We start from the raw sequence: 57,671 nt of genomic DNA on the forward strand, positions 1-57,671 counted from the left end.
GGTATTTCTTTTTTATGGTTGTTACTTGCTTATGGTGTTGCAACATTAATAGTTTTTATACATATGCTAATCTCTAATAAATATTTTGGTGTGCAAAACGCGAAACAGGCAGGAACAACTTTTTTGAAATCACCAGTTTATGTTAAATCTAGACCCTATCAGGTTCTTTACAACGTTGCGATTTTTCCCGTTTTTCTATGGCTATATAGCAAAGGGATAGATACAGATAATGTAAAAGAATTTATGCTTAATACCGTTATTCAATGGACAGCATTGTCGATAATTATCGACTATCTTAGTTGGGTTTTAATTCCTCATAAATTTAGGTTAACACATAAAGAATTTTACATTGATTATCAACCATATATTACTTTGATTTATGTAGCAATTTTTATTAGTCATTATATAGTTGGTTTTTTTATCATTTAACCGAGAAGACCCCCTCCTCTAAACGGAGTGAAGATGGGGGATGAATCGGTTTTTTCTTTTTTGTGGGCACTTCAAAATGTTAGCTTGATGGGGATGGGGTATCACCACATCGCTATCACGCTAAGGTTTTAAAGTAACTCCTAAATGAAATTTTATCTTGCTAAGATATTTTTGCAAATCTTTTTATACCACGTTAAGGGACTATTTACCCTCTATTTATGATATTAAAGTTTAATTGAGATATATGTGAAAATAACTCAAATATTTAAGGATTGTATTTTATATAGTTATTATTTAAAAATAACTTTGACATATAATTCACTTTATTTTATAGTAAGTACTACACTAACTACTAAAGGAGTTATTATGGACGAACTTTATAAAGAACTTCAGAAATGGGGCTTTTCACAATATGAATGTAAAGCGTATATAGGTCTTTTAAAAAATTACCCCATAACAGGATATGAAATAAGTAAAAGGTCAGGTGTACCTCGTTCAACGATTTACGAAGTGGTGGCAAAATTAATAGATAAAGGTGCGGTTTATACAGTTCCTTCTGATCCTGTAACCTACGCTCCCTTGCCAGCTAAAGAGTTAATTCGTCGATTACGTAACAACTTCGAAAACTCTATGGATTATCTTGAAAAGAATTTATCTGCTTTAGAAAGTGAACAAGAAGTAGATGTTATTCATCGTATCAGCAGTGATGAGCATGTTGTTGCTGAAATGATTGATATCATAGATAAAGCAGAAGAAGAAATATGGTTGTCGATTTGGGAACCACAAGCCTCGTCTATAAAAAGTGCTATAGATAGACGTATTAATGAAAAAATCGATGTTTTTTCTATTCTTTTTGGAGCACCTGATATGCAACTTGGTATAACTACTCATCATAATTACATGGCTCCCGAAGTAGCTGAGGAACGTATGAATGGTCGATTAACGATTGTCGCACGGGACAATGAAGAAGTATTAATTGCAAATTTTTCTCCAAATACACCTGCATGGGCAATAAAAACAGAGGATCCAGCCTTGGTATTAATTGCAATGGAGTACATCAGACATGACATTATGTTCTCAGAATTAGTTAAAGAAGTTGGTCCAGAGAAAACGGAAGCTCTTTGGAAAAACGATTCTAATCTATTTCATGTTGTCACTGGAAAACGGTTCAAATAAATTGAACCGTATTTTCTTTCATTTTTTTAATAGTAGTTAGTGTGTTAGCGTCTAGTTATTCGAAAATAAGGAGGGAATGAAATGAGTCTGTCGAGCGCCCAAGTGAATTCATCTCAGAGAGATGAAGATAGTTTTATCAAAGGAGTAAAAGATTGTATCCCTACATTACTGGGTTATTTAAGTATCGGAATAGCGGCAGGTGTTATTCAAAAAACTGCGGGACTTAGCATAGCTGAGATAACTCTCATGTCTTTAATCCTCTATGCTGGATCTGGTCAGTTTATTGCTGCAGGAATGATAGCAACAAGCAGTTCTCTTACTGCTATTATTATTACGATTTTCTTTGTTAATCTTCGTCATATTTTACTTAGTGCAGCACTAGCACCTTATTTTCGGCATCTTTCTCCATTTAGGAACATGTTAGTAGGTTCTCTACTTACCGATGAGACATTTGGTGTTGCTATTAGCGAAGCTGCAAAGAAAAAACAAATCAGTGAAAGATGGATGCATGGCCTTAACATAGCAGCTTATATAAACTGGCTTGTAGCAAATTTAGCAGGAGCATTTTTGGCACAGTGGATTTCCAATCCTGAAGAATTCGGTCTAGGATTTGCCTTGCCAGCGATGTTTATAGGGATTCTTATACTAACAATGTTAGGAAGAAGTACAATCAAACTAGATATCATTGTCGCAATTATAGCAGTTGTTATTGCTGTGGGAAGTTCTTTCGTATTATCCAATAGTATGGGTGTTATAGTTGCTACAATTATTGCTTCAACAATAGGAATGGTGGTGGAAAAATGGAAGTAAGATGGGGCGTTTTTGTAATTATTCTAGGGTCAGCTATTGTAACGTTTATTCCAAGGGTTGTTCCTCTTATGGTGTTAAGTCGTTTCGAATTGCCGGAATGGTTAATGAGATGGTTGAATTATGTCCCTATTTCTGTTATAGCTGCTTTGATTGGTCAAGAGATATTTATACATGATGGAAAGATTGCATCACTTACAAGTAACATTGAATTTTTTGCAGCCATACCAACTTTCTTTATTGCTATAAAAACACGTAGTTTATTGGGAACCGTACTGGGAGGTATTGTTTCCATTATAGTTTTGCACTTTTTGTTTTAATACTAAGTACTGTATTCAATCAATTGTCATGTTTAAATGCCAAGTCATAGCACGAAAGATAACCATAGAACCACAGGATAGAAGGTAAGGATTGAAATATATGTTGAATTGATATCGTAGCATACTTGAATTGAACTGTTATTTCGCGTCTTAAGAATCTTGTATAGCCCAAAATAAAAAATATGCATTTTGACTTGGGAAAGCAAATTTTTTCATTTTGGGGTATTTATTTTTTAAACTTGAGGAACATGAAATTTTATCACTCATGATTCTATAGTATTTTCAGATAAACTAGAGAAAATAGATGAAGAAATAAAAAGTACAAGGGATAAAAGCTCAATTTTAATATTCCCAGAAGAAGATTCAAAACAGAAGTAGAAGATATATCAATTGTTTTTACAAAGCAGTATTGAAATATCCTCTCCAAATAGACGGACGGATAAAATAATAAATTTAGATACCGATATGGAGTAGTGTTTATGGAATCGATTCCTATAATTTTTATGGAAAAATATCTTTGATTTTTTTTGCATAATTCAACAATATGTATTGTAAATTTAATAATTTTGAATTAGCCAATATTTATATACATGTATGCATGTTATAAGTATTAGAAGAACACACCTTATTTTTCAAAGGGGATACAGAAGATATGAGTAAGTTATTTAAAAAGAAATCTGTTACACAATTATTAGAGCCTAGTAAGAGTAAAACCTTAATGAAAACATTGGGTTCATTTGATTTAGTTATGTTAGGATTGGGTTCAATAATTGGAACGGGAGTTCTTGTGTTAGCAGGATTAGTAGCAGCAAGAGACGCTGGACCAGCAGTTGTTTTTTCATTTGTATTGGCGGCAATTGTATGTGGATTTATAGCTTTATGTTACGCAGAGATTGCTTCAATACTTCCGGTTTCAGGAAGTGTATATACGTATGCCTATGCAACAATTGGTGAATTAGTTGCACATTTAGTAGGTTGGATGCTACTTTCAATATATATTTTAGCAACAGCAGCGGTTGCTAGTGGGTGGACAGGTTATTTTCACAATTTAATAACTGGATTAGGCTTAGATATGCCAAAATCACTGTTAATGATTCCATCTCAAGGTGGTATGATGAATCTACCAGCGATGGTCATTACATTGATAATTACATGGATGTTATCGCGTGGTACAAAGGAAAGTAAACGTATCAATAATATAATGGTGTTAATTAAAATTGGAATGGTTATATTATTTATTGTAGTGGGTGTATTCTATGTAAAGCCAGAAAACTGGGTACCGTTTACACCATATGGTTTAAGTGGCGTTTTAGCTGGCGGGGCAGCAGCATTTTTTACTTTTATGGGATTTGATATATTAGCAACTTCGGCAGAAGAAGTAAAAAATCCACAACGCAATCTTCCCATTGGTATTATTGTATCGTTAATTATATGTACAATTATCTATGTTATAGTATGTCTTGTGATGACAGGGATGGTTTCCTATAAAGAATTAAATGTACCTGAAGCAATGGCTTATGTAATGGAAGTAGTAGGACAAGGTAAAGTCGCTGGTGTAATTGCTGTAGGAGCAGTCATTGGTCTTATGGCTGTTATTTTCTCTTCTATGTATGCAGCAACACGAGTATTCTTTGCAATGAGTCGTGATGGACTGTTACCAAAATCACTTGCGAAAATTAATAAGAAGACTGGGGCACCAACTTTCACAATACGGTTGATAGGAATAGGAAGTTCTTTTATAGCTGGTTTTATTGATTTGAAAGAATTAGCGAATTTAGTTAATATTAGTGGCTTGGTGACTTATTCAATGGTGGGTTTATCAGTTATTATCCTTCGTAAAACTCATCCGAATTTAAAACGCGGTTTTATGGTACCATTTGTACCTATATTACCAATCATTTCAATTGTAAGTTGTATGTTTTTGATGCTAAATTTACCATTAAGAACATGGCTATACTTCTGCATTTGGATAACTATCGGATTAGCAATATATTTTGTTTATTCAATAAAACATAGTAATTTAAATGAGAAACCAAATTCAAACGAAATTAAATAACTGTAGTCCTTTTGAATTTAGAGCCAAGGTTGTTTAAGGAAAAGATACCTAAGATACTTGCAAATATGAATGCAAATATTATACAAGCTGTAGTAATTGAAGCTGAGCATATGTGTATGACAATGAGAGGTGTGAAAAAACTTGGTTCAATGACTATAACTTCGTCCTATAAAGGAATATTTAAAGATAATAGTACACTTTGAAGTGAAACTTTAAATATGATAGAGAGATAGAATTATATCATTATTATGCTAAAAAAGAACATACAGAACCTATGTTAAATAATAATTTGTATTCTATTTATGAGCAAACGTATAGAAGAAAGTAGACGTTCATTATCGTAGTACGTCTAATCAAAAGGCAGTGCTGAAGACTTTGGCAGTGCTTTTTCTAAATTAACTTTTTGATATTTTTTATTCTGTTCACAATATCACTTTATATTTTTTGAATATATATCCTAAACATAATTGATATATGAAAGGGTGAGAGTATGATTTCATCATATTCAGTAAAGCCCCTTGAGAAGGATATTAAAGATGTAATTGAAGCGCTAGCTAGAAAACAAATAAGGGCGAATCAACAACAGGAAGATGGTAGTAAAGCTACTATTTTTCTAATAGCTATAAGTTCGCACGAAATACCGTTTTTACGAACAATAAGATGTATAAATAAAAATCTAATACAGTATTTAGGGATTTCGAGCTCATTAGCATGAATCTCCGTATATTGGTATGTGTCTATATAATTTATGTTTTATATGGAAATCAGTACATACTGAACTATTCGTTAAAAATTTTTATAGTAAATTATCTTTTAATATATAGGATTTTTTCTTATATTGATCTAATTAACCCCTCATAATCATGATTAAATTAGCCAATTCATGTTAGATAACGAATTTTAAGCTGTTTTCATTTATTGATTTTTTGTATGAATTTATATATATAAATTTTTTTATTTTACATACATTTATATGTAGTTTTTACACTAATTTTTATGGTCTTATACAAATTTATCACTTAGTTATCTATAATTTTTATTTGACTAACTACACTATACCATTCAATTTTGAATATATTTTAGTATTTCATAATTTAATTATGTAGATAAGTTTGTGTAAAAATTGAATTTTACGCGAACTTGTGTTCGTATCCTTTTTCTGTTATAGTATATATGAGGTGATTTTTATGGATTACAGCAAGCAACGTCAAAAATCCGTACATCGTAAAAAATTATACGAAAATCTAAATGAAATGCCTTTTTACATAGAAGAATTTGTGGAGTACAAAGAATTGCATGATGCCTCTCCCTCCACCCTACTGAATTATGTATATGATTTTAGAGTCTTCTTTAATTGGCTATTATCCGAACAAATTATTGAATTTAAGCCCATTAAAGACATATCCTTCTCTGATTTGGAGAATTTAAAGAAAAAAGATGTTGAGAACTTTATAAGGTTTCTAAAACTACAACAAAACATGCAGAATTCCTCTGTTAACAGAAAAATTTCAGCCCTAAAATCTTTATTTAAGTATCTTACCTCCCTATCAGAAAATGAAGATGGAGAATGTTATTTTTATAGAAATGTAATGGCTAAAATTGAAATACATAAAGATAAAGAAACATTAAATGCCCGTGCAAAACGTATGAGATCTAAAATATTTCATAATGATGATGATCAAGAGTTTTTAAATTATGTTAAGTATGAACATGAAAAATCTTTAACAAAACATCAGTTGTTCTATTTTCTAAGAGATAAAGATCGTGATGTAGCTATCCTTTCCCTTTTTCTTGGTAGTGGTATTCGTGTAAGTGAATTGGCCGATCTTCGTATGGAAGATATAAACTTAAAAGAAAGATTAATTGATGTAATCCGAAAAGGAAACAAAGATGATTCTGTATGGATTACACCAATTGCACTGAACGACCTTGAAAAGTATATGGAAATTAGAGATAATAAATACGCTCCAGGAAAAGAATTGAAAAATGTTTTTTTATCGAAGTATAAACATACTGCACAGCCTCTTTCAGTTAGGGCTATCCAAGATATAGTAGAAAAATATACTAAGGCATATGGAAAAAGAATGTCTCCTCATAAATTAAGACATACATTAGCAAATAAATTATATATGGAAGAAAAAGACTCGTTACAAGTGATGCAACAACTTGGGCATACCAGTCAAGATACAGCTTTGTTATACACTCAACTAGGAGAAACAACTATTAAAGATAGTTTAGGAAGAATTGGAAATAGTAAAGGGTAGATTCTTGTTTAGTATTTACTTTGTATTTTTTATACAAAAAATACAAAGTTTAAATTTAAGGAACAGTTTGATGAAGAAGGTTATTATATTCTTCTTCTTTCTTTTTACAACGACATGAAAATCTAAACTTCTTAAACAAAAAACTATAAATAATTACAAATTCTATTAAAGTCATTTTAAAAACGGATTCTCAGAATACGTTATATGGAGGTTTTTTTCATTAGGACAATACATTCCGCACCTAAATGTCATTTAACCTCAATATTGAGTTAATAACCCTGTTAATAAGAAATTCATTAAAAATCACTTTTACAATTTTTTTAAATAACAGATTCTTCGTAGTCTCTGATTAACCTTGAGCGATATAGACAAAATCACATAGACCATTTTTGATACATTTTGTGTAGTTTGTAATTGTAACATTACTGATGCTCAAATAGCTTAATTAAAAAATAATTTATTAGGATGTATTTCATATGTTAAATTTCGATTAATTCACTCTTTTATTCCGTGAAAAAGCGAAAAAATACCTCTTAAACTTTTCTAACAAAACCTTAGCTAGATAGGCAGCGAAAGCACCCACAAAATTCAATTTGTGGGTGCTTTCCTAGCTATAATTATATATAATTAATTTCTTAGTACCCTATAAATTTAAGCAAATAAATCAATAACCTCGATAAGAGTATTATTTTTTTCATAAATTAGCTTTTCTATTTCTTCATTTGGATGAACTAAATCTGGAATCATAACTGGAATCATCTTGGCATTTACAGCAGCATTTATTCCATTTAGAGAATCCTCTAAAACAATACAATTTTCTGGTTCATAATTAAACAATTTGCTCGCATGAATAAATATATCTGGATTAGGCTTTCCTTTTGAAACCATATCACCTGTAATAATTGCATCAAATCTATGTTGAATTTTCGCTTCACTCAAGTAAAATCCTGCCATTTTTTCACTTCTAGAAGTCGCAACTACTTTTTTTATATTATTTTCATCAAGAAAATCTAATAATTCTAACAGTCCTTTTTTTATTGGTGTCCCATGCTCTCTAATATAGTTAATTACATACTCTCTCTTTACTTCCTTCACAGATTTATAATCAAATTCATATTTAATTTCTTCATCGAATAGTTTTCTTGAATCAACTGAATTTAGACCAATTTTCTTAATTAATATACTCATTGGAATTGGTAATCCAAAATGTTCAAATGCATATTTCCACCCTTCTATCCCTAATCTTTCTGTATCAAACATTAGTCCATCCATATCAAAAATAACTAATTTTATCTGATCTATACTCAACTTATTATTATTCATAAGTACCTCCCAATATATATTAATTTATCAGCTGTAGAATCTGTTAGTTCTATCTAAATTGTAATATTACTACCAATCTTCTATTTTAAGCTCTTTTTACCATATAATATAAAATTACTAGTGCTGTGAAATAATATTCTGAATTTCTAACAAATCACCTACAACGTATTCAGCATCAATATTTTCTTCTTCGTCAGTACTTATCAAAACTGACTTTACTCCAGCATTTTTTGCACACTCTATATCTATACTTCTATCACCAATATAATAGGTGGATTCTTTTTTTAATGAATATTTATCAATTAAATACCTAAGTGCTTCAGGACTCGGTTTTCTCTTAAAACCGTTATCACTGGTAATTATTTCATCAAAATAGTCAATCAATCCATTATTTTTTAGCACTTCTAAAGTAGTGATTCCCTTGTGAGTATATATAAAATTCATCATATCTTTTTCTAATACTACTTTAAGTATTTTTTCTGCGTTCAACAAAGGTTTTAATTCATACGTTCTCATATTACTTAGATTTGAATATTCTTTTTTAATTTTTTTATAATCAATATTATTTTGCATTGAAATCATTATAAGAAATTCCTGAACTGATTTATTCTTAATATAATTCAAAATTGTAATTTTATCATACGGTATTTTATATTTACTAGTTACCTCGTAAATACTACAAACAATAACCTCATATGAATCAATTAATGTTCCATCTAAATCCCAAATTACAGCAGCCTTATTCATTTGATATCTCCATTTCTTTAGTTACTGCAGTAGTGATTCAACTTACTAATTATATTCTGTAGATCATCTTGACAATTTTTAAATTTATTTATTTTGTTTATTCTTAATTTCGCTCTGTTAGCAAATTTAACATCTTTTGTGCAAATAAATTTTTCATAAACCGATACAGCTTGACACATATATAAATAATTTAACTTATACATCATAAGCAAATCATATTTTGATAAAGAACATACATTCATATAGTTTTCCAAGAACCAACTTAACTCATTAACACAAATCCTGCCGTCATTACGTTCTTTTATAGAATTTAAGTAAAATCGCATTAATTCCCATATTGCGGGTATTTTAGAAACTTCCGTCATATCAATGATTCCGATTATATTATTATTAGAAGTTATAATTTGTGTTACCGAATAATCTGAATGCCCATTAACGAATGTAAGTTTTGACATATCAATAATCTCACTGTTACTTATGACATCACGTCTGTTTTCCAAATCTTCTATAAAGAGCTTAGTATCCTCCGATACTTGCATTTTTTTTATTTGATTTATTATTCCCTCAATACGTTTAATATGATAGTTTTTATCATTTAATAGTTTTATAGATGGTCGAAGATTTAAATCAAACTGTTTTAATTCATTATGAATTCTCCCAATATAATTACATCCTTGTTCTAACAACCAATTGGGAGCAGTGTTTTTTTTCCAAATATCACCTTCAATAAATTCTTGAACATGAAATGATTTTTTTAAATCTAATTTACTTATATATTCACCCTTTCTATTTTTAACAAATTTTGAAACTGGATATCCCTTTTCCCTTAAGTAATTACAAATTAATATTTCATGTAAGCTATTATTATTCGATTTGTTTAATTCAAAAATTTTCACAAAAAACTTACCTAATTTTGTCTTAAATATATAGTTAGTACCCCAACCTACTTTATTAATTTCCGTCTCAATAATATCTCCCAAATCATAGTTACTAATAAATTTTCTCTCTATATTTTTCAGTATATTCACCTCCAACAATCTTTCCCTATATATTAATTTGATGCAACCATGTAGCTTTCTGATTTAATACTATTATAGTTTGAGAATTGAGACGTTAAATAATTCATAATATATATTGAAGCAGTAAATTCAGATGTTCTATCAAGAGCAAGTGTTAAATTCGAAGCACTGTCCTCCCAAAAACCGAATTCTTTCTGTGTTTGAGCTAAGTATTCGTTTACTCGTTTATAATAATCTCCATATAACTCATCTTTTGTATTGATATACAATAAGACACTAGCAATACCAAATTTCCCTATATAATTATTGAATATTGCCTCTTTGCCGCTTTTAATTAAAATATCATAATATTCCTTTGCACATTCTATGTATATTTCATCTCCTGACGCCATGTAAGCCAAACACAAATTCACAATTGCTAAAGACACTGAATAGTATAAAGGTTTACTATTCTTTACATAATAATTATAAAATCGTTGATTCTCTTCTGAGTAATTAGTAATTAATTCATTATTTTCATCTTGAATTAAATAAAAATGATCTCCTATAAACTCATTCTTTTTAAATAAGTTTACTATAAAATCTGCTGTGCTCTTTCCTACCTGATAATCTTTCATTAAGAAAGCACATATTCCTCCAAAGGCTGTAGCTCTTAACTCGTAAACTTCTGCATTTTTTATCGATGTAAAGCCGCCAGTTTTTTCTGAATAACTTTCCTTAATTATTTCATATATCTCCTTTTTATTAGGGTCTTTCGCAAAATATTGGTATAAAAATAACCAGTAGTTATAATAATTATCACATTTTCTTCCAACAGTATGTTTATCAGAATAATGATAAAGATCCACATTATTCTTCATTTTTGATAAAATTCTTTGAGCATCTATACTTTCTCCACCCAAGTATAAAGCTATAGGTGCCTTATAATATGCTTCAATCGGTAAATCAATAAACTCCTGATTATTGATATGATTTTTAATCCACTTTAAAGATTTTTCTGTTAATTTCATCATTTTCGCCTACCCATTCCAATTATTTTATATAAACTAATTTAATTACCTGGCATGATTTAATCCTTATTTCCATTTATAATAATAAATAGATTTCTTAGACTTCAAGATCATGCCAAGGTAATTAAATATACTTATTTAGTTAGTTATTTACTTACTTTAATAACATTTGAACTTCTTTAATTTTCTGTAATTTATTTAAATCGTAATTTTTAGGTAACCTACAAATAAAACACATTTTGTTTTTGTACGAAAACGCAGTGATAAAATACCTTTTATGTTTTTTAAACTTTGAAGAAATTATGGCGCGGATATTATCATATTCGCTTTCAGAATATTCTCCCGTATAATTAAAGCCAAAATCCAAACTATCATATACCTTTTTAATATCCCTTCCAAGTTCCTTGTCTTCATATTCACCATACGCAATATTGTCAATAAAGACTTTATCTTCAATGTAGTTTTTCTTGTAACTATTTTCGACTTTGTTATAGCTTGTATTAATATCTTGATCATCTGCATCTACTTTTACTGGGATACTAATATGGAAATCCCCAATTACATCACCGAAATCTTTTCCGCCAATATTTCTAGCATTTCTAGTCATTCTTAAAACAAATTGATTACGGTCAAATATTATTTTGCACATTTGTAATGCAATCCAAAACGATAAACATTCCATTTTTTCTGATACTATAATTCCATAATCATGATTGTCTTGTATACTATATTCAAAGAAATAATCAACCAGGTATTCTGAGTTATCATTTATATCTATTTTTCTCTTCAGGATAAAGTCACATATTTCTTTAAATTCCAATCCCTCTTTATATTGAATAATCTTTTCCTTATTTGTATTTTTCATTTGTTCATCTACATATTCTAAATAATCTATCGGTTTCACGTTGGAATTCTTTGTTTTGTTATTGAATAAATATGAATTTAAATGTGAATATATCTGCCGTTTTAAAATAAACATACTTGCACCATCAAAAATCATGTGATTAAACATCATTAATAATTCATATTTTTTTTCACTCACTTTGATTAATATAAAACTATATAAGACCTTATCAATTATATCTGTGCCAAAATTCATACTTTCCATATTTCTTTGTATATATTTTTTTACTAGATTAATTGATGCATCGTCATAACGACTCAAATCCATAACATTTATTTCCAAATCGTGAATTCTATCACTTTCAAAATTATAATATCGCCCCTCAGCATAACCTATCTTGCTACGTAACATAGAATTTTGGTTTATCGTATTTATTAAGGCATATTCTATAGCTGATGAACTTATGATTTTATCAAAAGGGATAGTACATACAATATTTGAAAATCTTTTTTTCATTAAAAATTTATTCTGGGAACTACTACATGGAAACTGATTTATTACCTTATTAAGTGCTATTTTCTTATTAATTTCTCTATACTGTTCTCTTAAAACATCATTAATTTTATCCTCTATCTCACTATTCATAGAAATAGAATCAAATATATCTAAAATTCCTCGTTCATTATAATTTTTAAAATCATTTAATGGTACTATATAATCTGGTATGAGAGCTTCTGAGTAATTGTCTAAAATAATCTTCTTGATTTCATCATGATTACTATTTGTAAATAAAACAATCACACTTCTAAAGTTGTAATCATGTATTCGCAACTTGACATTTATTTTAAGTTTTTCTTGAAGCGATTCTTCAATTTCCTTTAACAAATCTTCTTTATCTTTCTCTGCTGCTATCAAAGTAGCTAAATATGATATGGTTGGATTCCTTAAAAAGTCATCTAAGAATATTTCTTTACCAAATTCTCTATTGAGTAAATGTAGCATGATTACTATTGATAAAGAATCACCCCCCAAATCAAAAAAGTTTTCCGAAACTCCTATTTTCTCAATTTCTAATGCCTTACCCCAAATTTCTGCTATTGTTTTCTCTATTTCATTTCTAGGTGCTTGATAATTAGCATTCAAATTATTTGTGTCAGGTTCTGGAAGTAATCTGTTATTAATTTTTCCGTTCGGAGTTAAAGGCATACTCTTAAGTAACACAAAATGTGCTGGAATCATATACTCTGGTAACTTTTTTTTCAAATATTCTTTAATGTCCAGCTCTTCTACAGTTTTATCACTTACAATATATGCACATAAATACTTTCTTTTATTTTCTTTTACTAAAACCACAGCTTCTTTTATGTTATTGTTTTCTAATAACTTATTTTCTATTTCACCAAGTTCAATGCGGTAACCTCTTATTTTTACTTGATTATCTTTTCTTCCCAAGTACTCAATATTACCATCGGGTAACCATCTTGCTAAGTCACCTGTTTTATACATCTTTGTTCCAGCCTCAAATGGATTGTCAATAAACTTTTGGCATGTCAATTCATTTTTATTAAGATATCCCCTGGCTAAACCATCTCCACTTATACATAATTCACCCGCTATACCAATCGGTAATATATTATTCAACTTATCTAAGATATATATTTTATTATTATCTACCGCTTTTCCTATTGGAACGCTCTTGTTTATGGTTCCTTCATACTTCCACATGGTAGTACAGATGCTATTCTCCGTTGGCCCATATGCATTTACATAATTGAGTTTTTTTCCAACTCTGCTAGCCAAAGATTTATTAGACTCACTACCTCCAGTTATAATTAGTTCTAGCTCTGTATCTTCAATTTCTATTTCGTTAGCAACAAATGGCGGTAATAAAGTTATGTTGATTTCGTTTCGTTTTATATAAGTGTTTAGTTTACAAATATCCATTGCAAGATTCTTGGATATGACATGCACTTCAGCCCCAAGTAAAATACCCATGTATATTTCCCAAGCCGATGCATCAAATGCAATGCTAGCAAATTGTAATATTTTTTTATTACTATTTAAATTGAATTTTTTCTTTGATGAATTAATTAAGTTTATAACGCCTTTGTGTTCAACCATAACCCCTTTTGGTTCTCCAGTTGTACCAGATGTATAAATTACATAGGCCAAATTTCTTGAGGTGTGTAATTTATCTAAATCTTCTGTTTCTCGTCCGTATAATTCTTCATCCAATAAGTCAATAATCTTGTATTTAAAATCAATCTTATTATTTAACTTAATGTTTGTTAGTAATACTTCACTTCGACTATCTTTAAGAATATATTCTATTCTATCTTTCGGATAACTAGGGTCTATAGGTAAATATGCACCCCCAGCTTTTAACACGCCTAAGATCCCTACTACCATCTCTATAGACTTCTCTACTAATAAACTAACAATAGACTCAGGTCTAACTCCTTGTTCTCTTAAATTCCTTGCCAAACTGTTAGCCTTCTTATTTAATTCCATATACGTCAAAGTGTTATCCTCAAATACAACTGCTATTTTAGTTGGATTTTTTTTAACCTGTGCTTCAAATAATTCACAAATTGTGTTGATTTTCGGATATGTATAGTCTGTTTTATTAAAATCAAATAATATTTGATTTATTTCTTCTTCTGTCATTACGTTTATATCAGATATATAATTTTTTTTGTTTTTAGTTATACTTTTTAAAATTTGAACCAAGTGACAACTAAAACGTTCAATTGTTTGATGAGTAAATAAGTTTGAATTATAATTAATAACAATGCTTAAACCGTTATTATTGTTACTAACAGCATTAAATATTAAATCACACTTTGGGATGTTATCTTTACAAACAACCTTTTCTAATGCCAAATCATCTACATTGATATTTTCTTCATTAGATCTATCAATACTGTTAAATGCTACATCAAATAACGGATGTCTGCTCATATCTCGTTTCATTTTTAGCTTGTCTATTAACTGCTCAAACTGATAATTCTGGTTCCTATATGCTTTTAATAGGTTAGCTTTTACTGCTTCTAAAAATTCTAAGTATGTTAGGCTACCCTCTGGTTGATTTCTTATAGCAAGAATATTTTCACTCAAATCTATCCCTACTTGAATTCCTATAGAAGCTCTATCAAAAATTGGAACACCAATTATAATGTCTTCTTGACCAGTATATTTTGAAAGTAGTATGTAAAACGCCGAAATTAAAAGTGTATCCATTGTAGTTTCGGTATCTATCGCAAGCTTTTTTAAATCTAATACTATATTTTCAGCAATCTTTAAATTCACCAATTTCTCTTCATAACTTTGTATACTTGGCCGTACATAATCTGTAGGCATGTTCAATACTGGAATCTCATCTTTATATACATCTAACCAGTATTGTTCTTCGTTGATTATCTCATTTGACCTGAGGTAATCATCATTCCTGTTCTTATTTTTTTCAAAATCCCTATTATTTTTACAGTAAAATTCCATGTTATTCTCTCCTAACTTCAAACAATAAAACTTTTACATACCCAAAACTTGTTCATAATGGTTACATTTCAAAGAATTTAAGTGTTTATTTAATGACCTTTTCTTCCTCAAAGGATTACTTTCATAAGGAAATCTTTACATAAATATGCCCCTTTCATTTCTCGACACACAAAGTCATGAAATATTTAACATAATGACATTTTTCATACCCAATCAAAATAACTTGTCTCTAAAATGCATATACGCGAGCATATTACGCAAGTCGAATGATATCGATTTCATCATACTTATTATGAGCAACATATCTACACCCTCATATGTTAAGGGATAAAAACCTGTACCCTTCTTTAGTGCGATAAACATCTTTTATATTAAATTACCGCAAAATATGATGTTATCGATTCCAATGTAACCATTATGAACAGTACATCTAAAACCCATTCAATACTATTGGATTAAAACATCAAACTTTTCATATCTTTTTTTACATCATCGCATTTCTAATCATTTAACCTTTAATAAAATAATTATATTTTTAATTATTCTGATATTTTAGGCCTATTTTTTCTTAAACATTTAACGAATTATATATTTTATGTATTATTTCATAGCTGTCATGATTCATAACATGTTGAGTTTACCTTTTTTCAAGAAACTAAACTTAATATTATTTATTTTCTTAAAAAGCCAACCTATTTCCATACGATAGTACCTATGGAACAAAATGTCAACACTGTATTAGAAAATATACAATTGTACGATAATTTTGTCAAATAAAATTTTTATTCTCAAAAAACATTGCACAATTGTATATTTTTGGTGTAATCTTATTTTTATCTTTAGTCCCTTCAGTGGATTTAGACATGTTATTACTTGTATTTATTCAATAAAGATAGACTCTTTGACTAAAGGGACTAAATAGATAACTTAATTTATATAAAGTTTTGAAATTAAGGAGGTATGATGATGGGTTATATCTAAATAAATTTTTGAAAAATATATATATTAAATCAATCTGTAAATTCATTTAGGGAGATTTCTGGATATATATCTTTGTAGATTTACAGAACATTATTTCAAGAACGAACTAGTGTTATTCAAAACAAAGGAGTGAACACCATGTGTATAATCATTATTAACCGTTTTTCAGAAAATACTATAAATTATGAAGAAGCTTTAAGTGGAATAGATGGAGAATACATCTTAATTACAAGAGAAAAGCACAAAAATGTATTTCGTGAATTATTTCCTAATAGGAAAATAATTAATCATTTTCATGAAGATGATAATATTCGTCTTTATATTCAAGAACTTCACAAGAAAAAACCTGTTACATCAATAGTTGCAACTCACGAGTTTGACTTGGAAGAAGTAGGTAAAATAAGAGATTTATTAAATATCCCTGGTCAGACAGAAGATAGTGCCCAAGGTTTTAGAAATAAAGTCTTAATGAAAAATATGGTAAAAGAAGCCGTAAGAACTCCAAAGTATTTAGAGATTAAAGAACAAATGGATTTAATTTCTTTTAAAGAAATTAATGGATTCCCTTTTATTATTAAGCCGGTAGATGGAGCTGGATCTGCAGGTTTTTCAGTTATTTCGAATGAATCTGAATTCAAGAAAATCCTTGAAGAATATACAGATTTCCCTTATATTGCAGAAGAATTTATTGAGGGAGATATGTACCACGTAGATGGTCTTTATATCAATAATCAATTAATTATATCCCAACCCTCTATCTACATAAATGGTTGTTTAGCATACCGTGAGGAAAAATATTTGGGATCAGTTATGTTATCTGAAACACATCCTTTATTTGAAAGATTAAATAAGAGCGTTCTTAAGGTATTACGTAACTTACCTACTCCAAATCATGTAATACCTTTCCATGCTGAATTTTTCTATACTTCTCAGGATGAAATCGTTTTCTGTGAAATCGCCTCCCGTGTAGGTGGAGGGAAAATAAATAATACTTTTTTGCAGAAGACAGGTGTAAATTTACTTTCGGAATGTGTTCGTGCACAGTGTGATAAAGATTACAATCACAAAAATCTAAAAATTCAAAATGATAGTGAGACATATGGATGGATGCTCATCCCTCCTAAAAAAGGAACATTACTGTCTATCAATACCGACTTCCCTTTTGATTGGATAATACATTGTATAGTTAGAGATGAAAAAATTGGAAAAACATTCTCCGGCGGTGACACAAGCGTTTCAGCAATTATGTCACTTATAATCAAAGGTAAAGACGAGCATCAAGTTCAAGAAAGATTCAATATTATTAACGAATGGCTTGAAAATAATATTATCTGGGATATTAAAACATTAACAATATAAAAGGATAAAAATATATGAATTTATTTAGATTACATCGGAACATACAACTTAGAATATTAATAATTTTTTTTAATAATCTAACATCAAATATGATTTTTCCTTTCATGAGTATATACTTTGCAAAACATATTGGCCTAAAGGCAACTAGCTTAGTTCTCACTGCATCTATTATATTAACATTACTAGGAAATCTGTATGGTGGAGGATATGCTGATAGACATGGTAGGAAATTTATAATGGTATTATCCGAAGGGGTGAAAGTACTAATCTTTTTTGGATTTTTACTTGGGACTTCCCCTTCCTATTATTGGCCGCTTCTAACGGTATTATGTTTCTTGCTGCGAAGCTTTTTTAATGGGTTATACAGTCCTGCTGCTGAAGCTATGTTACTAGATGTTACTACGACTGTAGAACGAAAGTATACGTATAATATAATCTATTGGATAAACAATTTGTCTTTGGCTATTGGTGCTGGAATTGGGACTTATTTTTTTGAAACAAACTTAATTTATTTATTTACAATTCTTGCTGCTGTGAGTTTAATGCTATTTTTAGTTACGTTATTTGGGATAAAAGAAACTTATTTTCCAGATAATTCAGGCTTACCAAATAAAAAAGATAAAGGTTATATTAAAAATTACATTGAGGTCTTTAAAGATCGCATTTTTATTATTTTTGTAGTGTCCAGTATGTTGTTATTCTCTCTTGAAGCTCATCTCACTAGGTACATAGCTATTAAGCTTAAAGATTACGATTTTAAGATTTTTGATATACAACTAACGGGAACTCAACTATATGGAAATTTAGTTTTAGAAAATACTATTTGTGTTGTATTCCTCTCAATTTTATTTTCTAAAAAGATAACTAAAATAAAACGCGAAAGAGTCCCATTTGTTTCCGGATTGGTACTTTTTGTAATAGGTTATGGATTGATAGCAACTAATTTAAATCCGTTTATATTAATTATTATGATGTTTGTAGCAACCTTAGGCGAAATTTTATTTGCACCTATTTTTCAAACTTACTTAGGGGATCTAGCTAAAAAACCATTAAGAAGTTCTTACATGGCTATTAATAAATTTGCAAATCGTGGAAGCATTTTAATTTCTACAGGAATTATCTATCTTGTCAGTATTAGCTCAGCATGGGTCTCTTCGTTACTAATTTGGTTGACAGGAATTTTAGGAGCTGTACTATTATGTCTGTTACTTCCACATATTTATGCACGAAAAGAAATAGAATATAGTACCGATAAAGTAGGTTAATAAAATTCATACTGTTGGAGAAAGGTATCAATTAAAGGCTAATAATTGATTGCTCATCTTAAAACGAAAGAGATATAATAAGGTTTCTATTCTTTAGTTTACAATACTATAGAATTCCTCATGTATACCTATTTTCTAAACAAAAAGGCAGGGATTTTCCCTGCTTTTTGTTTAGAAACAGTATTTAATATTATTGTTTTCAATTAATGTTAGAATTAACTGAAAATAATCACCCCCTAAAAATTCATATATTCTTCGTATAATTTATTTATATTGAAATCCTTGTTTGTTCAAATTACTTAATATCATTAAAAAACTCCGCTATTACCTAACTAAAAAACATCCTGAAAGCTAAATTTTTTTCTTAATGTTATGCTAATTCATAAGTGTAACGAAAAATTGATGTACTTAATCCCATTTTACCTAATTAAATTCTGTACAGTAAAGTTTGATTGAATTAATACTGGCTAACTTCAATTTCCTATCTATGTTCAAACAATAGAACATAATTGTTTGAAGTTATTGATTTTGTAATCAGAATTATCATTTTCTTCATTTTCATCAGTAAAATAGCAAGCACTTATTCCCGCGTTTTTCGCTGCTAATAGGTCCAAATCCCGATCTCCAATCATTATAGTTTCTGAATGAATCATGTCATATTTGTTAATTAAATAATTAATTGCATCAGGACTTGGTTTTCTCTCAAATCCTTGTTGAGATGTTATAAAATCAGAAAAATATCCGTATAAACCATAAATTTCCAATAACTTAATAGAAGATTCTCCTCTATGAGTATACAAATAATTTTTTCTATTAGTTGAATGAATATGCTTGCAAATTTCTACAATTCCTTCAAATGGTTTTGATAGTTCAAGTTCCATTTCTTTTCTTTGCAATTGATATTTTGTTATAAAGTCTTTTTCTATTTGATACTTATTTTCATAGTATTTTAAAGCGGATGACATAGATACCCTCATTTGTTTTACAATTTCACTTAATGGCTCGTCTATTCCTTCTCTCTTCAGCAATTCTTTAAATATTTTTGCCATTACTGGATATGTATTAAAAAGAGTACCATCAAAATCCCAAATTATATGTTTGTACATTTCAAATCCTCCAATTTATTTATTATTAAAATCTTACAAAGATATTGTAACAAAACAAGTAATTTTTATATAGTCGAAAACATATATCTTACGAATATAGGCTGCAACAGCTTAGATATCTTTCCATTAATCGTTGCATGTAACTAATGTAAAGATATTTTTATTTTAAACAAGGCATACATAAAATATTAAGACTCAATACCTTTAGAATAAAATTGTCGCACTCCTAATAAATATTTTTCTCTAACCTTTCTATTCATTATTCTCTATAACACTACCCATAAAACCTCATTACTTTTATATAAGGTGATTTTGAACTGCGTAAATATAAGGATAATGATTATACCTAAAATTACCAGAATTTTTATTAGAGAAATATAAGAGTTTATGCAAAATTGCATAATTTTTAGCGTTAATATTTATGTATAATAATAAGGAGCTTTCCAACATTTTTCTTTAAATTTAATACTTTAATCTTAACTATCTAATGTACCCAAGTACTATATTTTGAGGAATAAAAAAACCTAAGAAAATCGCCTTTCCTATAAGGGATTCTATTACTACTTCACTCCCATACATTAAAAGGAATTAAAGTTATTGTGAAGAGGAAATATTAATTTTATTAAGATATCTACTTGTATTTTCCCCTTTAAATCATCATGGAGCTTAATATCTTATAAATAACTAAATGCTATTTTAGAAGTTATAAATACTAAATTATGGCTTCTCTTATCATTAACTTTATAACACAAATAACCGTATTTAATTATGTATTTTTTATATAATTAAATATGGTTATTTGTGTTATAAATTCTAATCCGATGTATTTGTATATTTACTTTTGTAATTATTCATATGAAATAATTTCTTTATACGCATTTCTTCATTGCTTTTTACATGAATAAGTATTCTGTTTTATTACCATGTTAGTTTTTACTTAAATTAAATATTCATTTATTCAAGAAATTCATACACCCGTTGAAATATTAATATCATATTCATCTAGTGTATTATTTATCTGTTTTCCATCTATTGTCATCCTTATTTTTTGTTTTGGATTTGCTGTTAACACCCAAGCATTTGGTAAATAACGATCTTCATGGGATAAGGTCGAAGGTGAATTTACAACCTTTCCTCCTAAATATAGCGTAGCAGAAGAACCTCCATCCATAGCCATTGCATTTATTGCTCCTTTTTCATATAGAATATCTTGACACTCTTTTAACGTGGCTCCTATGCTATGTGTTTGTCTACCATCTATCACTAGAAACATAATTGTACCATCTTCCTTTTGGACCATAATACTTCTTGGAGCCGAACCCCAACCACCGTCTCCTTCTGTAATCATTTTTTCTCCATTTACAATTAACTGTGGCATAAATCCAGCTGCGGAAACGACTTGTTTATCCAACAGTTGTTGGGTAGAATAATTTCCTGTTATCATTTGACCAAACTTTGTTAATCCCGTAATAATTGTAGGGGCATTTCTATCCATATTTGTATCAATAGCTTTCCCATTTTCTATCACAATTCTAGTAGCAACATTTCCTCCACCCCTTCCTGTTTCATCAGCAAATCCACTTGCATTCACAGCAACAAGTGTATGATTGCATTTTGCCATTACACTAATTTTTCTCCCCTGTTAGCAGCCTGTGTTCCTTGATGGCTAACAAGTTTAACATTGAAAGGATTACTAATAGTGACTAACTTTCCTCCGAAAAGAAAGCGACTTTCTTTATTACTTTTAATCGTTTCTACATCAATTTCTAATGGCTGATTTTTTAATTCTTCTAATCTTTTTCCTGCTATTTTTTTATAAATATGCTCATCACTGTTTGACCATTTTGGATGATTAATTCTATCTTGCAGTGTATCTAGTTCCTTTTAGGATAGGAATGTATATTTCGCATATTGTGGATGCTGAGAAGTTAGTATACTTCCAGCGATTGTTATACGAAGCTCTCGGCCATAGCTAGTACCAAATAATATTCCTATGCCTCCTTTAAAATAATTTTTAATAAAGACAAAAGCGTTTATTTTCCTCATTCCCAAGTTCCCCACTAAGTCTTAGCAAGCAATGCAATATACTTATTTTACATTTCGTATTTATTTGAGTGTATACTTACAAATCTAATAACGTTTTTGCAACCATGAAATAAATTACTAATCCTGTTCCGTCAACAAATGTTGTAATAAATAGACCTGAAACAACTGCAGGATCTAATCTTAATTTTCTTAGAATCAAAGGTAAAACAGCTTAAATCTGGTTATGATAAAACAAAAGTCATATCACTTTTAACTACCTTTTTAATACCTTTTGTTGCTCCTACTCTTATATGAGGTCTACAATCAAGTCACATTGATTTTAAAATTATCTTTCCATTCTCACCAACTGTCCTAACATGGATGCCTTGTTAGGACAGTTGTTATTGGTCTTATATCAATGCTACTATCTCTAAAATATATGCAAAGAAAGATTTATAATTTAAATTTCCTCCGTGATTAAATTATTTTATATCCAAAAACCTTTTATATCGAAGTAAGCAAAATTTTAAAGCTCACTAGATTGGAACATTTATTTGAATGTAAATATGCTAAAATAGTAATTGTACTGTTAATCTTTCAGCGAATGTATAATGGCTTTTGTTACGATTTAATGTATAGTTGTAAAATAAAAACCCACTACTTTAAGTAGTGGGTTTTTATTTTACAGTTAATACTTTGTAATCGAAAAATCCCTAAAAATTTAAGATGATTATCTACTATTAAATTGTTCCTTATACTCTTTTAATGCTTCTTTCCAATGTCTTAATGGTTTTAATCCATTCAGGATAATGCAATCTTTACTTAACACTGAATATTTAGGTCGATTGGCTATTTGCGGGAATTCTTCCGTCGTTAAGGGAATTATATTGATGTCTTTATTGAAGTCTTTAAAAAATTCAACTGCAAACTCATACCATGAACATATTCCCTCGTTTGTCACATGATATAATCCGTATTGATCCGTCTCTATTAACTCTGCAATAAAATTTGCTAAATCTAGTGCATAGGTAGGTGAACCAAACTGGTCAGATACCACGCGGACTTCACCGTATAGAGTTGCTATTTTTCTTATCTTAGCGATAAAGTGACCGTCTCCCTTTCCAAATATCCACGAAGTTCTAATAATAAAATGATTATTCGTGTATGTTGTTACTAAATGTTCTCCAGCCAATTTTGTTTCTCCATATATACTTAATGGATTAGGACGATCCACAAGATTGTATGGTGTATGCTTTTCGCCATCAAACACATAATCCGTACTAATATATACAAATTTACATTTTATTCTTCCTGCAGCTTGAGCAATATATTTGGTACCTAATACATTTACTTCATATGCCAGCCCTTTATTTTTCTCTGCCCCATCTACATTTGTAAATGCTGCACAGTGTAAAATTACATCTGGCTTTAACCTATCAAGATAAGAGCTAACTCTTATTTTATTTGTAATATCTAACGTGGTCCGATTCACACCATATAGCTCATGATGTGTTCTGCTGAGAACTTGTATTAAAGTTTGTCCTAGTTGCCCATCTACTCCTGTTATCAGTATCTTCATTTTAAAATTCCTCGTTTAACTTATGTAATTTTTACCCAATAAAATTCATCCCCACCACGTACGGTTATCTATATACCACTTAATTGTTTGAGTGAGTCCATCATCAAATAGATATTGTGGTTTCCAACCTAATTCTTCTTTCAACTTAGTAGCATCCATGGCGTAACGTCTATCATGTCCTAAGCGATCTGAGGTAAATGTAATTTGCGATTGATCTTTATTTAGGAATTTGAGTACTTTTTGTACAATATCTAGATTTGTATATTCATTATCTCCTCCGATATTATAAATGTGCCCATCTGCTCCACCATGCAGAACTAAATCAATAGCTACACAGTGATCCTCTACATGAAGCCAATCTCTTATATGTAATCCATCACCGTATAGAGGAATATTTTTATTATTTAACGCATGAGTTATTGTTAATGGTATTAATTTTTCCGTGAACTGATAGGGACCATAATTATTGGAACAACGAGTTATATTCATAGGTAAACCGAATGTCTCATGATACGCTCGTACCATTAAGTCTGCACTAGCTTTACTTGCACTATAAGGACTATTAGGAGCTATTATTGTATGCTCTGTAAACGCCCCCGTTTGAGATAATGTCCCATATACTTCATCTGTAGAAATTTGTACAAACTTTTTCACTTTTGTTTTATATGCTGAGTGTAATAAGGCTTGTGTACCTAATATGTTAGTTTGGACAAAAATATGGGGAGTTTTAATACTTCTATCAACGTGAGATTCTGCTGCAAAATTTAATACATAATCAAATTTCTCTTTTTTAAATAGCTTATCTATGAATATTTCATTTGAAATATCCCCTTTGATGAATTTATAATTTTGATTTAGTGATATTTCCTTTAAATTAGATAAATTCCCTGCATATGTTAATAAATCTACATTTACAATTTGGTATTGAGGATATTTCTTTAACATATACCGAATAAAATTACTACCAATAAATCCTGCCCCACCCGTTATTAATAATTTCAATTAAAATCATCTCCATAAACAAAGTTGATATTAGTATCTTTTAAACTAGGTAGTTTTCTATCTTTTTCTGATAAAATCGGTTGATTAGTTGGCCAAAAAATCCCTATCGTTTCATCATTCCATAGAATTCCGCCTTCATGGTTAGGTGAATAATACTCATCTACTTTATACTGGACAATAGTATTAGGTTCTGTAGTACAAAAACCATGTGCAAACCCTTTAGGAACGGTAAGTAGACGGTTATTATACTCACTTAAAATTGTTCCGAACCATTGCCCATACGTTGGAGAGCCCTTTCGGATATCTACCACTACATCGTAAATAGAACCAGAAATGCAGCTCACTACCTTCATTTGGGCTTTAGGATTCAACTGATAATGCAGCCCACGTATCGTGCCTGTGTGAACAGATAATGATTGATTATCTTGTACAAAGTCTCCCTGTAAATCTAAAAGTTCAAATTTTTTCTTGTTACATGTTTCTATGAAGTAACCACGTTTGTCACTGCATTTATCAAGCTCTATAATAAAAACACCATCTAATGCTGTATGAATTTTACGCATTCTTCTCTCTCCATTCATTTAAATGCTATTGATGGGCAACCCTTAATAAATATCGGCTGTATTGATTTTCCTTTACCGAATTTGCCATTTTTAATAGTTGCTGCTTGGTTATATATTTCTTTTTAAATGCAATTTCTTCTAAACAAGCTACTTTTAAACTCTGTCTTTTCTCAATTGTCTCTATAAATTGTGCTGCTTCTAATAATGATTCGTGTGTACCTGTATCCAGCCATGCATAGCCTCTTCCCAATAATTCAACTTCTAATTCTCCCATTTCAAGATATTCTTTGTTTATATCTGTTATCTCTAATTCCCCACGATTAGATGGTTTAATATTTTTTGCTATTTCTATTACACGTTTATCATAAAAATACAGGCCAGTTACTGCATAGTTTGATTTTGGTTCCTTTGGCTTTTCCATGATATCAATCACATGCTTTTTAGAATCAAACTCTACTACCCCAAAGCGCTCTGGATCATTGACATAATAACCAAAAACTGTAGCTCCCCTAGTCTTCTTAACAGCCTTTTCTAGTAATTCTGTTAGTCCATGACCATAAAAGATATTATCGCCAAGAATTAAAGCTACATTATCATTTCCAATAAATTCCTCAGCTATAATAAATGCTTGTGCTATACCTTCTGGATTAGGCTGAACAGTATATGAAAGGGTAATTCCATATTTTGAACCATCACCTAACATTTGCTCAAATTTATTAATATCTTGTGGCGTTGAAATAATTAGTATCTCTCTTATACCCGCCAACATTAGTACTGATAAAGGATAATAAATCATGGGTTTATCATAGATAGGTAATAATTGCTTCGATACAATTTGGGTAAGGGGGTACAATCTAGTACCGCTCCCACCTGCAAGAATGATACCTTTCATGGCATTGTGCTCCTTCATAGTTTTTCTGATATGCTCAATTAAAAGCATAAGCTTTAAAAACTATATAGCTTTTTATGCAGGAGACCAATACTTACTTGATAAAAGTGGCCTTCTACATAAATAATTAATTTAAATATTTTCCTATTACAACAGAATTATAATTACCACCATAAGAATATGTACTAATTAAGGCATTGTTCACCGGAGCCTTACGAGGATTTTCTGTGACAAGATCTATTCTTCCTCTATAACTCTTTACATTTTGCGTAGCTGGTATTTCACCATCAAATGCACATATTACACTAATGAGAGAAAGAAGGCCTGCAGTTGCATGAGTTTCCCCAAAGATAGATTTTGTGGCACTAACAGGAGCTCCGTTTCCGAATATACGTTCTATAACTCTCTCTTCAATACGGTCAAAATATGTATGACCATTGGCAGCTGCACAAATATATTCTATCTCTCCTGGAGAAATCATCGCCTCTTTCATTGCTAAACGCATAGATTCCTCCCATGCCTTTCCTAGATGATTTAAGTCCCCTATTTTACTATCGTCAGATGTTAACCCAAAACCTTTAATTTCAGCTAAAATATTACCATTTCTTTTTAACGCTGCCTCCTCACTTTCTACAATAAAGGCAACGCTCCCTTCACCAAGTATGGTACCGCTATTATTACAATCAAAAGGACTTATATTCTCAGTTGTTAAGTATCTTTTTATTTTTGAGTGTCCCTCTATTATTGGATTATTTACTTCATCTGCCGTTACCACAATGAATGTGTCATAATCACTAGATTGAATCATGGCATAGGCATAGTATAGTGCACTAATACCAGAAACCCCGCCACATGAAATAGTTGAAGTAGGCCCTTTTATTTTAAAGTTTAATGAAATATGTCCAGCTGCTGCGTTCATAACTGTGTTTGGAAATAATTTAGCATTGGCGGCCTTAACACCCTCTTGGATAATAATTCGGTTAAATGATTCTACCGTTCCAACTGGCCCTGTACCAGTTGCAAAAATAATTCCTATCTTGTCCCTATTATTTTTATCTATCTTTAAGTTCCCGTTTTCTATAGCCATTTTCACTGACAATACTGCATGTTTGCTAATTGAATCCATCTTCCTTAATAAATTAGGATGTATTAGCCTTCGATAGTTTTGTTCTGGTATTTTCCCGGCTTGTATGCACTTTGGATTGTCGTTCCACTGTTTAATCTTTGAGGTACCACTCTTTCCCTTAAACATACAATCTTTAATTTCTTGAAGGTTTGAAGAATTCCCAGCAAGTCCCCCTACACCAGTAATTACGACTTTTTTTTCTTTAATTAGCTTTTCCTTTGCCGCTGATAACTCAAGGTTCTCATTGTACTTACAGAATAAGATACTTGCATTGTTTCCACCGAAAGCAAATGAATTTGATAGTACATAACTCAAATCACTTACCCTACCTATGTTAGGTACAAAATCTAGATTAAACTTTTGACTTTCAACTTCAAAGTTTATAGTTGGAGGTAAATATCCATGTTGAATAGCAAGAATACTTGTTACTGCTTCCGCCGCCCCTGCGGCTCCTAACATATGTCCTATCATTGATTTAGTTGAAGAAACTGGTGTCTTATTTTCAGTAATTAATGTACGAATTGCTTTTGGCTCTGATACATCATTTGCTGGTGTACCTGTACCATGTCCATTGATATAGCTTACTTCCTTAGCATCTATATTGGCTTTCTTTAAAGCACCTCGCATGGATCTCAAAGCACCTTCCCCGCCCGGATCTGGTGCCGTCTGATGATATGCATCTGAAGATAAATCGTAATCCACTACTTCAGCTAGGATATTTGCACCTCTTTCAACCGCATGATCTAAGGATTCCAAAACAAGAATAGCTGCACCTTCTCCGATTACCACGCCATTACTTTTGCTATAGGGCGAAGGTGGCGTTGGTGCTAGTGCTTGTAAACTATTAAAACCACTCATTGACAATTTAGATAAGGGATCTACACCACCGGTTATCATGATATCTGCTTTGTTATTTCGAATTGTATCCAGCGCAAATCCAATTGAATTTGTACCAGCGGCACATGCATTCGAAATAATCATTTTTGGCCCTTTTATTTTTAAGTCTCGAGTAATATTGTCACAGGGAGTATGGATTGGATACTTAAAAAGTAACGTTTCATCTGCTTTTTCAATTCCATCTTTAATCCACTGATTATGAAATTCTTCCCCGCTCAACATGCCTCCTAAAGATGTGCCTAATGATATTCCAATTCGGTATGGATTAAAGTTTTCTATTTTTAATTTTGCGTTTTCTACCGCTTCTCTTGCCGCCATGACACCTAATTTTCCACAGCGATCCATATCCTTTATTTCATCCTTAAAGAAGTAATCATCTACCTGAAGGTTTTCAATCTCTCCACCATAATCTGTTACCATTTCAGCCATATCGATATTTTGGATTACTTTAATACCAGATTTCCCAGATTTGATATTATCCCAAAATTCTTTTACACTATTTCCGTTTGAACAAATAATTCCCATGCCAGTTACGACGATTCGTTGATTATTCATGTTCATATGCCATCACCTTTACAGTATTTTGATTGACCATGATTTAGGTAGAATATATGGTGAGGACTGAGTATGTGCCTCATATAAAGCATTTTCTTTATTTTTCACATAAAATCCAATTCCTGAAACAGCAAATGGTTCCTCTAATAAAGCAATCCCGAGTCTCATGTTTAATACAGGACTTTCTTTAAGTTCAATAACTTTACCAATTAATTGTTCTTCTATAAAAATCTCATCATTAACTGTAATTTGACTCTCTATTCCTGTCGTGAATCCCACAATTCTTTTATTAACTCCAGCTTCCGATTGCTGTTCTAAGGATTCTCTTCCATAAAATTCATCTTTATAAAAATCAATAAACCATTCTAAACTAGCTTCGAAAATATTTAGTTCTTCTAAATGTTTAAATTCAAAATATGGATGTCGAATTTCTAACATTAACGTCTCTAATGTTTCCCAATCCACTTTTTTCAAGTTAATATCGTCATCTTTAAAAGAATTTATGGTTTCAACCACTATTGGTTCCAAGTATTTTTCAAACAATAATTGATAACCATACTCTGCTGTTACACCTGTTCTTGCCAATAGAATTTCCTTTCCAAATAATTGATTTAACACAAATGATTGAAATGGTAGTGATGATATTTCGAAATCTAAAAATTGTTGAGCTAATCTCCATGCATAAGGGCCTTCAAATCCAAGGAGAGAATGTGTTTGACTTATATCTATAATCTCAATGCCATTCGTCTTTTGATCTTCTAACCAAGCTAGTACAGTGTCCTTTTTATGCGGTGTAGTAATAACTGTAATAGAATCCTCATTTTTAAATAGATTAATTAAATCGATTACAGTCCCATCTTCTTGTAACAATAAGGTAAAGAGTGTAGTTTCTTCTTCCATAAACATAATATCTTTCGTAACTAAACGATCTAGGAACTCTACATGGTCCTCCCCTTTTACAACAATTCTTCCTGTTGCTGATAAATCTATTACACCAATTCCGTTACGTACTGCATCATATGCTTCATTAGTTTCTTCTTGTACATTAATTTGATTACTCATGATTAAGCGCCCCCAATTCTCTCTTTATCACATCTTTAATTGTCGGTAGATTACATACATTATTTATATACAGTTGTTGCATTTTCTTTAATTTATCAATCTCCGTTTTGCTATACAGCATATTAAATATGGTTTGACTAGTTTCTTTTAAATCAAACATTTCACAAGTATGCACACATTTAAAATAATCATTTTGCTCCATCAATGGTGCTAATTCTTTATGCCATCCATTTGGAAATACAAGAAATGGATAAAGTCCATTAGGTATTATATAATTCCATTTTTCTATAATGCTTCTTAAGGTAGGATTATGGCTATCTCTTTGAGTCTTTAATTCTTCATATTCCATATGGTTTACCAGACTAATTACAGGTATTTTTCCAAATACCGCTTTTCCCATTGAGCAGGATGTAATATTATCGGTGATAAATAAATCACATGATAATATTAATTGCTCATATTCTTCCAAATGAAGAAATGGTAGTGAAACAAATTCTATTTTTCCTCCATTTTTCATAGAAACAAATTTGGTCTCATCTGAAACCCCAATTAATTTAATACATGTATCGCTTGGAAAGTCCTGAAGATATAGGCTTAATAGTTCTTGTAATATATATTCATAACTAAACCTTGCATCATTGTACTGTTTCTTCTCCATGAGCCTCATTTTTACTAATAGGTTGGCCCAAGATGATTTCGCAATCATAATTAATTTATCTTGTTCCCTACAACCTAGTTGTGTTCTTATTTTCATTCTTATTTCTTCATCTATTTGTAAAGTCTCTTTATATAATTTGACAGAAGTAATATTCTCACTATCTTGTTTATAACTATTCACTGGACAAGTTCTAATTAGCTTGAATTGAGAGGGGATTTTAGGTAATTCTATCAATGATCTTTTCTTTAAGCTATTGTAATTTGAATTTTTAAAAAGTTTATTTTCTAATAATCGATCCTCACTACCCCAAGCTAAAGAATCAATAGAAAAACAAGGTATGTGTAGGTTTAATAGATAATCAAGATCAATAATTGGAGACTCTAAAAATAAATTATGGTAATCAGCTAAAACAATAGCATCAGGCTGAAAAGAATCAATTATTTGTTTAATAACCTCTTTTTGTCTTAGCCCCTTTGTTAGTGATGTAACATTTGCTACAGATTTACTGGCATACCATGAGAATTTTTCGCTTGTTAAAAAATAAACTTCCCCATCTTTTTGAATTTGTTTAGCTAGGCATAAGGCATTATGTAACTCACCAATGCTGAAATGACTAGGTGCAATAAACAATACTTTCATGTCTTATTCCCCTCTACTAAAATTTGCGAAAAGTATTCACTATCAAGTAAAGTTTCTCCAACTGCAATATTAAAGTGGATATCTCCATCATTAAATTCATTCTGATTACCATATATTCCGATTTGTATCCCTTTTTTGGGCCATTCGTATATAAAACATTTTGTACTATGTGATAATGCTAAAATAGATACAAATAACCCATTAGATAATTCGAGAATTACCTTATTATCTAAATAAATCTTTCTTTGTTTGCCATTTGGTATTAACGTGTTTTGCTCGCCATTCTGCCAATAATACATCTTTTTAATTTTTGTTTTTCCTTTTTTCTCCCAGAATAAGTGAAAGACACTAGTTTTTATTTTATCTTTCTGTAGACTTTTCAATTGTATTTGTAAAACAGGTAGATCATATACAGTTGTATATTCAACTTTCCACTCATCAGATTGACAGAAAACCTGATTAATAAATTCCTTATATGCATTTTCCGTTGCTACTACTGAATGATTACTTTTATTGAGATATATTGAATTAATGCTCAAATCTTTCCTACAATCTGGAGTATAAGAATTAGCTGTTGGTATCATTACACCGGGTAAAAAATTATAAGAACTTAATATTGAGTTTTCTTTTAAAATCTCTTTATCTTTATACATAAATTCTATTATTTTACTACCTTCGTTTACTTTAATCTTTAAATTTAGTACATTATTTTGAACTAGATATTCTTGTTTTTTTTCGCTATATGTTAATTTATTTCTTCCTTTAAGGAAAAGATATATCTTTTTAGTTATCGCATTTCTATTTAATTCATCTTGGTACATAAGTACGGCATAATGTGCTTTTGACCAATTAACCTTTCCATTAAATTCAAAATTAAAATTATTTATAGATTCTATGTCTTGTATAAACAATTGTTGTTCGTAAGATGTCTGAGGGAAAAACAATGTTAATTTCCCCTTTAATATGGAAGAAAATAAGTTTTTTAGGCTTCCGTGAATATGAAATTCCCCGTTTTCATTTATAATATGAAATTGGTCAGTCTCAATTGAGTACGGAGCCTTATTAAATATAAATTTGGATGTATGATTTGTAATATCGTTATAGATTTCCTCTACTTCATCTTTGTTATCTTGAGAGCATAAAGTATAATAGTGAGTTTTTGTTATACATTTTTCTTTTTCACTCCGTTTAAATATTACCGCTGGCATCCACCTTAATCCAAATAGGATACGCTCTATATTTCCTTTCCATATGAATCCAATATTAATATTTTGCGATTCAAACAATGTATAATTTCGCTCATACATGTCTGGATGGCTAGGTAAATCGAATTGATTTACAAATTCATAGTCATGAAGTGCATATGGATACTCACCATATACCATAGGTTTAGAAACTAACCCACTCTTTAATGGTACCGTCATCTTCGCATCATATAACATGCACCAAGGATATATCTTTATATATTTTCCTTCCTGTGCGAAATCATTTATTTGAACTATCTTATCTGACAAAAAACAAATGCTTCTCTTTAATTTAGTGGCCTTATGAATAATTTCAAAACATGAATCAGATTTTATTTCCCATGACAGCTCATTTATTTTCGGTTCTTTTACTGCATTTAAAAATGGGTAATCTAAATCTGGCCATGCTTCTTTTACTAATAATTGCTGCCTTCTAAGGTCATATATATATAAACAACCAGTACTTTTACTTATTTGTACAGTTATATACATATTTTCTAGCACCAAGTGTTCTTCTGTTTCATAAACATGATTTTTCCCATGCGCATGAATCGGAATTATTGTCTTTAAATCCCCAATGCTTTTATTTTGATGACTAACAGCCGAAAGTGTCATATTAGTAATACCAATTTTTTTAGGACTCAATAAAATAGGATGTTGCTTAATTTCACCCGGCTCTAAGATACAGATTTGGTGCTTTACTAGCGGTTTAAAATCTAGTATTTTTGAGTTTTCATGTTGAATAAGTAGTTTGTAAATTAATCTATCTAAAGAATTATTTTTCACATTAACGATGCATGCGGATTCTTTTCCATTAATTAACTTAGGATAATTAGCAACATTTATTTCTAACGGATTTGCTATGGTTACTCCAAAATGAACAGTTAGTTCTATTTCTTTTGCTTTTAACTTAGTAACAAGCTCTCCCTCAATTTCCTTAGTAACTGTTATAACTTCTTCCCATTCGTACTTTTTATTTGGATAAAAAGTTTTCTTGAAATCAATTAAGTAATCGTCCCCTATCGTCGATGTAATACTAGTTTCAATAGGATTTGGAAAATGGTGTTCATATACATAACAGATACGAATCTTCTCTCCAACAATTAAATTGTTTCCTTCTAAAATATAACTAGTGAATCGTACTTGTTCGGTTTCTACCTCAGTAATTTTTTCACTTTTTATATCAACCCAACAATTCACATCTTTTGCTCCAAGATTAATAGCATACTTTACAACTTCAATTCCATTTCTTGTTATGGCGTTACTCTGAATAGAACGTAGGGATTTCAATCCCCTAACTGTTTTCCAACCTCTAGATAGCCATATCTCTTGGTCACTTTTTGAAATAATTGGTTTAAATGCATCTAACAGATAATTAATAACATAAGGTAAATAGCTTCTTAAATTTAAGTAGCCATCATAGTCTATATACGACCTACTTGTTTGATATAACCCTACTCTTTTATAGAGTGCCATGGCTACTTTATCTTCCGGATTCACTTCTGTATCAATATACTTAATATCTTGTTGAATAAGATTTTTAATTGCATAGGCAAATAATTTATCTGGTATATTTCCCGAACGAAATTCTGGATGGATTAAAAAGAATCCTGCCCAGGTTCCATCTGGAGTTGCTGCTCTTTGACCTGATAAACTAGAAAATAATAAGCTAGCTATAATTTCATTTTCATATTCAGCAATTAAATATAACTGTATCTTCCGCTCTTGAAATAATTGCTTGATGTCTTGCTTATTTAAGGGATACCCATATTTAATGGGGCCATATTGATATTTATTATAAAAGTGCGCTAACTTCTCACTGTCTGCCTCTGTACACTCACGAACTTGAACATCTATACCATGGATCATATTTCCTCAACTCTTTTAGAAACTTGAATACTACCAGTAGCAACTTTCTTTTTATCTACATAAGCCGTGATTTCCACTTGTGAGATTACCCCAAGTGATCTTCCAATTTGGACATGTAATTCTAGCTGGTCTCCTGGCACTACAGGTTTTAAAAATTTCATATTACGTACAGAAACTAAATAACCCACATATGAACTTGGATCTATTTTAGGTGAACATGCACCATGTGTATCTATTTTTGCTAGTTCTCCTGTAACATAAACAACAGCCGTCATTTGTGCCAAAGCTTCAATAATTAACACTCCAGGCATAATGGATTCATTTGGAAAGTGCCCTTCAAAAAAAGGTTCACTTACAGTTACATTTTTAATACCAATTCCACTTTTTCCTGGCTCAAGTTGAATAACTTTATCTAAGAAAAGGAATGGCCATTTATGCGGTAAGATATTTCGGATTTGATCTGCATTTAATACCGGTCTCACTGCACATCATCCTCCCTATTTTCTTCAATAAAATCGGCAATTTTATTAATAGAACCCAGTACTGCCATATTCTCGTCATATACTGCAACGCCAAATTCTTCTTCAATTGCCAGAAATAGCTCTAATGCATCCAAGGAGTCAACTCCTAAGCCTCTTCCGAATAATGGTTGATCATCAGTAATGAAATGTGGTTCGATTTCTAAATCTAATCTCTCAGTTATAATTTCTTTAATTCTAGTAGTTAATTGTTTTCTTTTTTCAGCAATAATTTTTGTTTCTACATACGTAAACATCTGTTTTCCCCTTTTCCTTGTTTAACTCAAGATTCGTCATTAAATCATCTATTGTTTAGCCATTAACTAATCCACCATCCACTGTAAAAACTTTCCCGGTGATATAACTTGCATAGTTAGAGGATAAAAATGTTGTTAGATATGCTACCTCTTTAGGATCTCCAATTCTGCCAAGCGGCACTAGTTCTAACATCCTTTTTAATGTCTGTTGATCCATTCCTTTTGTCATATCTGTTTTTATAAAACCAGGTGCAACAGCATTAACCCTAATACCGTATTCCCCACCTTCTAATGCTAAAGTCTTGGTTAAGGAAATAACCCCACCCTTTGAAGCAGAGTAATTACATTGACCTCTTGCACCTGTTATTCCACTTGTCGACGTAATATTTACAATAGAACCTCTTTTCTGTCTCATCATTATTCTTAATGCTTGTCGGCAACAAAAAAATGTTCCTTTTAAATTTAAATCAACCACATGATCCCACTTTTCCTCGCTCATCATTGCAGCAAATCCATCATTTATAACTCCTGCATTATTTACTAAAATATCTATTCTTTTTTCCTTTGAGCGTATGTGTTGAAACAATTTATGAATAGAGGACTCATTTGTAATATCTACATGCATAGGAAACGCTTTTCCACCTTTTTCTCCTATAGTATTTGCTATTTCATTTGCTGATTTTTGATTACTTTGAAACGTAAAGTAAACAGTTAAGCCCTGTTTGGCTAGGTCCATTGTTATTGATTTACCAATGCCTCGTGATCCTCCGATAACTAATGCCACTTCGTTTCCATTAAACATAGACCCGTTCCCCCTTAAATTCTTTCTCTATTGTAGTAAGGGTTCTTTTTAAATACATCGGTGTTTCTGTAGAGGATACAGATATGTTCTGCTTAAAGGAGCGACATAACTTGGTTAAAGTATTTCCGGGACCTACTTCTATAAAGTGTTTCGTACCATTATTCAATAAAGTGTAGATAGTGTCTTGCCACATAACTGGATCTACGCATTGTCTTTCTATATCTTGTAAAATATTGATTCTATCTGTAGTTGGTTTTCCTGAACAGTTTAAAACAATTGGTATTTGAGCATTTTTTAACGAAAATAAATTTAAATACTCCTTAAACTCAAGAACCATTTCTCCCATTAAACGTGAGTGAAATGCATGACTAGTTGAGAGTATTTTAGTTTTTATACCATTTTTTTGATTTAGTACCTTTTGAAATTTAAGAATGCTCTTACTCCCGCCAGAAAATACAACCTGTGTAGGGGAATTATAGGCAGCAATATCAATTTCATATTGTTTAGATTCCTCTACAACTTCAAATAATGTTTGATATGTGTTCGACACAATTCCTAACATACACCCCTCTTGCTTTACATTACTCATCAGCTGACCACGCTTCCGTACAATGGATAATGCATCCTGGAATTGTAAAGATCCTGCTTCTACCAGTGCGGAGAATTGTCCTAAGCTATGCCCCGCTACTTTAGATGGCCTTATACCATGCAAATGTAAAATTCTTGATATCCCTGTGCTTACCGTAAGAATAGCTGGTTGTGTAACACTGGTTTCTATTAATTTTTCACTTGGTCCATATAAACATAGTTGCTTTAAATCAAAACCTAGCGTATCATTTGCTTCCTCAAATAATGGGACAAATATGTTTGGGTATTTATCTAAATACCCTTTACACATCCCTACGGATTGAGACCCTTGTCCCGGAAAAATAAATGTAATCATATGACACCCCCGCTATTTTCAAATTGAAGCTTTTCTAAAATTTCTTCTGGTAATCTACTGATTAATTGATCATTCGACCTTGTTAAAACGTGTTTTGAAAATCCCTCCGCTAACAAAACTCTGCATCTCTTGCGGAATAATTTATAAACAAATTCTATATAAACTTTACTTTCATTCTTAAGATAGGTTTCTACAATTAAGTCGTCTTGAAAATGAGCTGATTTTTTGTAGGTACATCTTATATCAATAATTGGAAAATACAATTTTTCCTGTTTTAAATACTGGTTTATACCAGTCATATCTAGCATTTGAAACCTACCCAGCTCAAACCAATGAAAATAATGAGAGTGGTGAGCAATTCCCATAGGATCGCATTCCCCAAAACGAACATTCACCTCATTTTTTACTAAGTACACTTATTTCACCTACTTTTCATAAGAACGTCGAAATTTTTGTATGGAGATGGTTAAAAATAAAATTCCCATACCAATTAATGCAGCTGATGGAATAAGAACAGAGGAGAACTCTTTGTTATATACTAATAAATCGTTAAAGCCTCCCATTGCCCAAGCTGTAATCGTAATATGCGCTAGGTTTTGCATCCATTCAGGCTCTATATAAAGTGGCCACCAAGATCCACCCAAAGCAGACATAGTTAACACGATTAAAATAGAAATACCATTTGCTTGTGATCTTGTTTGACATATAGAAGCTAATAAAATTGCCAGGCTTGAAGCTGCAAATGCAGTACATATCACTAGCAATATAATTCCTAATACACTTTTCCCTAGCCACATTCCAAATACAAAATGTCCTACACTAAAAAGGACTGCACATTGAACAATAGCTGTTATAAAGCATGAGAGCATCTTTCCAAAAATGATTGACAATGTATTAATAGGTAAAGTAAGAATTTTTCTTAACGTTCCATTCTCTCTCTCTTCTACTAATGCACCTGCAGCTGCAGCAGTACCTAAAAGTACAAACATTACGGCATATCCTGGTACATTAGATTCAAATGGAGTAGGTTTATGTTCATTATCTGATGCTAATTCTTTAAACTCTACTTTCACATTTACTTCCATTTGAGCAGAGGCTTGTTTTACAATCTCTTTAGTCATATCTCTTTGTATTTCTGACACAATTTGAGTTACAGCATTTGAAACAACACTTGGAATAATGCGATCAACTTCATCTTCTATGATGATGACTTTGGCCTCTTTCCCTGAATATACATTTTGTGTGAAATCCTTAGGGATGACGATTGCCGCTTTTTTAGTTTGAACTTCCTTTTTTACCTGTTCTTCTGTATATGCTTTCTTTTTACCATTTAGTTCATAAGTTTCTTCTATCTCAAGGGCAGGGATTTTTTTCAATTCCTCAATAACCCTTTTAGAAAGTTCTCCATTATCATTTACTACTATAGGAATCTTGAATTTTTCTGTCTTACTATCAAATACATTTGATAATGCAAAACTAGCAACTGCAATAACTATAATAGGTGTAATAAATAAATAGATTAGACCAGGGATATCCTTTAAAAGAATAAGTAGATCCTTCTTAGCTATATACCAAGCTTTCATTTTTACCATCTCCTTTCATTTAAGACCTTAAATTTTTGCCCGTTAAATGTAAAAATACATTTTCTAAATTAGAATTTTTAACATTAAATAATTCGATTTTTAAATTATACTTTTGAATCAATTTCATAACTTCTCTTGTAACATTAAAACTATCTACGCATTGAATGATGACTTTTTTATCTACCAAAGTGCAGGACTTCACATCAGCAATCATTTTTGTTTTATGTATAAATTCTTCCGGAATATTTGATATTGCAATCTCTAAATAATTTTCCCCATACTTTGTTATTAAATTTTTTGGGGTATCAATATCTAATATTTCACCCTTATCATAAATTGCTACACGATGACATAACATCTCAGCTTCTTCCATATGATGAGTTGTATATATGACAGTGATTCCTAGTTCTTCTACGAGATGACGAATACAATTAAAAATATGGTTTCTTGATTGTGGATCAATTCCCACTGTTGGTTCGTCTAAGAAAATAACTTTTGGCTTATTTAACAAACCGATCACTAAATTAATTCTTCTTTTCATACCACCTGAAAATGTATCAATTCTCTTATGTGCCCAATCCTCAAGCTGTGCGAATTGCAAAGCTTCTTTTATGCGGCTTTTTTTTCTATTTCCCTTTAATCCATATAAATCGGCATAAAAAGATAAGTTATCATATGCAGTTAAAGTCGGGTATAGCGCTAAATCTTGAGGTACTACACTCACATTTTTTTTAATCTTATTCCGTTCAGTATACAAGTCGTAGTTACATACTGTACCATACCCTTCATCTGGCAGAGTAAGAGTAGATAAAATCGATATAAGTGTTGTCTTCCCAGCTCCATTCGGTCCTAGTAATCCTATAATTTCACCTTTACGGATATCTATGCTTAAATTCTTAATAACTGTATAATCTCCATATGATTTCTTAATGTTTCGAATGGAAATCATAGTATTTATATCAGTCATAATGTTTCCCCCTTCTTCTTGCTGTTACAATTTATTAGAAGTGACTCTTCCTTATCTCCATTAAAGCTTCAAGGTATTTATATCCATACTTTTCATCTGGTTCTAGGTATGTGCCTTCTGCCCACTCATTCCAAGCATTAATAAATAAAAAATCAGTGTCCTTACTATGTTGTAAAAGATACTTCTTAAACTTATCGGGATTAGCCCCTTTCATAATTAAAGCGCTTTCTTTTTTCCTTGGAGAGTTATCCCAATCTACAAATGCCCCTTTATATATGTTTTTACGTTCTTTAATTTGACGGTTTAATATTCTTTTCCATACGAAATCATAACTTAAGTGAAAATCTTTTTTTTCTTGATGTAGTGAAGTTGTATTACCTATTAGTTTTTTTAAAGTGTACATAGGTTCAAACTCTATAGCAGCATCAAAAGGAAAATCCGATTTATCTTCAAAAATTGTTAACATTTCTACAAAGTGTATCCCCAGAAGCCCTTCAGATTGAGCCCATTCATTCCATAGACTCAACATTTTATTTAGGTTTGGTATAGAAGCTGGTCGGTAAATTACAAATATCGGTTTATCTTTAATATTTAAATAGTTTTTGTTTTTAAAGAATGGCAAAAGATAATTAAAGTGTTCTTTCCAATCAGACTCATCCCCATATTCTTGTCGCATTAATACTTCTTGGTCTTTTCCATCCCATGATCTTGTCCAAGATTCATTTGCCCAACATAAGCAATATGGGAAATCAATTTCCTTACATTGATTTCTCAATTCTATTGGTTTTTCTAGTAATTTTTTCCCTTTGAACCAATAGTGATAATAGCAAAAACCATCTAAACCATACTGTTTTGCTAAATTTATCTGCCACTTATGTACATCTAAATCTAACAAATTGTAATAATAATCCCTTAATGGAGCCCTAGGCTGATAGTGTCCCAGAAAACGTGGTTTTGCTTTTTTTACATTTGTCCATTCTGTAAAACCCTTTCCCCACCATAAATCGTTTTCAGGTATTTCATGAAATTGTGGTAAGTAAAAAGCAATAGTCTTCATTAGTAAGGACTTCCCCCTTCCCCATATGCAATGACTCACTTATTGATAAAAAGCAATTACACAATATAAAACTCTGCTTGTTAACATGAAACTATTTAATCTGATGTTAAATCTTGTCACAAAATAAGGCAAAAAGACCCTAATTATTGTAATTTTCACACATAAAAAACTATATTTTTAATTTTTTTTAGAAAATTATTCAAAAAAACACTTTAAATCCAGTTAAGTATTGTATAGTTTTATATTATAGGAGGGGAAAAATATGTCGTATTTTGGCGAAAAATTCACAAATTTATTGATAAATTTAGATGTGGCTAGCCTAATCGGAAAAATAAAACAATACCAAGGGAGATTGGAGGTCTATGAAAAGGAGTTTCCATGTACATTAGAAAAGTTGCAAAAATCTACTCAGCTTCAACATACCAAAGATTTTGTTGCAATGTATAAAAACTTAAAAATAACAAATAAAAGGTTAAAAGAATTAATTACATATGATTTGTCGCCAAAAACAATAATTGAAGATGAAATATCTTGTTACGTAGATGCGCTATCACTCATTCATAATAATTATGAAAAGCTTACTATTCATCCAAACACAATCTTAGAAATACATTTTCAACTTTTTAAATATGCTACTTCGGATAGTGGAACGTGGAGAAAACAGGACATCTTACTTGAAGAACATGAGCAACTAAATTTCTCATTTTATTGCTATCGTCCTTTAACGATTAAAGAAATCCCAGAAGCAGTAAAAAATTTATGTGAGGAATACAATTATTTATTAAATCAAAAAGATATTGATCCACTACTTTTAATTTGTAATTTTGTACTTAATTTTATATGTATTTTTCCTTTTGAATCTGGAAATGGAAGAATGGTACGTCTACTTATATCTTTATTACTATTACAAAGTAAACATTCACTAGTGAAATATATTTCACTGGATAAAATAATAAAAAAATACGAGAGAGATTATTATGATGCCTTATATAAATCTTCAGCAAATTGGCATTTTCAAGAACACAATGTATCCTTTATATTAAAATGTCTATTACATATTATTCTAGAGGCATATAAAGAACTAGACGTACATATTACAAGTTACCAACTGAAAGGGAACAAAAGCTATAAAATTAAAGAGTATATATTAAAACAAGAACTACCTTTTACAAAAGAAGCAATACGAATGGTATTTTCAGATGTTTCACCAAGCACAATCAATAAAGCATTTGCTTGTTTACAAGAAGAAAAATTAATTAAACTAATATCAAAAGGCCGTAATGCAGTTTGGACTAAAACAAAAATATAAATAATATCAAAAAAATATAGGGTAACTTTCTAACATTAATGATTAATACATACATATAAATTTATTTTACATACACAATAGATATTTTTACATAATACATATAGAGAGAATTTGTCGCTACATTATTCATACAACTATTTTTGTATTTTTTCTCTATACTTCCGAAAGTCTGATAACAGACTTTATAGGAAGTATTTAAGATATACAAACTAGACATTCAGATTTTATATCCCCACTATTATTTTAGTAATAGGAACGTTTAGCATTTATTCCATTTCACCTAAAGCATTTTAATAAAAGTAAAAGAGAAAATACCTAGATTTAGCTTTAATTCATTAAAAAATTCGATTTCACTTAAGTAAGTGCTGATTAATTTTGTCTCTAATAGCAATGGCTATAAATTCTTCAATAGAGCTATTTGTTTCATTTGTAATTTCTTTTAAGTATTTGTATTCCTTACTTGTAAGTATGACAGACTTCGTTACTGTATTACTATCCAAATATACACTATGATTCATTCTTGGAACAATTTTCCCTTCTATTATATAAGGCGTTAACTCCTCAATCCATTCCATTTGAATTCCTGGTGGTAATGTAATTAATGATTGACGAATTTCAAAATACCAAAATGTCTCTTCTTCTAAAATCTTTATATTTCTTGGAGATACGTACTGTAATATATTATCGATTATGTGAAAAATGTTGTTTCTTAATTGCGCAGATTTAGGAAAACGAAACTTAACAAACCTTTGATGATGACTTCTAGGTTTATCCGACAGTTTATAAGCGGACTCATATCCTGCTTTTAATGCCTCACTAAGTGTCATATTAGTTCCAAATTCATCAAGAACTATAATATCACCACGTTTTGGAATAGAAATAACACGTGCCAATGTATTGCCTTTTACAAACTTTTGAAATAATACTACATTATATTTCTGCGAAAATGTATATATATGATTAGCTTGTTCTACTTGCTGAACAAGTTCACGAACATCCTCCTCCTTCACAAATTTCGTTTGTCGATTACGATGTTCTATTAAAAAATAAACTAACTTTCCTTCTTCTATCCATTTTTCAAGCTGATTCATACTAATATGATACTCTTTACTTGCTTGGTATAAAGTAATCCCCTCAATTTTACGTTCTTCTTTTACTTTTTCTACTTCTTCTCTACTAAATAAAAAACTACCATCTAAACGCCACGTATCCTTATTGATTGGTGTTAGCTTTCCTTGCTTCATTAAATTATTAAAAATAAAGTGACTTATATCTAAATAATCTTTTACTTCATTTGTAGTCATAGTCATTTCATATGCGCTAATCATTCTAATTCCTCCTCACACCTCGTTATTTACATAATAATATTATGTAAATTGAAATTTATAGTATTTACATTTTAAATAAATTATAACATATATCGTTATATATATTAGATTGTAAATTTTATTAATGTCTAATTTAACTTTCTTTTTAAATTTAATTTCATAAAATATTAAATTATATAATAAAAACACTATTTTTAAAATTAAATAATAACCATAGAAAATGGGAGATTTTCTATAGTCATTATTTAATTATTGTTTTATAAAATTTAATCTTAATATGTAATTTATTTTTTAATTGATTAAGTTATAATATGTAATATAAAAGAAATTTATAAGGTGTTGAATAACATTGAAATTTGAATTTAATACTATTCATAGTGAGACTTCTTTAGATAACATAGAGAAACAAAAACAAAATTTTACAAACCTAATTGCATTATGGAACCACAATTATATAAATGAAGCGGAATTAAAAAAGGAAAATAATGAAAGAGAAGATTCATATACATATGAGGGGTTTTCTGATGAAGAAATATTGTATTACTACTTGAATCGACAAACACATTTTGACCAAGAAAAACGAATCAAGGATGCATCAAGAACCCTATATGCACGTGATCTAAGTCAATTTTATTTCTTTATTAAACAAAGTGCGGAATTTCTACAGAAAGATGTAAAAGATTATAAAGTTGATCAAGTCTGGAGAAACCTTAGAAAACGACATATCCGTAATTATCAAAAATGGCTGTCTCAGGAGGCAATCTCCTATCAATCTAAAAATAAATACAAGCTATCTACAATTAGTAGGAAGCTTGGTGTTATTCGTTCCTATTTGAAATGGCTATATGAAATCCAATATATTCAGGACCCTCTACATGTTGAGATACTAAGTACAACTGTAAATAAACAACATAAACCTAAACGGGAGTTATCATATGAGGAAGTAAAACAGTTGCTTCATTACTACAAGGATAATGAAATCAATTACGCTTTATTGTCAGTCCTAGCTACTACAGGGTTACGTGTTGCAGAAGTCGCACATGCAAAGTGGGATGATCTTGAATATGATGCTATACGAGGACGATATTATTTAAAGGTTGATACAAAGGGAGATAATGAGCGGATTGTTTCCATTAATAAGGAGATTTTTAATCGGATTGCCACATTTCGAATGCGGAGAAGATTACCTATAGACATTGGGAATAGAAATGGTGGAACAGTATTTCAAACTAAAAACTATACTGCTTATAGAGAGAATTATTTGTCGCAATATATTTCTAAAATCATAAAGGATACCCAGCTACCCTTTACAGAGAATATCAGAATTACTCCTCACTTCTTTAGACATTTTTATGTACAGTACTTATATGATTACAAAGGATTACCACCTCATATTATCGCAGCTGCAGTAGGTCATAAAAATGATCGTACTACGAAAGAAAATTATTTGAATCAGCGATTGACGAAAGATAATGATGCCGGTAATCTAATTTTGGAAGATGAATTTTAATTTAAGCGCTCTATAATTAGTTTACAGGGCTTAAATAAGATCATATTTAGATGTGTAATTTTTATATAATTAAAATTGATTTTTAAACCTTTTTTCATGGATGTCATTACAGTTTATTTATTCATTAATTCTCCGCCAAGATTCTTTGATAATATAGTCTATCTATAGGGAACCTTGTCGTGCTTTGTTATAAAATACTTAGAAAAATTCACATCAGAACTTTTTGCAAGTTAAAAGTTGATTTTATTTAGCAGTGTTAATTTATTAGTTGTAAATAATTCATAAACTAATTTTTTTGTTCTAATAACAACCATTTCTGAAAATTCAAGCTCTCTACCGACCTTTACCACTTTGGTAGTGTTCGTAATAGTATTATTTGTATTAACCTCAACGATATCCTCTAAAGAAATATTTATTATTGCGCTTTGCCATGTAATGGTTAATTTTTCTTTTGATTTAATAATTTCTATCTCTGTCATATTGCTAGTAACTCCCTAATCTATTTGTATTTATCTATATAATAGAGTATATGTCTAGAATAGAAACCAGCCAATTTCATATATATTCACTCAGCCATTGTGTAAATAGGTAATTCTGGTATAAAGGTTCTTAAAAGATAAAAGTTTAGATTAAGCGCTATTAAATCTTATGCAATTTTATATAAATGAAACTGCAGTTTGGTCACGAACTGCAGTTTCATTTATCGTTTTCTGACAGAAGACTCCTTCCTCAAAAATGTGAAGGTGTGAAACACCAATTTTAGGTGGGAGATGAATGTCGGTTTGCATAAGCCAATATGTTTGCTAACATATACTTGTACAGATGCTCTTTGAAAACTGAAGATATGAGGTTGGTTGCAGAAAAACGTGCAACCGTAAAATCTTCAACGTTCTTTCACCCCACGTTTGCTGAAGTTGCGAAAACCAAGCTAAAGTAGGAAGCGTGGTGAGTCAACTTACAAGATACTTATGTTTTCACCGTAGGGACTACGGGCAGAGCCNACATCGGTTATCTTAGCAGGCTCTGCCACTTCAAAAAGTCCGTAAGGACGTTAAGTGGTGAGTAGTTCAACCATATCTCTTTCTAGCTTTTTGCTGACTTTGTATCAGAATCCCTTTAATTTGAGTAAGATGCTATTTAGGATTTTTCATCTATCTTTATATAATTAGTACTAAAAACCTAAAAGATACTCCAGCATTCTTTTAAGGAAAGTAGCTCTAGTATTTTAATACCAGCTATACTATTTCCGTTTGCATCTAGAGCGGGACCAAAAATACCAATTCCCATCTCTCCTTTTACGCAGCCGAATATTCCACCGGAAACCCCACTCTTCGCGGGAATCCCTACGCGAATTGCAAATTCACCAGATTCGTTGTACATACCACATGTGACCATAAAGGTTTTACAAATTTTTGTTATATGTTTCGGAACAATTTGTTTTTTTCTATATGGATCATATCCATCCATTGCAAAAATTAAACCTATCCGTGCTAAATCAATACAGTTTACCTCAATTGCACATTGCCTTGTGTATAAATCCATTAACGCCTCCACATCTCCATGAATAATATCATTTTGCTTCATGTAGTAGCAAAGAGAGCGATTTAAATAAGCTGTTTCTAATTCAGAGACGGCTACTTTTAAAGAGTAATTAATGGTAGGATTATCCGTAATATTACGCACAAAGGAAAGAATCCGTTCCATCTTCTCGTCATTACTATCCCCTGCTAGTATACTTGTAATTGCTAGTGCTCCTGCATTAATCATTGGATTGAGTGGCTTAGAGGGGCTAGCTGTTTCTAATTTAATAATAGAATTAAATGGATCACCAGTTGGCTCCATCCCAACTTTAGAAAATACATACTCTTCGCCGCAGTCTAAAAGCGCAAGTGCAAGCGTAATTACTTTTGAAATACTTTGAAGTGTAAAGAGCGTTTCTGAGTTACCGGCATGAATATAATCTGTCTCTTTATGATAAATTGCAATCCCTAAATCTTCTAGATTCGCATTTCCTAGTTCTGGGATATAAGTAGCCAGTTTCCCTTTTTTTGTATATGTTTGTACTTGCTCTAACAATTGTTCTAGGTTATTTGTTTGAATGAACTGCATCACTAATACGTCCTTCTCCTCATTATTAATTGTATTCTGATTAATATGAAAGTAACTAGAATTTTTAATGAAATGCATATAAATTATCCGTAATATAATAAACGTGGAAATTCAAAATTCTCTATTTCCCAATTTGATAGTTGTGTTCATGATCTGTATTTAATAAACGACCTGAATAAAAGTGCGTCTTCAGAATCCTAGAAATTGACTCCTCTGTATTTAAGTAAATATCTTTGTTAACCAATCTTTTCTTTTGTTTTTTCGTAGTTCCAGCATTCAGTATTATTTAAATTAGGAATATTAGTTGCATAAAAAATCGGATCTTTTCCGGCTTTCTTTTGTCTTATATAATCTTTGAGAGCCGAGAAAGCATATTTTCCAAGGAAAATGATTGCAATTAGGTTGAAAATAGCCATAATCCCCATGAATAAATCTGCAATATCCCATACAATTTGAACCGTTGCTATAGAACCGAGCATTACCATACCAATTACTGAAATACGATATATCATTAATAATGTCTTACTACCACTTAAAAACTCAATGTTTGTTTCACCATAGTAATAGTTCCCAACGAGAGAACTAAAGGCAAATAGAAAAATTGCTACCGCTACAAAGGTAGGTGCCCATGGTCCGATATGAGTTTTTAATGCTTCTTGTGTTAATTGAATTCCATTCAGGTCTGTAGAATTGTGCATATCGGATAGAAGAATCATAAATGCAGTACAACTACAAATTATTAGTGTATCAGTAAAAACACCAAGTGTTTGAATAAATCCTTGTTTAACAGGATGAGTAACATTGGCAGTCGCAGCTGCGTTTGGCGCACTTCCCATACCAGCTTCATTTGAAAATAAACCACGCTTTACTCCTAGAAGAATCGCAGCACCAAGTCCTCCGCCTACAACTTCCTTAATACCAAAAGCATGCAGAAAAATTTCTTTAAATAGAATAGGAACTTGCGTAATATTTGTAATAACCACAAATAGTGCAACACCCACATAAAGAATCGCCATAAATGGTACAATCATTTCTGCAACACGAGCAATCCGTTTTACGCCTCCAAAAATAATTAGTGCGATCAAACCAACTAGTATACATCCGACAATTTTAGGCTCTAGATTGAATGCGCTTTCAAATGCTGACGTAACTGTATTTGCTTGAACAGCATTAAATACCAGACCAAAGCAAACTGTAATTAAAATTGAGAAAACAACTCCCATCCAGCGTTTATTTAATCCTTTTTCCATATAGTAAGCTGGACCGCCTCGGAATTTATTTCCATCTTTTACTTTGTATATTTGAGCAAGTGTACTTTCAACAAATGCAGAAGCTCCTCCAATTAATGCGATAAGCCACATCCAAAATATTGCACCAGGTCCGCCGGTGGAAATCGCAATTGCGACACCCGCTAAGTTTCCTGTACCAACGCGAGAAGCTGTACTCATACAAAATGCTTGAAAAGATGAAACTCCACTTTTTTCTTTTTGTGCTTTGCGAGTTGAAGAACTTGCACCATCACTAAGTAAGCGAATCATTTCACCAACATAACGAAATTGTACAAATCTTGTCTGAATAGTAAAATAGCATCCAATCCCAATTAAAAGTGCAATTAGGATGTAGCCCCATAAAAATTCATTTGTTATTCCAATGAATTTGTGGATGGGAGTGATTACATCTTTGATGAAATCCATATGATTAATCCTCCTTATTTTAACGAATATATATTTATCTAAAAAACGTGGATTCAGTTTGACAAAGAAAATAAGCGGAAACATGATGTACAAAAATTATTTTATTAGCACCCAAATGCTACTCATGAACCACTTTAAATTTTAGAGAAGCTGCCATAATGTTATTACCAGGAAAAATCCAATCGCAATACTATTTTCTTTTTGTACACGAATCAGACGCCTTTTTAGAGTTACATTGTTCCAATGATTACAATTGCCTTAATAATCTTACGTAGTAGAACATTGTTTAGTTCTTCTAGAAATCATCAAACCAATCAAACTACCAAGTAAGGCTATTAAAACCCATCCCATTCCTTCATTATATAGAGGAACATGTTGCATGAAAGTAAGCAGCGAGTCACTAGCCAGTTCTGCTGTTTCTAATCCTTGTATTATACTAATCAGTAATGCTCCTAAAACTGATCCAACATAGACAGCCTGCTTATCTTTTATAAATCGATCAAAAAAAGCGAGGATAATTAGCACAATTGCTACAGGATAGATAACAATTAGGATAGGTAGGGAAAGTTTAATTAGCATAGACAAACCAAGGTTTGATACTCCAAAGCTAAATAAGCAAATAATTAAAATGATTTTGTTATAAGAAATCTTTGGAAATAGTGTTGTGAAAAATCTCCCACATGCTGAAACGAGTCCTACAGATGTAGTTAAACATGCAAATAACATTGTAATTCCTAATAAGGAAAGACCATATTGACCAAATAAATGTTGTACTACATTTGTTAATAACACACTTCCGTTTTCAAATGTGCCAAATGTTTGAGAAGTAGCTCCAATATAAGCAAGTGATATATATATGATAGATAATCCAAGTGCGGCTATAAGCCCTGCTACTATAGTAGATTTAGCAATGGATTTTTTATTTGTAACACCTTTTTCTTTTATAGCGTTAATTACGATAATTCCAAATACGAGAGCAGCAAGGGCATCCATTGTTAAAAATCCTTCAATAAATCCTTTGAAAAAAGGAGCTTCCTGATATGAATCAGAGGGTGTTGAAATAGATCCAACTGGTGAAGAAATTGCTTTAACAATAATAATACTAATCATGATTAGTAACAGCGGGGTTAAATATTTTCCAATTCTATCTACCAATTTAGAGGGATTTAAAGACAGATAATACGTTATAACAAAATATAAAAATGTGTATAGGAGTAATATATACCATTGATTTTGCATGGTGTTACTTAAAAAGGGGGCAACTGCCATTTCATATGAAACAGTGCCTGTACGAGGAATGGCGAAAAAAGGGCCAATTGCTAAATAAATGATAAGAGGGATAATAACCCCACAGGCGGGGTGAATCCTACTAGCAAGGGTACTAACATTTCCACCAAAAAGGGAAATAGCAGTGATGGCTAGTAATGGAAGTCCAATACTACTCACAACAAATCCCGAAATCGATATCCAAATATTCGTTCCAGATGAATATCCTAATAATGGAGGGAATATCATATTACCTGCACCGAAAAATATTGCAAATAGCATAAGTCCAATAGGGATTGTTTCTTTAAAAGTTAACGATTGTTTCATAGAGCACTCTCCTTTTTTGACGAAAAATGTCGAAATTTAAGTTTTTTTCATTATAGCATATGTTATTAGAAAATAAAGAAAAATAAAAATGGGAATAATTTCTTAATCCACTTAAAATACCGTTTTAAGTGGATTAAATTATATAAATCCCCAAATTCCATAAAATCAATTAATGAAAATACACAGATTTTTCAAAATTAAACATTCGTATATTGAAATTTTAATAAATAATTATCATTTTTTCCTATAAGACTCCTTCCTCAAGGAACTCCAATGGGAGATGAATCGTGTCACTATTAGTTGAAACAGAAGTGCAAGAACTTCCAAAAACAAATTCTTACATTGAAATGGCTGTAGAACTATAAGATTTTGCCATTTTGTCAGATGGAATGACCTAGAAAATTCCGAATTTTTTTCGATCATTAGAAGAGAAGTTAGCGAAAGTACAACTTATTCTTTCTAGACGAACGAAAGAATCTTCTCGCTGGAATAAATAGCGAGTAAAAGTAGCTAGAATTCATGAACATATAGAAAATATTACTTGCACAAAATCTCAACTGAGATCATCAAAAATCATGATGTTATCGATATATAGGATTTGCAAGTATTGAATATATTAAAGAATCATAGGTTAGCAAAAGCAATTAGTGAGGTATCATGGTCACAGTTTCGAGCCATGTTAGAATGCAAACCCAAGTGGTACGGCAAACAAGTCATTGTCGTATTGAAAACATTTGCTTCGATCTAATTATGATCTTGTTGTGGATATCAAAACAAAGACGTTTAAACTCTATGATACTGCCCTACTTGTCGTACACACCATGATAAGGAGATTAACGCAAGTATTAATCTAAAGAATGAAGCGATAAGGCCTCTAACCGTAAGGACTATGCAGATATCCTAAATGAATTGAAAGTGAGGATAGTTTAAAACTACTTTCTACTTTATCCCTCTCAAAATAATTAAATTCAATGAATAAAATTTAATTATAGAAAAATAATAATAAAAAAACGGACTATTATACATATTAAGAGGTGAACTCATGTCCTTAATTGAAGAAACCTTAGAAACTAAGACAGATAAAACCATTGAAAAGATCCAAACGAGTAACTTACAAAAACTTAAAGATACACTAGATAACATCTTTGATATTAGTGCAGATTTGATTGAACATCCTTTGCAATTAAAAACAAACACAAATATTTTACTATATTATTTTGAAGGCCTTACAGATGGTGTTGCATTAAAAACCAATGTTGTTACACCATTATTACAAAAAGTAAATGAAGACAGTCAAATATTTAATTCTAATATTATCGCTACTCATACCAAAATAGTATATACATGGAATGAAATTAAAGAAGGATTACTTGAGGGTCAATGTGTACTGTTTATGGAGGGAGAAAAGCGGTCACTTTTAATAAATACAAAAGGCTGGGCAGAAAGATCCATTCAAGAACCGATTTCAGAAGTTACTATTAAAGGCTCACATGATGGATTTATTGAAAACGCTACAAAAAACATAGGCCTTATTCGTCGTTATATTCCTTCTACAGAGTTAAAAATTAAAAAGCTGACGATTGGAGAACGAGCCACTTCTGTAGTCTATTTGATTTACTTAGGTGATGTAGCAAACGCAGATGTAGTCCAAGAAATAGAAACTAGAATCTGTAATATTAAAGCGGATACGGTATTGAGCATTGGAGAACTGTCTAATTTTACAAAGGATCAAAATTGGACTCCTTTTCCACAGGCTTATTTAAGCGAACGCCCAGATGCGATTTCAAATCATATACTTGATGGAAAAGTAGCAGTGTTGATGGATAGGTCCCCAGGTGCAATGGTTGTTCCTATGAATTTGATTGGATTTTTTCAGACTCCTGATGATTATAATATTCATTGGCTCATTGCATCATTTTTTCGTTTATTACGATTTGCAGGATTTATTATAGCGATTTTTTTACCCGCAATTTATATTGCTATAGTCTCTTTTCATTTTGAAATTATTCCTATAGATTTATACACTTCTATTGCTACGTCAAGAGTCAAAGTTCCTTTCTCTCCCCTGCTGGAAGCATTTATAATGGAAATTACACTTGAAATGCTACGTGAAGCTGGTATTCGCTTACCACAACCAATTGGACAAACTATTGGGATCGTTGGAGGGATTGTAATTGGGCAAGCGGCTGTTCAAGCTGGTCTTGTGAGTAACGTTATGGTTATTATCGTATCTATTACAGCCATTGCATCATTTATTGTTTCTAATTACGATTTATCAAGTTCTATACGCCTTATTCGTTTTCCAATGATGTTATTGGCATACTTTTATGGCATTGTAGGTATTGTTAGTGGATTAATGCTCTTATTTGCTCATTTTGTTTCACTAACTTCCTATGGTTCACCATACGGATTGCCAATCGCACCATTTCGTCTCCAAGAGCTAAAAGATTCTTTTGTAAGATTTCCTATTTCTATGATCACCACCCGCTCGAGTACAGGACAGCCGAAACAAAAAAAGAAAAAAGAAGGTGGTTCGCATGGGAAATAGTAAATTCCAAAACATAACTTTATTTGAATTTATTATTTTCATTCATTCACTGCAACTAGCATCAGGAATGCTAATTATGCCAAGCCCACTTGCTACTACCGCTGGCACAGATGGCTGGATTTCTATCATTCTGGGTTGGATAACTACTTCTATAATTGGCGTATTTATTATATTAATGTTACAAAAAAATCCTAACAAAAACTTCTCACAGATTTTAAAAACATACTTTGGTAAATGGCTAGGGACAATTTTTCTTCTTTTATACGCCTTTTATCTATTTTTTGCTGGCTTTAATACTTTATTAAAGGCAACTGATATTGTAAAAGTGTGGATATTCCCTTCCATTCCTGCTTATCAAATCACCATATTATTATTATTGCCTTTTATTATTTTAGCCCTGAGTGGGTTAAGGGCTCTTACTAGTTATTCTATGCTTGTTTTCTTCTTCACTACTTGGATGCCATTATTTCTTCTTTTTTCATTAAAGAGTATGTATGCTCCTTTACACCTACTACCTATTTTTAAAGATGGTATATACCCTATTGTAAAAGCAACGAAAGAAACCATTACTCCTTATGCTGGCTTAGAAATTGCATATTTTATTTATCCGTTCTTACAAAAAAAACAACAAGCTATTAAGGGACTACTAATTGCGAATACTGGAACCATGTTTCTCTACCTATATGTGACTATTCTTTCTTATATATACTTTAGTCCGGAGGGGATAAAAGACGTAATTTGGCCAGTATTTCATCTGTTAAAAGGGGTTCGTTTTTCTTTCATAGAACGATTAGAAATTATATATATCGCTTACTATTTAATTGTATTTTCCACTACAATATATCCATATTTATTTTTCAGTTTTGATTCTTTGACCATTTCACTTCAAAAAAACGCTCGCAATTGGGCACTGTTTGGTTTTATGGTATTAATAGTCGGCTTATTTATTTTTCTAAATCCCAATGTGGATCAATATTTGTTTATATATTCTCTTATGGATATCTTAAATGTCGTTTTCTTTATTCTATTACCAATCTTATTTTTCGCTTACAGTATTCTTTTTACTTGGATTACTAGGAGGAAACAACTTTGATTCGAAAATGGATATGGATTGTAATTTGTTGTGTATGTTTAATTGGTTGTAGTCAGAGAATTCCTCTTGAGAAGGTTTCATTAATCCTATTAATTGGCTTGGATAGAGCCTCTAATGGAGACATAAAAGTTGGCACAAGCATCCCACTCTTTCATCATAAACAGCAACAAAGTACTACAGAGCATTGGACCCAGGCATCAACTGTATATAATGGCTTCAGTAAAATAGATACAAAGTTAACGGGCTATATGACAGCCTCCAAAGCTGAAATCATTTTAATTGGGAAAAAATTGGCGCAAGAATCAAATTGGTTGCAGGAACTTGATTCTTCTTACCGTGATCCATACGCTACCATTAATGCTAAAGTAGTACTTGTTGATGGGCCTGTAGAAGAAATTTTTGCAATTAATAAGCCAGATAAACCATCACTACCATCTTATATAAATAGTGTAATCGAATCCTCCATTCAAAATAATCAATCCGTTTCTTCTACGATTCAACAATTAATGAGAGAACAAAATGAAGAAGGAATGACACAAATTGTTCCAGTTATCAAAAAAACAAAGAATGAAATTGACACGATAGGAATTGCACTTTTAGATCGACAAGGAAAATATTTAACTCGTATCCCTAAAAAAGATGTTAAGTTCTTCAATCTCATAAATAAGTCAAAAAATACAGGCCGGATGATACTACACCTTGCGCTTCCTCCTAAAAGATCCAACAAAAAACCAAACACTTCTATCTTCGTACAGAATGCAACAAGGAAGATAGATGTTAATTTTAAAAACGGAAAGTTTGTATTTAATCTCCAAATAAATGCTAATGTAGCTTTAATAGAAAAAAACAATGCGAATTTAATTAAGGAGCATTATGATAATAAAAAAAATATAAATAATTTAGAAAATGCTATCGAAAAAGAAATTAATAAGGAATTACAAAATATGTTGGATGAAATACAGCAGAATAAAATTGATCCAATTGGATTATCCCTATATGCTAGAGCTTTTCAATATAAAGAGTGGAAAAAACGAAAAGAAGATTGGTTGCAAGCGCTAGCAGAGGCTAAAATAAATGTAAAGACACATGTCAAAATAAAAGATACCGGAACCGTTAGAAATTAAAGGTTCTGTTGCTACGAAAACTTGAAACCAACGAACGTTTCTTGGAGAGTGGATGCAATCTATATGGGATTATCATACATACCTGTCAATCTAAAATGTTGTAGTAACCCCATAGCCATCAAGCTAAGAAAAGCAAATACCCCAAAACGAAAAAATTGACATGTCCAGATGAAAATGTACAATTTTTTGTTTTGGGGGCGTTATAAAGTTTTTAAGTTGATATGGGGTATCACCAATCAACTTCATTTTCTTTTTATTGATGGGATTGCGCATTGGAAATTGCATTATATAAAAACTGTGCATACTGTTCACGTGTTACGTTCATATCCGGAGCAAATTTCCCTTCTCCAACTCCTACTGCAATATGGTTCGATTGCACGACACTAATCGCATCTTTTGCCCATGAATTTGCTGGAACATCGTTGAAATTATGTGGCGCCTTTACATCTAATCTAAATGCTTTCTTAATAACTTGTGCCATTTCTGCACGTGTTAATGTAGCTTTCGGTCTAAAGTTTCCTAGATCATCTCCTTGGAAAATTCCTAGCTTAGTTAAAGCTAATATTTCCTCAGGAAACATTGTTGAATTTCCATCAATATCTCTGTATGGATTTTCATATTTATCTTGTTTTTCTATATGCAAAGTACGGTAAATTAATGCAGCTACTTGTTCACGTGTTACATTATCACCCATACCAAATATCCCATTTCCATAACCTGTAATAATTCCTTTACTCGCTAAATCATGAATTGCATGAAATGCCCAGTGTTCTTGTGGGACATCCTTAAATGTAGTTCTATTTACTCCTGCATCGATTTGCAAATCATTTTTTATTACATCCCAAAGTAGATTATCTTGACGTTTTGGTTGCCCCTCTTCATCCCATTTTATTTTTTCTGTTCCTAATTCATAATTCATTCCTGTCCAAGTATCTTCACGGAATGCATAGAATGATTTATGCCATCCTTTCTGATTGAATATAGAAATTAAGTCTTGCATGTATTGAGGTGCTCCAGGAACGGTACGATTAATTCCAAATTCCTCAGCAATGATTCGATTAGATGGTACATGATTTTCCTGAGACCAATTTTGTACAGGCTGTAAGAATTTATTTAATCCATCTTTATCCCACATCATAGGTGTTTCTAAATCTCCTACTTTTACAATTCCAGGATATTGATACTCTTTATTTTGCTTTTCAAGTTGACTTGTTAATTGATATGGCTCATACATATGAAATGCATACAATGTCTTATTATCTTTAACTGGTTTAAGATATTTAAAAGCCCAAGGTGTGGCATATAGACCTGAATCTAAAATAATAGGTGTTTCTTTATCTACTTCACGAATTGAAGTAACAACTTTTTGATAAAATTCATTTAAATCAGCTGGGGTTCCCTTCACTTTTGAATACCATTTCTCATAATCTTCCGTCCAAAAATCATTATATCTATTTTTCTTAGATGTTTCTGGATGTGGCTCATTGATAATGTTGTAACCAACCACAGCGGGATGATCTTTCAATTCAACCGCAAGGTCCTTCCAAAATTGGCTTGCTTGTTCTTGATATTTCTCTTCTTCCCAGATCCTATCATCATTCTGATTATTGTTAAATTGACGCCAACGATCACCAGGTAATGAAAGCATTGTAAGTACAACTTTAACCCCTTGTGATTGTGCAGCATCTAAATCTGCTTTCAATTTTGCTACATCCTCTTTCACTAATCCTTGATAATTATCTGCATTACCGATAAGAAAATCTTTTCCTGATGTATCTGGTTTGTCTTCAAATAAGAAATCCTTATCTTTTGCCCATTTATCAGGTGCTAAACGAACATATTCAATATGAGCTTCCTTTGCACTTTTGTAGTTCTCAGGTAATGAAGTGCTATTCATAAAATTAGTACCTGTTCTTTTAGTATTCCAAAAATCCATTTTGGAACCTGCACTTTTGTAGTTCTCAGCTTTCACATTCATTTCTTGTATCCCTAAGCTCATCATGCCTATTAATGTGACTATCGGTATGATTTTTTTCATAACTTCCCCCTCTTTCCATGTCAGTTTCTTATTATAAAGTAAATCACTTATGTTACAGGAAATTGACAATTTCAAAAGAATATTTTTTAAGTAATAAATAATTCAAGTCCTGTGCCGGCTTATTTCTCTTTTCTTGTTTTACCATCTGTATAAAAGATACTAAAAGAATGGGGTAAATCTTCTTCTGGAATGCTATCTGGGGTACAGAACGCAAAATGGAAAAAATACACGTTAACCAAATTTGAGAATTAATGCAATCTTCAATTCCAAACCATACACATAAGAATCTATAATCCTTTGAAACCTTTTGTTTCAAGCTAATATTTAGTTTTATCCTATGGATATAGATAGTAAGAAAGAGCTCTCGGGATCTCTTAAAACTAACCTTTTACTATATCAGCCGCGCCATTTGCCGCTAAAGAAAGAAACGATTTCGCGCATAAAACGTGTAAACCAATTTGCTTGTCCTACATCAGATTTTGCTACAAGGTCTACTTGTAATGATTTACCTGATAAGAACCCAGGATCGTTATTATCTATAGGCGATATAATCATTTGACTAATTGTTACACCTTTTTTAATAGGCGCTTCTTGTTCTTTATTCAATACTTTAAATTCTTTTTTATAAATATCTTCGCTGCCCTTTGGCATTGGAAGTGAAACAGCTTGTTTCGTTTGAACTGCTACATCTTTATCTTTTGCATTTTCTACCCGCACTGTTTCATGCCCTTTTACTGCTGAATCTTTTTCATAGGCCTTCTTCACTTCAAAATTCGCAAATCCATAATCATATAATTTCTTTGTTTCATCAAAACGTGCAGTATGAGATTTTGTTTTAATCACTACAGAGATAAGACGCATACCGTTTCTTTCTACTGTGCCAGTG

At 31.1% G+C, this 57,671-nt stretch carries 43 protein-coding genes and 5 pseudogenes (1 of these 48 running past the window's edge); 17 read left to right on the forward strand and 31 right to left on the reverse strand.

The window, feature by feature from the left end; all coding sequences use genetic code 11:
- The 8 genes and pseudogenes from ACTJJY_RS25420 to xerS all read left to right on the forward strand — a co-directional run.
- The coding region (locus ACTJJY_RS25420; RefSeq protein ID WP_440606891.1) for a hypothetical protein at nt 1-429 on the forward strand (429 nt) is incomplete at its 5' end.
- 366 nt (nt 430-795) lie between these two features.
- Nucleotides 796-1,605: a TrmB family transcriptional regulator gene (locus tag ACTJJY_RS25425; protein WP_168411493.1), complete on the forward strand. Its 810-nt coding sequence runs from the start codon at nt 796-798 to the stop codon at nt 1,603-1,605.
- An 81-nt stretch (nt 1,606-1,686) separates the two neighbouring features.
- The gene (locus ACTJJY_RS25430; protein WP_440606892.1) at nt 1,687-2,415 is read left to right on the forward strand and encodes an AzlC family ABC transporter permease; all 729 of its coding nucleotides are present in this window, start codon (nt 1,687-1,689) and stop codon (nt 2,413-2,415) included.
- Nucleotides 2,406-2,732, forward strand: coding sequence for an AzlD domain-containing protein (locus ACTJJY_RS25435; RefSeq protein ID WP_440606893.1), 327 nt, complete (start codon nt 2,406-2,408; stop codon nt 2,730-2,732). Before ACTJJY_RS25430 ends, ACTJJY_RS25435 begins: the two co-directional genes overlap by 10 nt.
- Before the next feature lie 652 nt (nt 2,733-3,384).
- A complete protein-coding gene (locus ACTJJY_RS25440; protein ID WP_098277311.1) occupies nt 3,385-4,788 on the forward strand; it encodes an amino acid permease in 1,404 nt (467 codons plus the stop codon).
- A 35-nt stretch (nt 4,789-4,823) separates the two neighbouring features.
- Nucleotides 4,824-4,991 (forward strand): annotated as a pseudogene (locus ACTJJY_RS25445) (GTP cyclohydrolase I); the annotation flags it as partial.
- Between the two features lie 287 nt (nt 4,992-5,278).
- Entirely contained in the window at nt 5,279-5,503 is a 225-nt protein-coding gene (locus ACTJJY_RS25450) for a hypothetical protein (RefSeq protein WP_440606894.1), read from the forward strand.
- Between the two features lie 472 nt (nt 5,504-5,975).
- Nucleotides 5,976-7,052: a tyrosine recombinase XerS gene (gene xerS, locus ACTJJY_RS25455; RefSeq protein WP_440606895.1), complete on the forward strand. Its 1,077-nt coding sequence runs from the start codon at nt 5,976-5,978 to the stop codon at nt 7,050-7,052.
- Nucleotides 7,053-7,703: 651 nt separating this feature from the next.
- On the opposite strand, the gene ACTJJY_RS25460 is transcribed toward xerS, so the two are convergent.
- From ACTJJY_RS25460 to ACTJJY_RS25480, 5 genes are all read right to left on the reverse strand, one after another.
- Nucleotides 7,704-8,375 carry an HAD family hydrolase gene (locus ACTJJY_RS25460; protein WP_098828487.1) on the reverse strand — a complete coding sequence of 224 codons (672 nt, stop codon included), beginning with the start codon at nt 8,373-8,375 and terminating at the stop codon, nt 7,704-7,706.
- 117 nt (nt 8,376-8,492) lie between these two features.
- Entirely contained in the window at nt 8,493-9,122 is a 630-nt protein-coding gene (locus tag ACTJJY_RS25465) for an HAD-IA family hydrolase (protein ID WP_336820921.1), read from the reverse strand.
- 17 nt (nt 9,123-9,139) lie between these two features.
- Nucleotides 9,140-10,150, reverse strand: a complete 1,011-nt coding sequence (locus ACTJJY_RS25470; protein ID WP_440606896.1) for a phosphotransferase — start codon at nt 10,148-10,150, stop codon at nt 9,140-9,142.
- Nucleotides 10,151-10,173: 23 nt separating this feature from the next.
- The gene (locus tag ACTJJY_RS25475) at nt 10,174-11,151 is read right to left on the reverse strand and encodes a hypothetical protein (RefSeq protein ID WP_440606897.1); all 978 of its coding nucleotides are present in this window, start codon (nt 11,149-11,151) and stop codon (nt 10,174-10,176) included.
- A 154-nt stretch (nt 11,152-11,305) separates the two neighbouring features.
- On the reverse strand, nt 11,306-15,493 hold the full coding sequence (locus ACTJJY_RS25480) for an amino acid adenylation domain-containing protein (protein WP_440606898.1): 4,188 nt from the start codon (nt 15,491-15,493) through the stop codon (nt 11,306-11,308).
- Nucleotides 15,494-16,612: 1,119 nt separating this feature from the next.
- Here ACTJJY_RS25480 and ACTJJY_RS25485 point away from each other — a divergent pair.
- Nucleotides 16,613-17,833, forward strand: coding sequence for an ATP-grasp domain-containing protein (locus ACTJJY_RS25485; RefSeq protein WP_061529119.1), 1,221 nt, complete (start codon nt 16,613-16,615; stop codon nt 17,831-17,833).
- A gap of 14 nt (nt 17,834-17,847) precedes the next feature.
- Nucleotides 17,848-19,098, forward strand: coding sequence for an MFS transporter (locus tag ACTJJY_RS25490; RefSeq protein WP_440606899.1), 1,251 nt, complete (start codon nt 17,848-17,850; stop codon nt 19,096-19,098).
- Nucleotides 19,099-19,589: 491 nt separating this feature from the next.
- Here ACTJJY_RS25490 and ACTJJY_RS25495 read toward each other — a convergent pair whose 3' ends face one another.
- The 3 genes and pseudogenes from ACTJJY_RS25495 to ACTJJY_RS25505 form a co-directional block, all read right to left on the reverse strand.
- Nucleotides 19,590-20,204 carry an HAD-IA family hydrolase gene (locus ACTJJY_RS25495; protein WP_440606900.1) on the reverse strand — a complete coding sequence of 205 codons (615 nt, stop codon included), beginning with the start codon at nt 20,202-20,204 and terminating at the stop codon, nt 19,590-19,592.
- A 967-nt stretch (nt 20,205-21,171) separates the two neighbouring features.
- A pseudogene (locus ACTJJY_RS25500) lies at nt 21,172-22,250 on the reverse strand (phosphodiester glycosidase family protein).
- Between the two features lie 76 nt (nt 22,251-22,326).
- Nucleotides 22,327-22,461: pseudogene (locus tag ACTJJY_RS25505) on the reverse strand (magnesium transporter); the annotation flags it as partial.
- On the opposite strand from ACTJJY_RS25505, the pseudogene ACTJJY_RS25510 reads away from it, so the two are divergent.
- Nucleotides 22,458-22,688: pseudogene (locus ACTJJY_RS25510) on the forward strand (ABC-2 transporter permease); the annotation flags it as partial. The pseudogenes ACTJJY_RS25505 and ACTJJY_RS25510 sit on opposite strands and share 4 nt — an antisense overlap.
- Before the next feature lie 271 nt (nt 22,689-22,959).
- Here the strand turns inward: ACTJJY_RS25510 and rfbD are convergent.
- The 16 genes from rfbD to ACTJJY_RS25590 all read right to left on the reverse strand — a co-directional run bounded on the left by rfbD (nt 22,960) and on the right by ACTJJY_RS25590 (nt 40,439).
- Nucleotides 22,960-23,808: a dTDP-4-dehydrorhamnose reductase gene (gene rfbD, locus ACTJJY_RS25515; RefSeq protein ID WP_440606901.1), complete on the reverse strand. Its 849-nt coding sequence runs from the start codon at nt 23,806-23,808 to the stop codon at nt 22,960-22,962.
- Nucleotides 23,809-23,853: 45 nt separating this feature from the next.
- Nucleotides 23,854-24,810 (reverse strand): dTDP-glucose 4,6-dehydratase, encoded by a 957-nt coding sequence (gene rfbB, locus ACTJJY_RS25520; RefSeq protein WP_440606902.1) that lies wholly within the window; start codon nt 24,808-24,810, stop codon nt 23,854-23,856.
- Entirely contained in the window at nt 24,807-25,373 is a 567-nt protein-coding gene (gene rfbC, locus ACTJJY_RS25525; protein WP_087965097.1) for a dTDP-4-dehydrorhamnose 3,5-epimerase, read from the reverse strand. Before rfbC ends, rfbB begins: the two co-directional genes overlap by 4 nt.
- A gap of 25 nt (nt 25,374-25,398) precedes the next feature.
- Nucleotides 25,399-26,265, reverse strand: coding sequence for a glucose-1-phosphate thymidylyltransferase RfbA (gene rfbA / locus ACTJJY_RS25530; protein ID WP_440606903.1), 867 nt, complete (start codon nt 26,263-26,265; stop codon nt 25,399-25,401).
- A gap of 124 nt (nt 26,266-26,389) precedes the next feature.
- A complete protein-coding gene (locus tag ACTJJY_RS25535; protein ID WP_440606904.1) occupies nt 26,390-28,846 on the reverse strand; it encodes a beta-ketoacyl-[acyl-carrier-protein] synthase family protein in 2,457 nt (818 codons plus the stop codon).
- Between the two features lie 12 nt (nt 28,847-28,858).
- Complete coding sequence (locus tag ACTJJY_RS25540) at nt 28,859-29,902, reverse strand: aminomethyl transferase family protein (protein ID WP_167319968.1); 1,044 nt, start codon at nt 29,900-29,902, stop codon at nt 28,859-28,861.
- Nucleotides 29,895-31,199 (reverse strand): DUF6365 family protein, encoded by a 1,305-nt coding sequence (locus ACTJJY_RS25545; protein ID WP_440606905.1) that lies wholly within the window; start codon nt 31,197-31,199, stop codon nt 29,895-29,897. Before ACTJJY_RS25545 ends, ACTJJY_RS25540 begins: the two co-directional genes overlap by 8 nt.
- On the reverse strand, nt 31,196-34,312 hold the full coding sequence (locus ACTJJY_RS25550) for an N-acetyltransferase family protein (protein WP_440606906.1): 3,117 nt from the start codon (nt 34,310-34,312) through the stop codon (nt 31,196-31,198). Before ACTJJY_RS25550 ends, ACTJJY_RS25545 begins: the two co-directional genes overlap by 4 nt.
- Nucleotides 34,309-34,794, reverse strand: a complete 486-nt coding sequence (gene fabZ, locus ACTJJY_RS25555) for a 3-hydroxyacyl-ACP dehydratase FabZ (protein ID WP_097826010.1) — start codon at nt 34,792-34,794, stop codon at nt 34,309-34,311. Before fabZ ends, ACTJJY_RS25550 begins: the two co-directional genes overlap by 4 nt.
- The gene (locus tag ACTJJY_RS25560; protein ID WP_000495741.1) at nt 34,791-35,087 is read right to left on the reverse strand and encodes an acyl carrier protein; all 297 of its coding nucleotides are present in this window, start codon (nt 35,085-35,087) and stop codon (nt 34,791-34,793) included. Before ACTJJY_RS25560 ends, fabZ begins: the two co-directional genes overlap by 4 nt.
- A gap of 55 nt (nt 35,088-35,142) precedes the next feature.
- On the reverse strand, nt 35,143-35,889 hold the full coding sequence (fabG, locus tag ACTJJY_RS25565) for a 3-oxoacyl-ACP reductase FabG (RefSeq protein ID WP_440606907.1): 747 nt from the start codon (nt 35,887-35,889) through the stop codon (nt 35,143-35,145).
- Nucleotides 35,882-36,832, reverse strand: a complete 951-nt coding sequence (locus ACTJJY_RS25570; protein WP_440606908.1) for an ACP S-malonyltransferase — start codon at nt 36,830-36,832, stop codon at nt 35,882-35,884. Before ACTJJY_RS25570 ends, fabG begins: the two co-directional genes overlap by 8 nt.
- On the reverse strand, nt 36,829-37,248 hold the full coding sequence (locus ACTJJY_RS25575) for an acyl-CoA thioesterase (protein ID WP_440606909.1): 420 nt from the start codon (nt 37,246-37,248) through the stop codon (nt 36,829-36,831). Before ACTJJY_RS25575 ends, ACTJJY_RS25570 begins: the two co-directional genes overlap by 4 nt.
- 9 nt (nt 37,249-37,257) lie before the next feature.
- Nucleotides 37,258-38,415: an ABC transporter permease gene (locus ACTJJY_RS25580; protein ID WP_223618676.1), complete on the reverse strand. Its 1,158-nt coding sequence runs from the start codon at nt 38,413-38,415 to the stop codon at nt 37,258-37,260.
- Nucleotides 38,416-38,434: 19 nt separating this feature from the next.
- Nucleotides 38,435-39,382 (reverse strand): ABC transporter ATP-binding protein, encoded by a 948-nt coding sequence (locus ACTJJY_RS25585; RefSeq protein WP_098277300.1) that lies wholly within the window; start codon nt 39,380-39,382, stop codon nt 38,435-38,437.
- Between the two features lie 34 nt (nt 39,383-39,416).
- The gene (locus ACTJJY_RS25590; RefSeq protein ID WP_440606910.1) at nt 39,417-40,439 is read right to left on the reverse strand and encodes a glycosyltransferase WbsX family protein; all 1,023 of its coding nucleotides are present in this window, start codon (nt 40,437-40,439) and stop codon (nt 39,417-39,419) included.
- A 262-nt stretch (nt 40,440-40,701) separates the two neighbouring features.
- Here ACTJJY_RS25590 and ACTJJY_RS25595 point away from each other — a divergent pair, with 262 nt between their 5' ends.
- Nucleotides 40,702-41,748: a Fic family protein gene (locus tag ACTJJY_RS25595; RefSeq protein WP_440606911.1), complete on the forward strand. Its 1,047-nt coding sequence runs from the start codon at nt 40,702-40,704 to the stop codon at nt 41,746-41,748.
- 350 nt (nt 41,749-42,098) lie between these two features.
- Here the strand turns inward: ACTJJY_RS25595 and ACTJJY_RS25600 are convergent, their stop codons facing one another.
- Nucleotides 42,099-43,076 (reverse strand): DNA-binding protein, encoded by a 978-nt coding sequence (locus ACTJJY_RS25600; RefSeq protein WP_167319961.1) that lies wholly within the window; start codon nt 43,074-43,076, stop codon nt 42,099-42,101.
- A 349-nt stretch (nt 43,077-43,425) separates the two neighbouring features.
- Here ACTJJY_RS25600 and ACTJJY_RS25605 point away from each other — a divergent pair, with 349 nt between their 5' ends.
- On the forward strand, nt 43,426-44,586 hold the full coding sequence (locus ACTJJY_RS25605; protein ID WP_440606912.1) for a tyrosine-type recombinase/integrase: 1,161 nt from the start codon (nt 43,426-43,428) through the stop codon (nt 44,584-44,586).
- A gap of 230 nt (nt 44,587-44,816) precedes the next feature.
- Here ACTJJY_RS25605 and ACTJJY_RS25610 read toward each other — a convergent pair whose 3' ends face one another.
- From ACTJJY_RS25610 to brnQ, 4 genes are all read right to left on the reverse strand, one after another.
- Nucleotides 44,817-45,065 carry a SunI/YnzG family protein gene (locus tag ACTJJY_RS25610; protein ID WP_065705785.1) on the reverse strand — a complete coding sequence of 83 codons (249 nt, stop codon included), beginning with the start codon at nt 45,063-45,065 and terminating at the stop codon, nt 44,817-44,819.
- A gap of 700 nt (nt 45,066-45,765) precedes the next feature.
- A complete protein-coding gene (gene glsA, locus ACTJJY_RS25615) occupies nt 45,766-46,695 on the reverse strand; it encodes a glutaminase A (protein WP_440606926.1) in 930 nt (309 codons plus the stop codon).
- A 236-nt stretch (nt 46,696-46,931) separates the two neighbouring features.
- Complete coding sequence (locus tag ACTJJY_RS25620; protein ID WP_153218640.1) at nt 46,932-48,389, reverse strand: alanine/glycine:cation symporter family protein; 1,458 nt, start codon at nt 48,387-48,389, stop codon at nt 46,932-46,934.
- Between the two features lie 267 nt (nt 48,390-48,656).
- Complete coding sequence (gene brnQ, locus ACTJJY_RS25625; RefSeq protein WP_375869412.1) at nt 48,657-49,982, reverse strand: branched-chain amino acid transport system II carrier protein; 1,326 nt, start codon at nt 49,980-49,982, stop codon at nt 48,657-48,659.
- A gap of 287 nt (nt 49,983-50,269) precedes the next feature.
- On the opposite strand from brnQ, the pseudogene ACTJJY_RS25630 reads away from it, so the two are divergent.
- The 4 genes and pseudogenes from ACTJJY_RS25630 to ACTJJY_RS25645 form a co-directional block, all read left to right on the forward strand.
- Nucleotides 50,270-50,886 (forward strand): annotated as a pseudogene (locus tag ACTJJY_RS25630) (RNA-guided endonuclease TnpB family protein); the annotation flags it as partial.
- A gap of 138 nt (nt 50,887-51,024) precedes the next feature.
- Entirely contained in the window at nt 51,025-52,530 is a 1,506-nt protein-coding gene (locus ACTJJY_RS25635; protein WP_440606913.1) for a spore germination protein, read from the forward strand.
- Entirely contained in the window at nt 52,520-53,623 is a 1,104-nt protein-coding gene (locus ACTJJY_RS25640; protein ID WP_440606914.1) for a GerAB/ArcD/ProY family transporter, read from the forward strand. Before ACTJJY_RS25635 ends, ACTJJY_RS25640 begins: the two co-directional genes overlap by 11 nt.
- A complete protein-coding gene (locus ACTJJY_RS25645) occupies nt 53,620-54,747 on the forward strand; it encodes a Ger(x)C family spore germination protein (RefSeq protein WP_440606915.1) in 1,128 nt (375 codons plus the stop codon). The genes ACTJJY_RS25640 and ACTJJY_RS25645 overlap by 4 nt, the downstream gene beginning before the upstream one ends.
- Before the next feature lie 253 nt (nt 54,748-55,000).
- On the opposite strand, the gene ACTJJY_RS25650 is transcribed toward ACTJJY_RS25645, so the two are convergent.
- The gene (locus ACTJJY_RS25650; RefSeq protein ID WP_440606916.1) at nt 55,001-56,785 is read right to left on the reverse strand and encodes an S-layer homology domain-containing protein; all 1,785 of its coding nucleotides are present in this window, start codon (nt 56,783-56,785) and stop codon (nt 55,001-55,003) included.
- A 396-nt stretch (nt 56,786-57,181) separates the two neighbouring features.
- Nucleotides 57,182-57,671: the 3' portion of a D-alanyl-D-alanine carboxypeptidase family protein gene (locus ACTJJY_RS25655; RefSeq protein ID WP_440606917.1), read on the reverse strand. 803 nt of this gene lie beyond the right edge of the window; 490 of the gene's 1,293 nt are visible here — the last part of the coding sequence; the start codon falls outside the window, past its right edge — the gene reads right to left on this strand; its stop codon occupies nt 57,182-57,184.

This window comes from Bacillus sp. 22475, from assembly GCF_052044835.1.
Taxonomy (GTDB): Bacteria; Bacillota; Bacilli; order Bacillales; family Bacillaceae_G; genus Bacillus_A; species Bacillus_A cereus.

Bases quoted from the DNA above. Each gene is read 5' to 3' on its own strand.
- ACTJJY_RS25425 (WP_168411493.1), top strand. From the start codon at position 796: ATGGACGAACTTTATAAAGAACTTCAGAAATGGGGCTTTTCACAATAT.
- ACTJJY_RS25430 (WP_440606892.1), top strand. From the start codon at position 1,687: ATGAGTCTGTCGAGCGCCCAAGTGAATTCATCTCAGAGAGATGAAGAT.
- ACTJJY_RS25435 (WP_440606893.1), top strand. From the start codon at position 2,406: ATGGAAGTAAGATGGGGCGTTTTTGTAATTATTCTAGGGTCAGCTATT.
- ACTJJY_RS25440 (WP_098277311.1), top strand. From the start codon at position 3,385: ATGAGTAAGTTATTTAAAAAGAAATCTGTTACACAATTATTAGAGCCT.
- ACTJJY_RS25450 (WP_440606894.1), top strand. From the start codon at position 5,279: ATGATTTCATCATATTCAGTAAAGCCCCTTGAGAAGGATATTAAAGAT.
- xerS (WP_440606895.1), top strand. From the start codon at position 5,976: ATGGATTACAGCAAGCAACGTCAAAAATCCGTACATCGTAAAAAATTA.
- ACTJJY_RS25460 (WP_098828487.1), bottom strand. From the start codon at position 8,375: ATGAATAATAATAAGTTGAGTATAGATCAGATAAAATTAGTTATTTTT.
- ACTJJY_RS25465 (WP_336820921.1), bottom strand. From the start codon at position 9,122: ATGAATAAGGCTGCTGTAATTTGGGATTTAGATGGAACATTAATTGAT.
- ACTJJY_RS25475 (WP_440606897.1), bottom strand. From the start codon at position 11,151: ATGAAATTAACAGAAAAATCTTTAAAGTGGATTAAAAATCATATCAAT.
- ACTJJY_RS25480 (WP_440606898.1), bottom strand. From the start codon at position 15,493: ATGGAATTTTACTGTAAAAATAATAGGGATTTTGAAAAAAATAAGAAC.
- ACTJJY_RS25485 (WP_061529119.1), top strand. From the start codon at position 16,613: ATGTGTATAATCATTATTAACCGTTTTTCAGAAAATACTATAAATTAT.
- ACTJJY_RS25490 (WP_440606899.1), top strand. From the start codon at position 17,848: ATGAATTTATTTAGATTACATCGGAACATACAACTTAGAATATTAATA.
- ACTJJY_RS25495 (WP_440606900.1), bottom strand. From the start codon at position 20,204: ATGTACAAACATATAATTTGGGATTTTGATGGTACTCTTTTTAATACA.
- rfbD (WP_440606901.1), bottom strand. From the start codon at position 23,808: ATGAAGATACTGATAACAGGAGTAGATGGGCAACTAGGACAAACTTTA.
- rfbC (WP_087965097.1), bottom strand. From the start codon at position 25,373: ATGCGTAAAATTCATACAGCATTAGATGGTGTTTTTATTATAGAGCTT.
- rfbA (WP_440606903.1), bottom strand. From the start codon at position 26,265: ATGAAAGGTATCATTCTTGCAGGTGGGAGCGGTACTAGATTGTACCCC.
- ACTJJY_RS25535 (WP_440606904.1), bottom strand. From the start codon at position 28,846: ATGAACATGAATAATCAACGAATCGTCGTAACTGGCATGGGAATTATT.
- ACTJJY_RS25540 (WP_167319968.1), bottom strand. From the start codon at position 29,902: ATGAGTAATCAAATTAATGTACAAGAAGAAACTAATGAAGCATATGAT.
- ACTJJY_RS25545 (WP_440606905.1), bottom strand. From the start codon at position 31,199: ATGAAAGTATTGTTTATTGCACCTAGTCATTTCAGCATTGGTGAGTTA.
- ACTJJY_RS25550 (WP_440606906.1), bottom strand. From the start codon at position 34,312: ATGATCCATGGTATAGATGTTCAAGTTCGTGAGTGTACAGAGGCAGAC.
- ACTJJY_RS25560 (WP_000495741.1), bottom strand. From the start codon at position 35,087: ATGTTTACGTATGTAGAAACAAAAATTATTGCTGAAAAAAGAAAACAA.
- fabG (WP_440606907.1), bottom strand. From the start codon at position 35,889: ATGTTTAATGGAAACGAAGTGGCATTAGTTATCGGAGGATCACGAGGC.
- ACTJJY_RS25570 (WP_440606908.1), bottom strand. From the start codon at position 36,832: ATGATTACATTTATTTTTCCGGGACAAGGGTCTCAATCCGTAGGGATG.
- ACTJJY_RS25580 (WP_223618676.1), bottom strand. From the start codon at position 38,415: ATGAAAGCTTGGTATATAGCTAAGAAGGATCTACTTATTCTTTTAAAG.
- ACTJJY_RS25585 (WP_098277300.1), bottom strand. From the start codon at position 39,382: ATGACTGATATAAATACTATGATTTCCATTCGAAACATTAAGAAATCA.
- ACTJJY_RS25590 (WP_440606910.1), bottom strand. From the start codon at position 40,439: ATGAAGACTATTGCTTTTTACTTACCACAATTTCATGAAATACCTGAA.
- ACTJJY_RS25595 (WP_440606911.1), top strand. From the start codon at position 40,702: ATGTCGTATTTTGGCGAAAAATTCACAAATTTATTGATAAATTTAGAT.
- ACTJJY_RS25600 (WP_167319961.1), bottom strand. From the start codon at position 43,076: ATGATTAGCGCATATGAAATGACTATGACTACAAATGAAGTAAAAGAT.
- ACTJJY_RS25610 (WP_065705785.1), bottom strand. From the start codon at position 45,065: ATGACAGAGATAGAAATTATTAAATCAAAAGAAAAATTAACCATTACA.
- glsA (WP_440606926.1), bottom strand. From the start codon at position 46,695: ATGCAGTTCATTCAAACAAATAACCTAGAACAATTGTTAGAGCAAGTA.
- ACTJJY_RS25620 (WP_153218640.1), bottom strand. From the start codon at position 48,389: ATGGATTTCATCAAAGATGTAATCACTCCCATCCACAAATTCATTGGA.
- brnQ (WP_375869412.1), bottom strand. From the start codon at position 49,982: ATGAAACAATCGTTAACTTTTAAAGAAACAATCCCTATTGGACTTATG.
- ACTJJY_RS25635 (WP_440606913.1), top strand. From the start codon at position 51,025: ATGTCCTTAATTGAAGAAACCTTAGAAACTAAGACAGATAAAACCATT.
- ACTJJY_RS25640 (WP_440606914.1), top strand. From the start codon at position 52,520: ATGGGAAATAGTAAATTCCAAAACATAACTTTATTTGAATTTATTATT.
- ACTJJY_RS25650 (WP_440606916.1), bottom strand. From the start codon at position 56,785: ATGAAAAAAATCATACCGATAGTCACATTAATAGGCATGATGAGCTTA.